Origin of the sequence: Rubrilithobacter danxiaensis (genome assembly GCF_047272945.1) — a bacterium.
Lineage (GTDB): Bacteria > Bacteroidota > Bacteroidia > Sphingobacteriales > Sphingobacteriaceae > Rubrolithibacter > Rubrolithibacter danxiaensis.
Genome location: NZ_JBKOPS010000002.1, coordinates 230,687 through 286,933 on the forward strand (window position 1 = coordinate 230,687; position 56,247 = coordinate 286,933).

General features: G+C 39.8%; 56 protein-coding genes and 1 tRNA gene (1 of these 57 running past the window's edge). 29 read left to right on the forward strand and 28 right to left on the reverse strand.

Features of this window, described 5'->3' with window-relative positions; all coding sequences use genetic code 11:
- Positions 1-108: 108 nt before the first annotated feature.
- Entirely contained in the window at positions 109-408 is a 300-nt protein-coding gene (locus ACLCDL_RS03080; RefSeq protein ID WP_423146643.1) for a winged helix-turn-helix domain-containing protein, read from the reverse strand.
- Complete coding sequence (locus tag ACLCDL_RS03085; RefSeq protein WP_423146644.1) at positions 405-1,016, reverse strand: hypothetical protein; 612 nt, start codon at positions 1,014-1,016, stop codon at positions 405-407. Before ACLCDL_RS03085 ends, ACLCDL_RS03080 begins: the two co-directional genes overlap by 4 nt.
- Positions 1,017-1,157: 141 nt before the next feature.
- Between ACLCDL_RS03085 and ACLCDL_RS03090 the strand changes: the two genes are divergently transcribed.
- On the forward strand, positions 1,158-1,577 hold the full coding sequence (locus tag ACLCDL_RS03090) for a DUF1810 domain-containing protein (RefSeq protein WP_423146646.1): 420 nt from the start codon (positions 1,158-1,160) through the stop codon (positions 1,575-1,577).
- Positions 1,578-1,861: 284 nt separating this feature from the next.
- On the forward strand, positions 1,862-2,416 hold the full coding sequence (locus ACLCDL_RS03095) for a type IX secretion system membrane protein PorP/SprF (protein WP_423146648.1): 555 nt from the start codon (positions 1,862-1,864) through the stop codon (positions 2,414-2,416).
- Between the two features lie 108 nt (positions 2,417-2,524).
- Here ACLCDL_RS03095 and ACLCDL_RS03100 read toward each other — a convergent pair.
- Together ACLCDL_RS03100 and prfA are read right to left on the reverse strand one after the other, a co-directional pair.
- Positions 2,525-2,598: transfer RNA gene (locus ACLCDL_RS03100), tRNA-Asp, on the reverse strand.
- Between the two features lie 85 nt (positions 2,599-2,683).
- A complete protein-coding gene (gene prfA / locus ACLCDL_RS03105) occupies positions 2,684-3,757 on the reverse strand; it encodes a peptide chain release factor 1 (RefSeq protein ID WP_423146650.1) in 1,074 nt (357 codons plus the stop codon).
- A 153-nt stretch (positions 3,758-3,910) separates the two neighbouring features.
- Here prfA and ACLCDL_RS03110 point away from each other — a divergent pair, with 153 nt between their 5' ends.
- The gene (locus tag ACLCDL_RS03110) at positions 3,911-5,191 is read left to right on the forward strand and encodes a replication-associated recombination protein A (RefSeq protein ID WP_423146652.1); all 1,281 of its coding nucleotides are present in this window, start codon (positions 3,911-3,913) and stop codon (positions 5,189-5,191) included.
- 139 nt (positions 5,192-5,330) lie between these two features.
- Complete coding sequence (locus ACLCDL_RS03115; protein ID WP_423146653.1) at positions 5,331-6,116, forward strand: SDR family oxidoreductase; 786 nt, start codon at positions 5,331-5,333, stop codon at positions 6,114-6,116.
- On the opposite strand, the gene ACLCDL_RS03120 is transcribed toward ACLCDL_RS03115, so the two are convergent.
- Positions 6,111-6,929 carry a Rossmann-fold NAD(P)-binding domain-containing protein gene (locus ACLCDL_RS03120; protein ID WP_423146654.1) on the reverse strand — a complete coding sequence of 273 codons (819 nt, stop codon included), beginning with the start codon at positions 6,927-6,929 and terminating at the stop codon, positions 6,111-6,113. The two genes, ACLCDL_RS03115 and ACLCDL_RS03120, sit on opposite strands and share 6 nt — an antisense overlap.
- 94 nt (positions 6,930-7,023) lie before the next feature.
- Between ACLCDL_RS03120 and ACLCDL_RS03125 the strand changes: the two genes are divergently transcribed.
- On the forward strand, positions 7,024-7,704 hold the full coding sequence (locus ACLCDL_RS03125; protein ID WP_423146656.1) for a YiaD family glycine zipper/OmpA-like lipoprotein: 681 nt from the start codon (positions 7,024-7,026) through the stop codon (positions 7,702-7,704).
- A gap of 62 nt (positions 7,705-7,766) precedes the next feature.
- Here ACLCDL_RS03125 and ACLCDL_RS03130 read toward each other — a convergent pair whose 3' ends face one another.
- Positions 7,767-8,306: a YfiT family bacillithiol transferase gene (locus tag ACLCDL_RS03130; RefSeq protein ID WP_423146658.1), complete on the reverse strand. Its 540-nt coding sequence runs from the start codon at positions 8,304-8,306 to the stop codon at positions 7,767-7,769.
- Positions 8,307-8,396: 90 nt separating this feature from the next.
- On the opposite strand from ACLCDL_RS03130, the gene ACLCDL_RS03135 reads away from it, so the two are divergent.
- Positions 8,397-9,593 carry a hypothetical protein gene (locus ACLCDL_RS03135; protein ID WP_423146660.1) on the forward strand — a complete coding sequence of 399 codons (1,197 nt, stop codon included), beginning with the start codon at positions 8,397-8,399 and terminating at the stop codon, positions 9,591-9,593.
- A 1-nt stretch (position 9,594) separates the two neighbouring features.
- On the opposite strand, the gene ACLCDL_RS03140 is transcribed toward ACLCDL_RS03135, so the two are convergent.
- Positions 9,595-10,848, reverse strand: a complete 1,254-nt coding sequence (locus ACLCDL_RS03140; protein WP_423146662.1) for an aspartyl protease family protein — start codon at positions 10,846-10,848, stop codon at positions 9,595-9,597.
- Between the two features lie 155 nt (positions 10,849-11,003).
- Between ACLCDL_RS03140 and ACLCDL_RS03145 the strand changes: the two genes are divergently transcribed.
- Positions 11,004-13,415 carry a TonB-dependent siderophore receptor gene (locus tag ACLCDL_RS03145; protein WP_423146664.1) on the forward strand — a complete coding sequence of 804 codons (2,412 nt, stop codon included), beginning with the start codon at positions 11,004-11,006 and terminating at the stop codon, positions 13,413-13,415.
- A 69-nt stretch (positions 13,416-13,484) separates the two neighbouring features.
- Positions 13,485-14,690, forward strand: coding sequence for a PepSY-associated TM helix domain-containing protein (locus ACLCDL_RS03150; protein ID WP_423146666.1), 1,206 nt, complete (start codon positions 13,485-13,487; stop codon positions 14,688-14,690).
- A gap of 40 nt (positions 14,691-14,730) precedes the next feature.
- On the opposite strand, the gene ACLCDL_RS03155 is transcribed toward ACLCDL_RS03150, so the two are convergent.
- The 8 genes from ACLCDL_RS03155 to ACLCDL_RS03190 all read right to left on the reverse strand — a co-directional run bounded on the left by ACLCDL_RS03155 (position 14,731) and on the right by ACLCDL_RS03190 (position 20,996).
- Positions 14,731-15,102: a type II toxin-antitoxin system VapC family toxin gene (locus tag ACLCDL_RS03155; RefSeq protein WP_423146668.1), complete on the reverse strand. Its 372-nt coding sequence runs from the start codon at positions 15,100-15,102 to the stop codon at positions 14,731-14,733.
- Positions 15,089-15,253, reverse strand: a complete 165-nt coding sequence (locus tag ACLCDL_RS03160; protein ID WP_423146670.1) for a hypothetical protein — start codon at positions 15,251-15,253, stop codon at positions 15,089-15,091. Before ACLCDL_RS03160 ends, ACLCDL_RS03155 begins: the two co-directional genes overlap by 14 nt.
- A 28-nt stretch (positions 15,254-15,281) precedes the next feature.
- Positions 15,282-16,289 (reverse strand): inorganic phosphate transporter, encoded by a 1,008-nt coding sequence (locus tag ACLCDL_RS03165; protein WP_423146671.1) that lies wholly within the window; start codon positions 16,287-16,289, stop codon positions 15,282-15,284.
- 9 nt (positions 16,290-16,298) lie between these two features.
- Complete coding sequence (locus ACLCDL_RS03170) at positions 16,299-16,946, reverse strand: DUF47 domain-containing protein (protein WP_423146673.1); 648 nt, start codon at positions 16,944-16,946, stop codon at positions 16,299-16,301.
- Between the two features lie 78 nt (positions 16,947-17,024).
- Positions 17,025-18,056, reverse strand: a complete 1,032-nt coding sequence (locus ACLCDL_RS03175) for a sensor histidine kinase (RefSeq protein ID WP_423146675.1) — start codon at positions 18,054-18,056, stop codon at positions 17,025-17,027.
- 11 nt (positions 18,057-18,067) lie between these two features.
- The gene (locus ACLCDL_RS03180; RefSeq protein WP_423146677.1) at positions 18,068-19,195 is read right to left on the reverse strand and encodes an NAD(P)/FAD-dependent oxidoreductase; all 1,128 of its coding nucleotides are present in this window, start codon (positions 19,193-19,195) and stop codon (positions 18,068-18,070) included.
- A gap of 3 nt (positions 19,196-19,198) precedes the next feature.
- A complete protein-coding gene (locus ACLCDL_RS03185; protein ID WP_423146679.1) occupies positions 19,199-19,897 on the reverse strand; it encodes a methyltransferase domain-containing protein in 699 nt (232 codons plus the stop codon).
- 1 nt (position 19,898) lies between these two features.
- Entirely contained in the window at positions 19,899-20,996 is a 1,098-nt protein-coding gene (locus ACLCDL_RS03190) for a type III polyketide synthase (RefSeq protein WP_423146681.1), read from the reverse strand.
- Between the two features lie 76 nt (positions 20,997-21,072).
- Between ACLCDL_RS03190 and ACLCDL_RS03195 the strand changes: the two genes are divergently transcribed.
- A complete protein-coding gene (locus ACLCDL_RS03195) occupies positions 21,073-21,957 on the forward strand; it encodes a UbiA family prenyltransferase (RefSeq protein ID WP_423146683.1) in 885 nt (294 codons plus the stop codon).
- Positions 21,958-21,999: 42 nt separating this feature from the next.
- Here ACLCDL_RS03195 and ACLCDL_RS03200 read toward each other — a convergent pair whose 3' ends face one another.
- The 5 genes from ACLCDL_RS03200 to ACLCDL_RS03220 form a co-directional block, all read right to left on the reverse strand.
- The gene (locus tag ACLCDL_RS03200) at positions 22,000-22,983 is read right to left on the reverse strand and encodes an alpha/beta fold hydrolase (RefSeq protein WP_423146684.1); all 984 of its coding nucleotides are present in this window, start codon (positions 22,981-22,983) and stop codon (positions 22,000-22,002) included.
- A 54-nt stretch (positions 22,984-23,037) separates the two neighbouring features.
- On the reverse strand, positions 23,038-23,949 hold the full coding sequence (locus ACLCDL_RS03205; protein WP_423146686.1) for a serine hydrolase: 912 nt from the start codon (positions 23,947-23,949) through the stop codon (positions 23,038-23,040).
- A 155-nt stretch (positions 23,950-24,104) separates the two neighbouring features.
- Positions 24,105-24,761 carry a YczE/YyaS/YitT family protein gene (locus ACLCDL_RS03210; RefSeq protein WP_423146688.1) on the reverse strand — a complete coding sequence of 219 codons (657 nt, stop codon included), beginning with the start codon at positions 24,759-24,761 and terminating at the stop codon, positions 24,105-24,107.
- Between the two features lie 93 nt (positions 24,762-24,854).
- Complete coding sequence (locus ACLCDL_RS03215) at positions 24,855-27,149, reverse strand: TonB-dependent receptor (protein WP_423146689.1); 2,295 nt, start codon at positions 27,147-27,149, stop codon at positions 24,855-24,857.
- Positions 27,150-27,215: 66 nt separating this feature from the next.
- The gene (locus ACLCDL_RS03220; protein ID WP_423146691.1) at positions 27,216-27,560 is read right to left on the reverse strand and encodes a hypothetical protein; all 345 of its coding nucleotides are present in this window, start codon (positions 27,558-27,560) and stop codon (positions 27,216-27,218) included.
- 130 nt (positions 27,561-27,690) lie between these two features.
- Here ACLCDL_RS03220 and ACLCDL_RS03225 point away from each other — a divergent pair, with 130 nt between their 5' ends.
- From ACLCDL_RS03225 to ACLCDL_RS03235, 3 genes are read left to right on the forward strand one after another with little or no spacing between them, the layout of a single operon-like run.
- The gene (locus tag ACLCDL_RS03225; RefSeq protein ID WP_423146692.1) at positions 27,691-28,029 is read left to right on the forward strand and encodes a hypothetical protein; all 339 of its coding nucleotides are present in this window, start codon (positions 27,691-27,693) and stop codon (positions 28,027-28,029) included.
- A gap of 51 nt (positions 28,030-28,080) precedes the next feature.
- Positions 28,081-28,809 (forward strand): peptidylprolyl isomerase, encoded by a 729-nt coding sequence (locus ACLCDL_RS03230; RefSeq protein ID WP_423146694.1) that lies wholly within the window; start codon positions 28,081-28,083, stop codon positions 28,807-28,809.
- Positions 28,806-29,573, forward strand: a complete 768-nt coding sequence (locus tag ACLCDL_RS03235) for an exodeoxyribonuclease III (protein WP_423146696.1) — start codon at positions 28,806-28,808, stop codon at positions 29,571-29,573. The genes ACLCDL_RS03230 and ACLCDL_RS03235 overlap by 4 nt, the downstream gene beginning before the upstream one ends.
- A gap of 41 nt (positions 29,574-29,614) precedes the next feature.
- Here the strand turns inward: ACLCDL_RS03235 and ACLCDL_RS03240 are convergent, their stop codons facing one another.
- The 3 genes from ACLCDL_RS03240 to ACLCDL_RS03250 all read right to left on the reverse strand — a co-directional run bounded on the left by ACLCDL_RS03240 (position 29,615) and on the right by ACLCDL_RS03250 (position 30,770).
- Positions 29,615-30,022: a DoxX family protein gene (locus ACLCDL_RS03240; RefSeq protein WP_423146698.1), complete on the reverse strand. Its 408-nt coding sequence runs from the start codon at positions 30,020-30,022 to the stop codon at positions 29,615-29,617.
- Between the two features lie 84 nt (positions 30,023-30,106).
- A complete protein-coding gene (locus tag ACLCDL_RS03245) occupies positions 30,107-30,529 on the reverse strand; it encodes a VOC family protein (RefSeq protein WP_423146700.1) in 423 nt (140 codons plus the stop codon).
- 31 nt (positions 30,530-30,560) lie between these two features.
- Positions 30,561-30,770, reverse strand: coding sequence for a hypothetical protein (locus ACLCDL_RS03250; RefSeq protein ID WP_423146702.1), 210 nt, complete (start codon positions 30,768-30,770; stop codon positions 30,561-30,563).
- A 116-nt stretch (positions 30,771-30,886) separates the two neighbouring features.
- On the opposite strand from ACLCDL_RS03250, the gene ACLCDL_RS03255 reads away from it, so the two are divergent.
- The 4 genes from ACLCDL_RS03255 (at position 30,887) to ACLCDL_RS03270 (ending at position 34,502) form a co-directional block, all read left to right on the forward strand.
- Positions 30,887-31,867, forward strand: a complete 981-nt coding sequence (locus ACLCDL_RS03255) for a GlxA family transcriptional regulator (RefSeq protein WP_423146704.1) — start codon at positions 30,887-30,889, stop codon at positions 31,865-31,867.
- A gap of 107 nt (positions 31,868-31,974) precedes the next feature.
- Positions 31,975-32,328 carry a hypothetical protein gene (locus ACLCDL_RS03260; RefSeq protein ID WP_423146706.1) on the forward strand — a complete coding sequence of 118 codons (354 nt, stop codon included), beginning with the start codon at positions 31,975-31,977 and terminating at the stop codon, positions 32,326-32,328.
- A 244-nt stretch (positions 32,329-32,572) separates the two neighbouring features.
- Positions 32,573-33,997, forward strand: coding sequence for a Gfo/Idh/MocA family protein (locus ACLCDL_RS03265; protein ID WP_423146708.1), 1,425 nt, complete (start codon positions 32,573-32,575; stop codon positions 33,995-33,997).
- Positions 33,998-34,139: 142 nt separating this feature from the next.
- A complete protein-coding gene (locus ACLCDL_RS03270) occupies positions 34,140-34,502 on the forward strand; it encodes a hypothetical protein (RefSeq protein ID WP_423146710.1) in 363 nt (120 codons plus the stop codon).
- Between the two features lie 91 nt (positions 34,503-34,593).
- Here ACLCDL_RS03270 and ACLCDL_RS03275 read toward each other — a convergent pair whose 3' ends face one another.
- The 3 genes from ACLCDL_RS03275 to ACLCDL_RS03285 form a co-directional block, all read right to left on the reverse strand.
- Positions 34,594-37,671 carry a PVC-type heme-binding CxxCH protein gene (locus ACLCDL_RS03275; protein ID WP_423146712.1) on the reverse strand — a complete coding sequence of 1,026 codons (3,078 nt, stop codon included), beginning with the start codon at positions 37,669-37,671 and terminating at the stop codon, positions 34,594-34,596.
- Between the two features lie 392 nt (positions 37,672-38,063).
- The gene (locus ACLCDL_RS03280; protein WP_423146714.1) at positions 38,064-38,342 is read right to left on the reverse strand and encodes an Rdx family protein; all 279 of its coding nucleotides are present in this window, start codon (positions 38,340-38,342) and stop codon (positions 38,064-38,066) included.
- Between the two features lie 52 nt (positions 38,343-38,394).
- Positions 38,395-38,655, reverse strand: coding sequence for a hypothetical protein (locus ACLCDL_RS03285; RefSeq protein WP_423146716.1), 261 nt, complete (start codon positions 38,653-38,655; stop codon positions 38,395-38,397).
- Between the two features lie 419 nt (positions 38,656-39,074).
- Between ACLCDL_RS03285 and ACLCDL_RS03290 the strand changes: the two genes are divergently transcribed.
- The 13 genes from ACLCDL_RS03290 to ACLCDL_RS03350 all read left to right on the forward strand — a co-directional run bounded on the left by ACLCDL_RS03290 (position 39,075) and on the right by ACLCDL_RS03350 (position 53,276).
- The gene (locus ACLCDL_RS03290; RefSeq protein ID WP_423146717.1) at positions 39,075-39,245 is read left to right on the forward strand and encodes a hypothetical protein; all 171 of its coding nucleotides are present in this window, start codon (positions 39,075-39,077) and stop codon (positions 39,243-39,245) included.
- A gap of 281 nt (positions 39,246-39,526) precedes the next feature.
- The gene (locus ACLCDL_RS03295; protein ID WP_423146719.1) at positions 39,527-41,206 is read left to right on the forward strand and encodes a GMC oxidoreductase; all 1,680 of its coding nucleotides are present in this window, start codon (positions 39,527-39,529) and stop codon (positions 41,204-41,206) included.
- Positions 41,207-41,233: 27 nt separating this feature from the next.
- Positions 41,234-42,700 (forward strand): Gfo/Idh/MocA family protein, encoded by a 1,467-nt coding sequence (locus tag ACLCDL_RS03300; protein WP_423146721.1) that lies wholly within the window; start codon positions 41,234-41,236, stop codon positions 42,698-42,700.
- Between the two features lie 36 nt (positions 42,701-42,736).
- Entirely contained in the window at positions 42,737-43,309 is a 573-nt protein-coding gene (locus ACLCDL_RS03305) for a gluconate 2-dehydrogenase subunit 3 family protein (protein WP_423146723.1), read from the forward strand.
- 32 nt (positions 43,310-43,341) lie between these two features.
- On the forward strand, positions 43,342-44,505 hold the full coding sequence (locus ACLCDL_RS03310) for a Gfo/Idh/MocA family protein (protein ID WP_423146725.1): 1,164 nt from the start codon (positions 43,342-43,344) through the stop codon (positions 44,503-44,505).
- A gap of 12 nt (positions 44,506-44,517) precedes the next feature.
- Positions 44,518-45,576, forward strand: coding sequence for a sugar phosphate isomerase/epimerase family protein (locus ACLCDL_RS03315; protein ID WP_423146727.1), 1,059 nt, complete (start codon positions 44,518-44,520; stop codon positions 45,574-45,576).
- 13 nt (positions 45,577-45,589) lie between these two features.
- The gene (locus ACLCDL_RS03320; RefSeq protein ID WP_423146729.1) at positions 45,590-46,060 is read left to right on the forward strand and encodes a c-type cytochrome; all 471 of its coding nucleotides are present in this window, start codon (positions 45,590-45,592) and stop codon (positions 46,058-46,060) included.
- A gap of 5 nt (positions 46,061-46,065) precedes the next feature.
- Positions 46,066-46,794, forward strand: coding sequence for a 3-keto-disaccharide hydrolase (locus ACLCDL_RS03325; RefSeq protein WP_423146731.1), 729 nt, complete (start codon positions 46,066-46,068; stop codon positions 46,792-46,794).
- 96 nt (positions 46,795-46,890) lie between these two features.
- Positions 46,891-48,123, forward strand: a complete 1,233-nt coding sequence (locus ACLCDL_RS03330; RefSeq protein ID WP_423146733.1) for an MFS transporter — start codon at positions 46,891-46,893, stop codon at positions 48,121-48,123.
- 109 nt (positions 48,124-48,232) lie between these two features.
- Entirely contained in the window at positions 48,233-49,477 is a 1,245-nt protein-coding gene (locus tag ACLCDL_RS03335) for a nucleoside permease (RefSeq protein WP_423146735.1), read from the forward strand.
- A 66-nt stretch (positions 49,478-49,543) separates the two neighbouring features.
- Positions 49,544-50,419, forward strand: coding sequence for a sugar phosphate isomerase/epimerase family protein (locus ACLCDL_RS03340; protein ID WP_423146737.1), 876 nt, complete (start codon positions 49,544-49,546; stop codon positions 50,417-50,419).
- Between the two features lie 123 nt (positions 50,420-50,542).
- Positions 50,543-52,171: an NADP-dependent glyceraldehyde-3-phosphate dehydrogenase gene (locus tag ACLCDL_RS03345; protein WP_423146739.1), complete on the forward strand. Its 1,629-nt coding sequence runs from the start codon at positions 50,543-50,545 to the stop codon at positions 52,169-52,171.
- A 148-nt stretch (positions 52,172-52,319) separates the two neighbouring features.
- A complete protein-coding gene (locus ACLCDL_RS03350; protein WP_423146741.1) occupies positions 52,320-53,276 on the forward strand; it encodes a PorP/SprF family type IX secretion system membrane protein in 957 nt (318 codons plus the stop codon).
- Between the two features lie 154 nt (positions 53,277-53,430).
- Here the strand turns inward: ACLCDL_RS03350 and ACLCDL_RS03355 are convergent, their stop codons facing one another.
- Positions 53,431-56,103: a TonB-dependent receptor gene (locus ACLCDL_RS03355; protein ID WP_423146743.1), complete on the reverse strand. Its 2,673-nt coding sequence runs from the start codon at positions 56,101-56,103 to the stop codon at positions 53,431-53,433.
- A gap of 115 nt (positions 56,104-56,218) precedes the next feature.
- Positions 56,219-56,247: the final stretch of an ATP-dependent Clp protease adaptor ClpS gene (locus ACLCDL_RS03360; protein ID WP_423146745.1), read on the reverse strand. 268 nt of this gene lie beyond the right edge of the window; the window shows 29 of its 297 coding nt (coding positions 269-297); the start codon falls outside the window, past its right edge; its stop codon occupies positions 56,219-56,221.

Consider the following 56,247-nt stretch of genomic DNA (forward strand, 5'->3'; position numbering starts at 1 on the left):
TTATTCAAAGTATAATGATAAAAAAAATTTACTCAGATAATTTCATTATGAGTTAGTTAATATAATTTTTATTACTTCCATCGTTACTTACAGTGCTTTTTCGGTACGTTATTTCTGTGATTTTATCAATTTTTCCAGGGCATTAAGATGATCATCGAACGCTTTTTTACCTTCTTTGGTAATGAAATATTTGGTATTGGGTTTTTTGCCGATAAATGACTTTTCAATACCAATAAATTCTTCTTTTTCCAGCGCTTTCATGTGACTCGCAAGGTTGCCGTCCGTTACATCGAGGTACTCTTTCAGTGTATTGAAATCAAGCCTGTCATTAACCGCCAGCGCTGACATAATACCCAACCTGATCCTGCTTTCAAATGCTTTTTGTAATCCGTCAATTAATATCTTCACCGTTCGTACTTATAATACACATAAATACCATAAATAATATGAGCTATTCCAAAGCCTAATGCCCAGAATAGTAATCCATATTCAATTAGATAGGAGCTGAGCAGGCCTAATGCAATTTCAGCGAGTCCTAAAACCATAACGGCATTGTATGTAAACTTGCTTGCATTAAATAATGCTAAGCCATAAAATAACAATGAAAAAGGGGCAATTAAGCCGGATAGTCCGTTGGCTGCCAAAATTAAAATCAATATCCCTCCTGTAATAAGCGGAACTGCCATATTAAGCGCAAGCAGCTTAGAGGTTGGAGTCCACAGTTTTTCACCTCTTTTACCCGCACTTTTGTACGACAGAGAAACAGCAGTGCTGATAGCCAGTACGAATAGGATCAGGCCTAAAAAAATAATTTTCCTTAAACCTGTAGGTGAAATGCTGTATGCAACTTCATCAGGATTAAAATTAAAAATTGCATGAGCAATATAAGCTCCTGCCAGGGCATAAATTCCCACCAGTATGCCTGCCCAGCCTGAGAGTGACAGGAATTTGGAAGAGCGCTCCATCATAGAGCGTATTTCAGCTATATCCCCAATATAGTCCAGTTCTTCTTTCATTTTAAAGTACTTTGCATTTCAAAGTTAAAAATAAACATTTAAATAAGTGCAAATTTTTTTAAAAATGTTTGTTCTTTACCTGCTTCTTTTAACAAACTAATTTAATTTCCTCCCTGTTCTGATAGAAAAGCTGACTCTGAAATGAGTACTTACAACCTGCAACGTTTTCATAAAGCTCAGGAAAGCACATATCACAATGCACTACTCGAAATCAGGGGCGGGAAGAAAACCAGCCATTGGATGTGGTTTATTTTTCCGCAAATAGCGGGCTTAGGGTATAGCGAAACTGCTCGTTTTTATGCAATTCATAATCTGGAGGAAGCTGAACTCTATTTGCAGGATGAGATTCTTGCGGAAAGACTGATAACCATAAGCAAAGCTTTACTGCAATTGAAAGGGAAGACAGCCCATGATGTTTTTGGCAGTCCTGATGATTTGAAGTTGAAATCCAGCATGACCTTATTCAGTTCTGTTAAAGGTGCCGATCCTGTTTTTCATCAAGTGTTAGATTATTATTTTGGAGGTAAGAAGGATGAAAAGACGTTAAGGCTGATTGATTAACACATTGAAATCAAGATGACCTTATGAAGGGATCCATAGAATATGCATGTCAGTTTAATTGCAAATTCCTTATACAATTACGCTTATTCTTTTCCGCTCAATTTAAGAAAGCAGGCTGTTTATCGTGGGAAGGAGAGATGTGTCAATACTCCTAGTTTCTCTCTGAATGCGACTTCTTAACATATGCTTAGCATTTCCTGAGTTTCTTTACGGGTAAAAAATAGTTTTCAATACTACGCGGGGTTTGATTCTGATTAGAGTTTTAAGTGCTGCCTGCACTTGTTATGAAAGAAGTTCCTGAACCAGTGAAATTCTGTGGTATCTTAAGAACCCGGCTAAATACAGAAGATATCATCGGTTCTCCCAATGATGCTTTGGCAAATCAATTTAACATGCAAGAGGAAACCTTATTTGATGCGGATTTTGGAATTTCGTACACTTCAGAGCGATTAACAGTTCAAGCTGCTGCTTACAACATGAAAACCAATCTTCAGTCTGAACAAAACTCTATGGCCGATTATGGAATGTTTTATGGGGCGATTAGCTATAGATTGGATTACTCAGGGTATAGTGTGGAGCCGAAAGTTGTTTATCAAATGATAAAAAACTTCAAGAGTGTGCTGGACGCCGGCGCTGAACTCGTAACCTTTCAAAATCAGATTAAACTTCTTGGCATGTACCATACCAATGGCAGTACAACTACCGGTCTGGGTTACTTGTATAATTCAAAATACCAAATTTTAGGGTTATACAATACAGCCCCCGAAGGAATTAAAAATTATACTGTTGGAACTTTTGAATTAGGTTTGCAAATGCGTGTTGCCGACAGAAAACATTAAAATTACTAGTTAGTCTGGCCAATGAGCTTTAGTTTTCTAAAAATCAAACGGCCTTAACCCATAAAAAAGGAGGTTTTTCAACCTCCTTTTTTATTCTTCCTAAGAAAGCGGTCCGGACGGGACTCGAACCCGCGACCCCATGCGTGACAGGCATGTATTCTAACCAGCTGAACTACCGGACCTATCTCCCGATAGCTATCGGGTTTGGGACTGCAAATATAGCTTCTTTACTCTATTTGTCAATAAAAAATGAAAAAAGTTTTTACACTATGCTACGGCGCCTTCTTTCATTTTTTCTGCGTTCTCTGCAAATTGCAGAGCGTCAATTATTTCCTGTATATCGCCGTCCATAATTGCGGGCAAATTATATAGAGTTAAACCTATGCGATGTTCTGTTACGCGGCCCTGCGGATAGTTATAGGTGCGTATCTTAGCAGAACGGTCGCCGGTAGATACCATTGTTTTGCGTTTAGCAGCAATATCGCCGTTGTGTTTTTGAAGTTCAAGGTCGTATAATTTATTACGCAGCATTTCCATGGCACGTTCCCGGTTACCTAATTGTGACCGCTCTATCTGGCAAACTACAACAATCCCGGTAGGTTTATGCGTTAGCTGAACTTTTGTTTCCACCTTGTTCACATTCTGACCTCCCGCACCTCCTGAACGTGAAGTCTGCATCTCCACATCAGCAGGATTAAGATAAACATCCACTTCTTCCGCTTCCGGCAATACGGCTACCGAGGCTGCGGACGTGTGAACTCTTCCCTGGGTTTCTGTATCGGGTACCCGCTGTACACGGTGCACGCCCGATTCGTACTTAAGCTGCCCGTAAACATCTTCGCCGCTTACCTTCAAAATCACCTCCTTATATCCGCCCGCGGTTCCTTCCGTTACATCCACAACTTCCATTTTCCAGCCTTTCTTTTCACAAAAGCGGGTGTACATGCGGTAAAGGTCGCCGGCAAATAAAGCTGCTTCGTCGCCGCCGGTTCCGCCCCGAATTTCCAGCATCGCATTTTTTGCGTCTTCCGGATCTTTAGGAATCAGCATTAAACGGATATCCGCTTCCATCTTATCCTTTTTTTCCAGCAAGTCGTCCAGATCCATTTTAGCCATTTCCTTCAGCTCGTCGTCTTTTTCGGTAGCTAAAATCTGTCTGTTGGTTTCAATATTGCTGATTACATTTTTATAAACTTTATATTCTTCAACAATCTTTCCTAAATCTTTGTACTCCTTGTTCAGCTGAGCAAAACGTTTCATATCGCTCATCGTTGCCGGATTACTCAATTCCCTTTCAACCTCTTCCCAGCGTTCTTTTATAGCTTCTAATTTTTCTAACATATTCTATTAAAACACAGGATTTCCTGTTAATTTTTAAGATTGCAAAAATACAGCTTTTTACCGGAATCGTTTCATTACAATCCGTCCAAAATGCTACAGATAAAATATATCTTTTACTCTTGCGATAACAAAAAGATATTTCTTCATTTGAATATGGCAACAATAGCACCGCTGGCAGAACGAATGCGTCCGTCCTCGCTTGACGAGTATGTGGGACAGCAACATTTGGTTGGGAAAAACGCAATCCTGCGGAAAGCTATTGAAAGCGGAAATTTGCCCTCATTAATTTTGTGGGGGCCGCCCGGTGTTGGAAAAACTACTCTTGCTTATATTATTTCTCAACAGTTAAACCGGCCGTTCTTTAGCCTCAGTGCAATAAATTCGGGCGTTAAAGATGTTCGCGAGGTAATTGAAAAAGCTGCAAGGTTAAAGGAAGAACAGGAAAACTTACCCATTTTATTTATTGATGAGATTCATCGTTTTTCTAAATCACAGCAGGATTCTTTACTGGGAGCTGTTGAACGCGGACTGGTAACCCTGATTGGCGCTACCACAGAAAATCCTTCTTTTGAAGTTATTTCGGCTTTGCTTTCGCGATGCCAGGTTTATATTTTAAAGCACTTAACGGAAGATGACCTGATTCAGCTTATAAAAAGAGCACTGGCTGAAGATGAATATCTCAATAAAAAAGAAATAGAAATAAAAGAGTACGAAGCTTTACTACGGCTTTCGGGCGGCGATGCCAGGAAGCTCCTCAATATCTTAGAGCTGGTTATTCATGCTTCCGCGGATAAAACTGTAAGCATTGATAATGAATTTGTATTAAACAATGTTCAGCAAAACCTGGCATTGTACGACAAGGCAGGCGAGCAGCATTATGACATAATTTCGGCCTTTATAAAATCGATAAGGGGAAGCGACCCGAATGCTGCTGTTTACTGGCTGGCCCGAATGATTGCCGGGGGTGAAGATCCGCTTTTTATTGCCCGGCGGCTGTTAATACTCGCTTCTGAAGATATTGGAAATGCGAATCCCAATGCTTTGCTGCTGGCTAATAATTGCTTTCAGGCTGTGAATGTTATCGGATGGCCCGAATCGCGTATAATTTTGTCGCAAACGGTCACTTACCTGGCCTCTTCACCCAAAAGTAATGCAAGTTATCAGGCTATAAACAAAGCACAGGAACTGGTTTCACAAACCGGCGATCTTCCGGTTCCGCTTCATATTCGTAATGCTCCAACCAAGCTGATGAAGAATATCGGATACGGAAAGGATTATAAATATGCGCATTCCTACGAAGGTAACTTTACTGAACAGGAGTTCTTTCCTGATAAATTAAGCGGTACTTTATTATACGATCCTGGCAATAATGCGAGTGAGCAAAAACTCAGGGAAAGGTTAAAATCACTGTGGAAGAATAAATACGGGTATTAGAACAGCGCATTGCTTGTTACTTTTCGAAAGTACCGGTTTTGATCTCCATGGTTTAAGTTTTCTGTAGTGAATGAAAAGCAATACTTTAGAAGAACTTCAGGAATATTTTACTGTTATGATATAAAAATCAGGGATTCATATGAATATTGATTTAACAGGAAAACGGGCACTGATATGCGGCAGTTCACAGGGAATAGGGAAGGCAGCAGCTATCGAGCTGGCTTTACTCGGAGCCAGTGTAACCCTGGTAGCAAGAAATGTAGAAAAATTGCAGGATGTGATCAGCAAATTACCTGCGGATGATACCGAATCTCATCATTATTTAATCGCTGATTTTAATGATCCTGAAGATTTAAAAGCTAAAGTCAGCGAATATATACAAGAACATCCTGTTGATATTTTAATTAATAATACAGGAGGTCCGCCAGCGGGACCGGCAATAGATGCGCAACCCGAAGAATTTAGTAAGGCTTTCTCAAATCACCTGATCTGCAATCAGATTCTTACTCAATTAGTAGTTCCTAATATGAAAACTGCTGCCTGGGGACGAATTGTAAATATAATATCCACATCTGTGAAAACTCCCTTAAAAGGATTGGGAGTTTCTAATACTATACGTGCTGCTGTAGCAAGCTGGGCAAAAACTTTGGCTGCTGAATTGGGCTCTTTCGGAATAACGGTAAATAATGTGCTTCCGGGCTTTACTATGACCAGACGCCTTGAATCCCTGATTCAAAATCGTGCTGAAAAAGAAAGTTCAACCTACGAAGCGGTAGAACTGGCTATGATTAACGAAATTCCGCTGAAGCGAATTGCCGATCCCCATGAGGTTGCCGCAGCAATTGCATTTCTGGCCAGTCCGGCTGCTTCTTATATTAACGGTATTAACTTTCCCGTGGACGGGGGAAGCACGCCATCATTATAGCGAGTTAAGCCAACTCATCCAGTCAGATACTTTATATTGGTAACCCAGCAAAGCCGGTATATTTCTGCTGTTTATTTTTTTCCAGCTTAATAGCTCATCCTTAAATTCGGGAGTCGAAAAATTGCCTTTTTTGGCAGCTAACTGATAAAACGCTTCTCTTGAAGGATGGTCTGGACTGCATGCATTAAATCGAAATCCCCAACATTTTTTTTCTATTACTGATAAAATAAGGCCTATGCAATCTTCCATGTGTATGAGGTTTACCGGTGCTCTTCCATTTGAAATATCTTTTTTTCCCGAAAGGAATCTTCCCGGATCTCTCCCGGGCCCTGTGAGTCCGGCAAAACGGATCACCGTATTTTTTGAGCCGTTTAGTTTCATAAATAACTCTTCCGCATTAAGCAGTGCTTTTCCGACTTCTGAATCGGGTTGAGGAAAATTTTCTTCAGTTACTTCCTTATTTTGTTCAGAATAAACGGACGTAGAACTGACAAATAGCACATGGGATATTTCGTTTTTTTTGATTAGCTTAACAATTTCCTTTATCTGCTCTAAAAATAACTCCGGCTTCCCTTTAGGGGGTATATTTACAATCAGGATGTCTGTTTCAAAAAATTCTTCTCCACGGTTACTTGTCAGTGAAGGGTTAAACTGTACTAAAAAAGGGTCAATTTTTTCTGCCTTTAAAATAGAAAGCTTGTCAGTAGTTGTAGTGGCGCCTCTGACAAAAAAGCCCTTGTTCCTTAATTCTTTTGCCAGCGGAAAGCCCAGCCAACCGCATCCAAGTACACTGATATACTTTATCTTATCCATACGTTTAAACTTTTCAAAGTTAACGATGTCATAGAATTGAAAAACATTTTGGCACTGAGTTTGAAAATCATTTAAAGTTTAACCTTAAAAAATCATGAAAACAGTGAAAATTAAAATAGCTACATTTTTTATTGCTCTTGCAACCACCGCTATGGTAGCGCCCGGCTGCAGTAAGATGACGAAAACACAAAAAGGTGCGGTAATTGGAGCAGGTGCAGGCGGAACAATTGGAGCTTTAATTGGTAAAAAAGCAGGTAACACAGCAGTAGGTGCCATTATTGGCGGCGCAATAGGCGGTACAGCAGGTGCATTTATCGGAAGAAAAATGGATCGCCAGGCAGCAGAAATTAAGAAGACAGTTCCGGGTGCAGAAGTTATTGACGCCGGCGAGGGATTAATTGTAAAGTTCGATACCGGTATTCTGTTTGATTTTAATAAATCAGACTTAAAAGATGCTGCAAAAACCAACCTTCAAAATCTTGCAGCCACTATGAAAAATAATGCTGAAACTAATATTATGATTGTTGGCCATACTGATAATGTGGGTAGCGACTCATACAACTACAGCTTATCTGAACGCCGTGCAGAAGCTGTGAAGGCATATACCGCAGCACAGGGAATTACAAGTTCACGTTTAACCACAGTTGGAAAAGGTGAAGCTGAGCCTATAGCTGACAACGATTCTGAAGCGGGCCGCAGCAAAAACAGACGTGTGGAAATCGTCATTGTGGCAAACGATAAAATGAAAGAGGAAGCTAAAGCACAGGCACAATAATAACATCATCATATATATATTGAGCCCGCCCGTTTTAAATGGACGGGCTTTTTTATGTTTTCCTACCATCCGCTATGTTGCTTCGCCATAAGGATGTGTGCCAGGTGATGCTCGCCATGCCACACGTACATGCCGAGCACTTCTTTTAATATAAAAGTTTTATTGTGTTCCGGATGGACGTAAGTTCTTTCCAAATCTGTCGGATTGAGAGTGGAAAGAAAGGCAGTCCAACGACTATGAAGAGATTCAAGCAGATTTAATGAAATTTCGGGAGGTGCATTTTTAGCTTCGGTACATTCTGCCCATCTGTCCTCATAATAGGGCTTTATAAAAGGGTTCTCTTCCGTGATGGCAAGTTTAAAGCGGATGTAGGCATTCATATGGCTATCGGGCAGGTGATGAACTACTTGCCTTAACGTCCATCCGCCCGGCCGGTAAGGAGTGTCCAACTGCTCATCTGTTAAGCCGGAAACTGCGAGGCGGAGTTTTGCCGGTAAATTCCCAAGTGTCTCAATCCAGTTCTTTATTTGTTCCTCTGAAATATTTTCGGGGGCGACAAACTTACCGATCGGATATTTTAAACTATCTGAATTTTTTTCCATCTATAATAATTTTAGTTTTACTTTTCGATATCAGTTGTAATGGTTTTGCTGTTAATCTGGTAATTAAAATAAATCATTATTCATAAAAAAATGAAAATATATTTCAGTGCCTTAGCGGTACTTTTTTTAGTGAGTTTTACATCAGTTCATGCCCAAACTATTAAAACAGATGTGTTAGTTGCGGGCGGTGGCGCAGTTGGTGCAGGTGCCGGAATACAGGCTGCACATTCAGGTGTAAAAGCACTTCTCCTGGTAGAAAGCCCTCAGCCTGGAAACGAAATAAGCACCATAGATTCGGGAAACAATTTAGGATTAAATGCGGAGATCATTCTGCATTCCAGAAAGAATCCGGAGAAATCGATTTCAGAAATTGTAAAAAGCTGGACAGATACTGTAAAAAACCTTACGGTGATAACAGGTGCAAAAATAAAATCGGTAAAGAAAAGTGGCAATAGATGGGTAGTAAAACTTGATAATGGAAAGAAAATAAAGGCACTGTTTTTAGTTGGCAGTGATGCCTCGTTACTAACTAATGCAGGACTTTCCAATAAAGCGGACACAAGGATTTCTGCGGGAGAATTTACCAGCCGGAACCTCTATTCCAATAAACTATATCGAACTTCCGTGCCTGTGAGTGCAACAGGTAATACCTTAAATACTGCACCTTTAGGCTCTTTAATTCCTAACGGATCAGAGAACTTTATTCTTCTTCCTTCTGGCGATTCAGGAAGTTCTGCTGGGCTAATCGCTGGTCAATCTGCCGGGGCAGCGGCTGCTTACTGTGCTTTCTTTAAAACAAACACTAACAATATAAATGTAAGAGTTGTACAGGGTGAACTGCTAAATTATAAGTCCGAGTTAATACACTTGTCGGATGTAAATAGCGCAGATTCTAATTACGCAGCTATTCAGCATATTGCTGCAACGGGAATTTTAAAAGGTGTTTCAGCTAATGGCAGCCTCTCTTTTATGCCGGGAAAAACAGTTACCGTAGAGGAAGTCCGCGAACCAGTAAAAGAATATTATTCAAGGAGCCAAATTTGGTTTGCAGATCATATCACAGGCGAACTTACATTGGATGATGTGCTTAGCCTGATACGGTTTTCGGGAAACAGGGGGAATGAATTAAATCGTGAAGTTGAAAAAGCCTGGAGATCTTCTTTTATGTTTAACACTTCGTTTGATTTGAAGAGACCTGTCACGCGAAGAGAATTTGCTGTACTGATTGACACTTATTTGAAACCTTTTAGTGTTCGGGTTGATTTGACAGGACGATTGTTATATTGATTTAAATACGCTTCTTAAGTGTTAATATCACTCGTTCTCTATTTTTAGAGCCATGAGGGATTATTTCGAGTATAAAGCTTCTATCGTCTTTTGACCGGAAAAGTGCCGTAATATCTTCCATATTCATTTCGCCAACCGATTTAAAATTAATGGACAGGATTTCATCTCCTTCTTCCAGCCCCGATTCATCTGCTGCAGAGTTTTTTTCAACCCTGCCTATTATCAATCGGTTTAAGTCAGAGCCGGCAGATATAAGTTCCATACCGCTCATGTCATGCTCAAAAGGTTCTTTGTAATACATTGAAGGCCGCAGATACATCGTTTCCCTGTTGTAATCAAACACTACATCAAACCTTTTCAAAATATTATTTCCCAGATTTCCATTTCTGCCCACAGATACAACCTTGGAGCCGGCGGCAGTATAATTAGGAAAGGAAGTTACTACATCTTTTAACTGGTACTTACCGATTTTAATTTCCGGTATCCTGGCAATATACCCGCTGATTGGTCCCGCAAGGCCTACACCAAGATTTGCCGGAACATGTGCTGCAGGAACTTCAAACGGAATTCCGTTTTCGGTTTCCAGCGACAGCGGATGTCCTGCTCCGGTATCAATTATTAATTTGGCATTCACCTTTCTGCCGCCATCCAGTGTTATCTCTGCATTTAAATACGGCTTTCGTTCTTCAACAGAAATAGGCACCCGCGATCCTTTTTTAGGAATGTAAGCGGTTTCATTTTTATACAGGGTGAGCGTACGGTTTGCATAACTGATTTTAACAATGAAACTGTTAAAAAATTCATAGCCAATTAATCCATGAATATGCATACCGGTAAAGCCTGACAGGTCAAAAATATCCTCTTTAAGAAACGCGGCCGGAATATTTCCATAAATAGATGGAGTAATGTTGAACAAAACAGAAGGCGTAACAGATGCCCTTAAATCGGTACCATCACCCAAACCCATTATTTTTATATCACGTTTGTCTTTTATTGTCAGCGAATCAAGAAGCGAGGGGTCGGTTATCAAAGCCATTCCCACACCTGTATCCAGTATAAAGTTGTAGGGCCCTTTGCCGTTTAAGGTCATTTCAACTATCAGCAGATTCTTTACAATTTTAAAAGGAAGTGAAACACGTTTTCTGCGATGTTCAAACACAAAAGACTGGGCCTTTACTAAATGTGCCAAATTTAGCAGGAACAGAAGGGTAAGAAGAAATAAGGTTCCACACTTAAAATGCCTTTCAGGTTTCATACATGCCGAAGCTCAGTCTTTTAATCGAAAAGTAAATTAGGAAATATTTTATTCAGTACCTATATTGCTCTTATTTAAAATAATTCTAAATAACTATTGACATATTAATTCTCATTCTTATTTTTGCGCTAATTAAGAATTAGTCCAAATAAATAATGAAAACAACCTATACCCTTCGAAATCCTAAACTGCTCTTGATTTTTATTTTTCTGCTTTCTGTTAATTTTAAATTGAAAGCGCAGGAGAAAACAGGGCAGATAAAAGGAATTGTTACAACAAGTGACAATAAAGCAGCAGCCGACGTAAATGTTTACCTGAAAGAGCTTCAGAAAACTACTTACACGGATGCGAACGGAGGGTATTCGTTCACCGGGCTAACAGAAGGCACGTATCATATATCGGTAAGTTTTGTCGGAAGAAAAAGCGAACATAAAACTGTAAGTGTTATTCCTGGTAAGGTTAGCACGGCAGATATCATTCTTGAAGAAACTTCGGGACAATTAAAGGAAGTAGTAATTACAGGATATAAAACATCAAACGAAAAACCGGTAAGTGTTGGCAAGGTGAGCATTGCACCAATGGATTTGCCGCAAAGTATATCTGTAGTTAACAGTCAGCTGATAGCGGACCAGCAGGGGTCGAGGCTGAGTGATGTGCTTAAAAATGTAAACGGGGTAGCTTTAGGTACTACGAGAGGCAGCACTTCAGAAACTTTTTATGCGAGAGGCTACAGCCTGGGTAGCAATAACATATTTAAAAATGGCGCACGTGCAAATTCGGGTGCAATACCCGAAGCCAGTACCTTAGAAAAAATCGAGGTATTAAAAGGTAGCGCTGCTTTATTATATGGAAACGTAAGCGGGGGCGCTATAATAAACATGGTTACCAAACAGCCAAAATTTAACTATGGCGGAGAGGTTTCGTTACGTGCAGGAAGCTATAATTTATATAAACCTACCGGTGATATTTATGGGCCTGTTACAAAGGATGTAGCGTTTCGTTTAATTGGTACTTATGAAGATGCTGGCAGCTACCGTAAAAATGTGCAATCAAAAAGAACCTATATTAACCCATCCTTATTATACAATATAGGTAAAAAAACGTCCTTATTGTTGCAGGCGGATTATCTGAAGTACGACAATACTCCTGATTTTGGAATTGGTTCCTTAGGTGGAAAGATACCTACCATGATTTCTCGCTCCAGCTACTTTAATACGCCCTGGGCTTACAATAAAGTAAATCAATCCACTGTATCAGCCAACCTGGATCACCAGTTTAATAAAGCCTGGAAATTGACATTTCTGGGATCTTATCAGGCATTCAACAGGAATTATTTCTCAACAGAACGTATTCAGGCAGATACTATAGGCGACTGGAGCCGCAACTTAACACGTTCTAAAATTTCAGAAGATTATTACACAGGCCAGGTAAATTTAACCGGAGAATTTAGAACTGGAAATATTGAGCATAAAATTTTAGTTGGAACTGATGCAGAGAGATATTTAAACACTACACATGGGTTTGATTTAACCACTGCCTATGATAAAATCAATGTGCTTCATCCGACGAAATACGTTGCCCGTACTGATGAGCCAAATGCTCCTATGATTTCACAAACACAAACACCCACCTATCGCCTTGGATATTATGCGCAGGACCTGATAAGTCTTTCCGAAAAATTTAAAGTACTGGCAGGTTTACGCTGGTCGTACGAAGAAATTTCTGTTGCCAAAACACGTAATTTTGCTACCGGCGAGGTTACTAACAATCCGGCAGGAGACAAATTTGAAAAAGCATTTTCTCCAAGGTTAGGAGTGGTTTACCAGCCTACAAAAAATACATCTTTATTTGCCAGTTATTCCAACAACTTTGCTCCTAACAGAGGCTTAGATATATATGGAGCTAATTTAAAAGCTTCTATTATTGATCAATATGAAGCTGGGGTTAAAAATGATTTTCTCGAGGGTAAATTTTCCGCGAATTTTACCCTGTACAGGATAGTTAACAATGACCTGGCACAACAGGCTCAATTTGATTCGCAGGGAAATGAAAACTTCGACTCAAATGTTAAAGAATTTACCGGACAGACAACAAGCGATGGTGCAGAAATTGACCTGACAGGAACTCTTGCAAAAGGCTTAAACTTTGTAGCAGGCTACAGCTATAACTTTATGCGGTACACGAAAACGCCGGGTAGTAAAGGGAGTTACATAGAAGGAGAACGCCTTGTTAACAATACTGCCCATACTGCTAACACAACCTTGTTTTATACATTTAACACTACCAAACTAAAGGGACTTAAAGTAGGAGCATCTGCATTTTATACCGGTAAACGGAATGCAGGCTGGAACAATACAGTTGGTCAAACACAAGTAGGCTCCCGACTTATTCCTGTAAGCGGCTTTACAACAATTGACTTGTCACTAGGTTATGCATATAAAAACCTGTCTATCCTTGGTAAAGTATCAAACCTTACAGATGAGTTAAATTACTATGTACACGAAAATTACAGTGTAAACCCGATTGCTCCCCGTCAGTTTATAACCACATTGGCATATAAGTTTTAAGAAACAATTGGTTTAGTTTGAGTATATCAACCGGCCCGATTCGGGCCGGTTTTCCTATAAAATGAAATTATGAAAGTCTTTTTCCGTACCATTCACCTCTACCTTAGTCTTATAGCCGGCCTGGTTATAATGATAGCTTGTTTTACGGGCGCTATACTTGTATTTGAAAAAGAATTGCAGGAAGCATTTAATCCCGGGCGCTACCATGTAGAAAGCCTTGGTGAGCGCCTGCCCCTGGATAAATTACAGGAAATAGTAAAACAGGAAATTCCTGACGCAAAAATATCGGGTATCAAAATTTATAAAGACCCATTCCGTACGGTTGAGGTGAGCTATACAGCGAAGAAGGGTAAACAAGAAGCGAAAGAAAAGCGGGCTGTGGTTAAGCCCGAAGATAAAAAGGGCGATAAAAAGAAAGAAGGTGCTGAAAGGAGAGAGCCGCGGAAAACTGCTTATGTTAACCCCTATACAGGGCAGATTGTGGATTTATATGATTACAGGCAGACTTTTTTCTATGATGTATTTGCATTACACCGCTGGCTGTTAGGCGGAAATGATGGCATCGGAAAGTTTATTGTAGGCGTTTCTACCTTCATTTTTCTCTTCATTCTGCTGACGGGAATTATTTTATGGTGGCCAAGAACCAAAGCAATCTTGCTACAGCGACTGAAGATTAAAACGGACGGAAGCTGGAAAAGGTTGAACAATGACTTTCATATTGTTCTCGGATTTTATACTGCTATCTTCCTTTTTATATTTGCCTTTACAGGTCTTTCCTGGTCGTTTAAGTGGTTTAATAAGGGGATCGGGGTTGTTACAAATTCAAATATGGAAGCACGTGAAAACCCTCCTGCATCACAACTTATTAATGGCTCAAAAACGTCAGTTGAAGATGTTTACGAAGTAATAAATCGCTTCATTCCCGAAGCTTCCGCTTTTAATATATCCCTTCCAAAAGATTCGCTCGCCGTTTTTTCTGTAAGTGTAAATACTAAAAAGGAAACAGAATCAGATCAGTATTTTATCGATCAGTACAGCGGTAAAATAGTTGGTAAACAACTTTTCGCTGATCGCAATCTTGGTCAGAAAGTAAGAGCCAAGATTAAACCGGTACATACCGGCAGCATTTTCGGTGCCTACTCAAAAATAATTGCCTTTATTGCCTGTATAGTTGGAACTTCTCTTCCGGTTACCGGAGTAATTTTATGGATAAACAGGATCAGGAAAAGGAAGAAGATTAAAAAAGAAGATTTTGTACAAATGGAAGTTATTTAATCATTTGCAACACAGAAAAAGTCTTGAATGTTAGTTCTCTTTACTTTTCGTATAACAGAATGTCTAATTCGGTTAATTTTGATAACTCTTTATCCGCAGTTATAAATGGAAGGTTAAGATAATAGGAGGATGCAGCAATGATAGCGTCGGGAAGATTAATCTTATAGGATTTTCTAAGTCCTATTACGATTTTTTTTATTTCTGAATTGATATCAATTACAGATGAATCAGCTAAAAGACGTTCTATTTGTATTACTTCTTCAGTGCTAATATCTTTATATCCCAAAAGTTCCAGTTCTGTTATAAAAGAAATAAAGATATTTTTATTGTGTAGTAAATCTGCAACTGTTTGATCGCCTGATAATAAATAAAGAATAATATTTGTATCCAGAAAAATGTTATTGCCATTCATTCCGCATCGCTTTCTGAATCTCTAATGGGCTTTCTTTCAATCGGATAGCGCCGCAATACTTATAGGCATCAAATTTTTTGCGACCTTTTAAATTAGAAAGAGTTTTTTCTATATCTTCCTTTCTGGTTCCTTTTTTTAGTATTGTTACCATACTTCCAATATAGCAAATTCTAGGGATATTAAAACAAGCTTATTACAAAATAAAGCAGTGCAGCTAAAGTAGCAGAAACAGGGATGGTAAGGATCCAGGCCCAAATGAGGTTGAGAGTAACTCCCCAGCGAACAGCTGAAACGCTTTTTGTCAAACCCACGCCAATAATAGAACCGGTTATAGTATGCGTAGTAGAAACCGGAATTCCAAAATGCTCGGTAATTCCTAAAGTTACCGCTCCCGCCGTTTCGGCGCCTACTCCTTCCAATGGCGTTACTTTGGTTATCCTTGATCCCATTGTTTTAACAATTCGCCACCCGCCGGTCATTGTTCCCAGCGCTATAGCAGAGTAGCATACAATAGGAATCCATTCGGGCATGGGTGCATCGGACGGAATCACGTTAGAGGCTATCATAGCTACATAAATAATTCCCATAACCTTTTGCGCATCATTACCTCCGTGAGCAAAGCTGAGTGCCGCAGAGGAAAGCAATTGCAATCGTTTAAACCATTTTTCTGCCGACGAGGGCTTTGACCATCTGGATAAATTAATAATAATAAGGGTGATAATTACCGAAATTATCATACCGATAACAGGTGCCAGTACAATAAAAGAGATTATTGTAAGTATGGGACCTACATTAATTGCTTCGAATACTCCCGCACCAACAGAAAGCGCTTTTGCGATACCCGCACCGGCAAAACCTCCTATTAGTGTATGGGATGAGCTGGACGGAATTCCATAATACCAGGTTAACAGGTTCCAGGTTACAGCAGCGAGCAAACCCGCGAGTATAACTTCTAGTGTTATGTAGTTTTCTACTACGGTTTTAGCAATGGTATTGGCTACTTTATGATCGTCAAAGTAAAAGTAAGCAGCAAAATTAAAGATAGCTGCCCAAAGCACCGCGAGAAAAGGTGTTAAAACTTTTGTTGAAACAACGGTAGCAATTGAATTGGCAGCATCGTGAAAACCATTGATATAATCAAAGATAATTGCCATTGCGACAACAATTACCAGCAGGGTTGTAACCATTTTTTTGAATTAGGCGTTCTTTACAAGAATTGATTCCAACACATTAGCAACATCTTCGCATTTATCTGTTGCCGTTTCTAAAGCAGAAAGTATCTCTTTGTATTTGATAATTTCCCTTGCATCCTGTTCGTATTCAAAAAGATCAGCCACTGCACGATCGAATACATCATCTGCCTGATTTTCTATGCTATTGATGCGGACACATGAATCTGTTATAATTCGGATATTTTTAAGGTTCTTTAATTCGCAAACAGCCTTATGAACATCTATGCACGCTTTTACGATCAAATCAGCCATCTTTTTCATCGGGGCAGTCATAACCGTTATCTTGTACAGTTGCATCCTGCTGGCCGAACCGTGAATGTAATCGGCAATGTCATCCAGTGCAGAAGCCAAAGAATGGATATCTTCCCTGTCAAAGGGGGTTATGAAATTCTTGCTGAGTTCCAGGTAAATCTGGTGCGTTATTTCATCTCCCTTATGTTCTAAATCCTCAATATGACGAATTAATTCTGCTTTCTGAGCTTCATCAGAAGTATATACCGCCTGACTTAAAGCTTCGCTCAGTTTTATAAGATTACTGCTGGCCTGTTCAAATAAGGGGAAAAACTTACGATCCTTCGGTACGAAATATTGAAAGATATTGTTTAAAGACATTTTTTAAATTTTATGAGTCCGTAAAGCTACAACTCCTAATGTTAAGTTAATGTTAATTATTCTTTTCTTAACGTACTGTTAACTATGCGGTATTCTTTCCAGTGTAAATCCAAAAGTCGAACCAATTCCCTCCGTACTGCGAACGGTAATAGTTTGCTCATGTGCTTCTATAATATGCTTAACAATAGCCAGGCCTAAACCTGAACCTGCAATTTCACGCGAGCGGCTTTGCTCAGTTCTGAAAAAGCGTTCAAAAAGCCTTGGCAGGTATTGTTCTTCAATTCCTGTACCGTTATCGGTAACTTCCACTAAAATCTGGTCGTGCAGCTCGAAAGTTTTTATAGCGGTTGTGCCGTTTTCCTTTCCGTACTTAATAGAATTGTCTATTAAATTCACCAAAACTTGCCGTATCTTTTCCCTGTCGGCATTTACCCAGATTTGATTATCGTATTTCTCTTTAAATACTAAATTAATACGATGCTTCTTTGCCTGTATATCGCAGGAGTCAATTACTTCTTTAATCAGGACAGTAAGATTGAATTTCTGATAATTCACAGGCAACTCTCCGCTTTCCAGTTTTGATATTTCGTCCAGGTCTTTGATCAGATAATTTAAGCGCTCAATATTTCGAGATGCTTTATTTAAAAACATTCTTGCCATGTCAGGATCGTCCATGCCGTCATCCTGGAGTGCATCAATGTATCCCTGGATGGCAAAAAGAGGAGTTTTAAATTCGTGTGAAATATTAGCCAGAAATTCGCGGCGAAACTGTTCCTGCTTTTTCAGGTTGTCAATTTCTATCTTTTTATCCTTGGCCCATTCTTTCACCTCCTGTTCCACGTCATTTATCGGGTCGGAGCTTACGTATTCGCCCAACGCTTCTTTCAGGTCTTTCCCCAGCTTCAGGTTATGAATCAGCTTATAGATCAGTTTGATCTTATTATAAACATATCGCTGAATTAAGTAATAAAAGGTAACAAAGCTTATAACCAGCGTAACCAGGAAAGTTATAATAAGATAGAACCAGCTATGCTGGAAATAAAAATTAATTATGGCGAGCGAAATAGCAACTGCAAGCGCATTTATGAATACAAGTACCCGGAATTTCATACTGCAAAATACTATAAAAATCCGTTCCCGTGTGTTAGTCCGATAATATATTTTGAGAGCGACGGAAATTGCTTAAGTGTCTTTATTCCAAAGGATGAAAGTGCGGTACTGTAGAAAACTTTTTGTATTTTTCTTCCAATCATGAGGCGTGTTGAAAACGCCTTTTTCCAGCTGCTCTCATATGTTTTTTCCAACAATTCACGTGTTTCAGGAATAGAAAAATCAGGATGCTTTTGGATAGAATCTGATAATATTTTTGCTCCATGTATTGCCATCGCCATTCCGTTTCCGCATAAAGGGCTTATCATTCCGGCGGCATCTCCGCAATAGAGAATATGGTCTTCAACCAGTGATTTCTGTTCAAATGAAATTTCGTTTATCACTTCTGGTTTTTCAAACAGAAATTCAGCTTCAGAGAAACGTTTTTTTAAACAGGGATTTTTAAAAAGCACTTCCTTTTCAAGTGTTTCTATATTTTTAAGTTGTTTCAATTTCTCTCTGCGGGATAAATAGCACAGGCAATAGCGGTCTGCTTCTATTTTTACAGTACCGCAGTATCCTCCCTGAAAGATATCCAGCTGAATAAGATCAGGCGGAAAGTCTGTTTTAATATGATACTTTACACCGATATACGGACTTCTCTTATAAAAAAAACTGCGACTTAATTTCTGGTCCAGTTTGGATCTTTTTCCGTAAGCTCCAATTACTAAATCGGCGGCAAGAGAGCCTTCCTCTAAATAAACAGAAAAACTGTTCTCTGCAAATTGGATATCAGTCGCTCTTCGGCCGCAGAGAAAGTTTACTCCTGCAGCCGATGCTTTTTGGTAAATAAAATGATCAAGTGTATACCTGCTAACGGCAAATCCTCCAAGCCCAAGGCTTGTGCTGAACAATTCGCCACCCGCAGTACTGATGGCCAACCGGGATATTCTGGCAGGAGAAAATTCTTCCGTATCAATATCAAGTGATTTAAGGAAAGGAATAACTTCATTGGAAACATACTCGCCGCAAACCCGGTGAAAAGGATAAGATTTTTGCTCTACTACAGTAACTTCAAAGCCCTCCCGGTTTAGCAAAATAGAAGAAATCAAACCGGAAAGTCCGCCGCCAACAATAACGATTCTTCCTTTCCTGTTCATGGATTAATCTTTATAAATAATCAGCTGCCAGCGGAAAGCCCACATCCATTTTATAGCATACTTCTTTATCCCGGCTTTTACAAGCAAATCAATTAATTCCCGTTTCTTAAATCCCCGCAGCACAGATACCTTTGAATCATGCTTTACCATTGGCGATCTGGAAAATAACCGCGTAAGCACACCGATTGAATGATAAGCAAACCAATGACGGTGAAGGTCGTTTACGATAACAGCCTTTCTGGCACAATCACTCATTTTTTTAATTAGTTTTATCCAGCTTTCATTTTCAAAATGATGGGTAAATAAGCTGGAAATGATAATGTCAAACTGCCCTGATTTAAGTTGCTTACTTAAAACATCTGCCTTAATAAAGTTAATTTCCGGATAAGCAATTGCTTTTTTTTCTGCATAGCTTATGGCAGAATCAGTTGCATCAATACCAACCAATTCCAGTTCAATATCGTGTTTTCGTGCCCATTTAGCTATTTGCCGCAGTGAGTCTCCACCCCCGCAACCCCAGTCGCTGACTGACATGCCGTCTGTTAAGTTCAATTTTTTGAAAGCGTTAAAAAATACTGCATAACCGCCAAGAAGCTTATTTATAACTTCAAGTTCGTCCATAATGGGATGAATAATTTCAGGACCGAGTCCGAAATCATCCATCATTTCTATTTCCCTGCTTCTTTTTGAAAAATCAGGCATATTAAACGGTTTGAAGAATCATACTTTCAAATGTCAAGCCCGGGCCGAATGCAAAACTCATTACTTTTTCTTTTTCTTCGGTTTTAGCCAACATCTGCTGAAGAACAAATAATATAGTAGCTGAAGACATGTTGCCGAACTGCCGTAATATATCGTACGAATCTTCCAGAAGCTCTTCAGGGAGGTTTAAGGCTTCTTCGCAAACTTCAAGTATGCGCCGGCCGCCCGGATGAATGGCGAAACGAGATATATTTTGTAGAGGAATTTTTGCCATTGAAAGCAGTTTATCAGACACCTCATGAATTTTACCACGGATGTTTTTAGCAATGTGGGAGGTTAATTTCATTTGATAGCCTGTGTTCCCAATCCGCCAGCCCATTTCGTTTCGTGCATCCGTTACCAGTACATTATAGAAGGATTCCAGTAAAAATCCTTTCGGCGAACTTCTGTCAGATTCCGATTCTACCAACACGGCTGCTGCTCCGTCGGCAAATAAAGAGTTAGCAATCCAGTTATCAAGCGTATTTTGATTTTGGAAATGCAGGGTGCATAATTCAACATCGGCAATAAGAACCTTTGCCTCCGGTTGCGACCTGCAAATATAATCCGCTATTTTCAGCGCATTAAAAGCGCCATAACAACCCATAAAATTAATGCAGGTGCGCTGAGTGCTGTAGTTTAATCCTAATTTTTCAACCAGATCGATATCCAATCCGGGCGCATACATTCCGGTACAGCTAACGGTGATAAGATGGGTGATGGCCGGGAGTTTAATAGCAGGTGTCTTTTCAAACAAATTATTTACTGCTTTAATAACTACCTCACAGGCCTTATTTTCATATGCGGTACTTCTTTCCTCGGTACTTGCAAACATGCCCGCTCCGTTCTTAAAGAAAAAAGAGCTTTCTTTTTCTACACCGTCAAAATCAGGAATAACAGAATTACGATACTCAATTCCGGATACGTCATACAGCTTTTTAAGCCGCAAAGCATCACGTTCATTTAGCCGGTGTGACGAAATCATGAATTTCAGGATGTCGCTTTGCGGAAACCGGTAAGAAGGGCTTGCTGTACCTATAGCTGAAATAATGCTTCGCATCCTGAAAATTTTGTAAATTAAAAACGATTTTTAACCATTAAGGTTTTCCGGCTGTTACTCCTTTAATGTTCTACAAATGCAGATTATACCAACACGTTCCGCGTGGTTACATATAAGGCTCTTCTTTTCGGTCTTTCTGCTGCCTGTTTATGTTTTTGCGCTCAGCCAATCGCCGGCCGCAGATCCTGTTAAAGCTTTGCTTATTTTCATTATCTGGCATTTTTTCGTTTATCCTGCAAGCAACGGCTATAACAGTTATTTCGACAAAGATGAAGGAAGTATCGCCCTGCTTGAAAAACCGCCACAGGTAGATAAAAGTCTCTATAATTTTTCAATATTATTAGACATTATTGCTGTAGTTTTAAGTTTTCTGGTAGGAATTCCTTTTTTACTCGCGGTTTTAATTTACGGAACTTTATCTAAGTTATATAGTCATCCGGCTATTCGCCTAAAGAAATATCCTGTAATCAGTTTTCTCATTGTGTTTATTTTTCAGGGCGGTTTTATTTACTGGACAACTTATTACTGCGTATCTGATTTAAATTACTTAATAAACATAACCGGGAATTTTATACTGGGAGGATTAATCTGCTCCTGTCTGATAGGTGCTTCATATCCTTTAACCCAGGTTTACCAGCATGAAGAGGATGCAAAACGAGGAGATAAAACTCTGAGCCTTGTATTAGGGATCAAAGGATCTTTTGTTTTTTCGGGCCTGCTTTTTATGCTGGCAACGGTAGGGGTATATTTTTACTGGAAACAGGCGGGACAACTTTTAAATTTTTACCTTTTTCTCTTGTTCGGAATTCCGGTAGCATACACCTTCATTCGGTGGTGGCTTCAAGTAAGAGTGGATAAGAAAAGCGCTGATTTCAGGAACATGACACGAATGACGGTGATAAGCAGCATTTCTATGTTGCTTTATTTTACGCTGATCTGGATTCTGAAACTTATTTTTTAACTGCTATTTATTCTGAGACTGTTGTTCCTTGCGGTGACAAGTTTATTGTAAATTCTCGAGCAACGAACGTATAAATTTTTCAGGTATTTGAATATGAGGAATATGACCCACACCATCAAATTCCACCAGTTTTGCCCGGGGAATTTTTTTAGCAATTTCTTTTCCCAATAGCTGGTACTGTCCGTGTTTTGCTTTCTCGCTTTCAGATAAATGCCCTTTCCCAACAATGGTTCGGTCTTCTTTGCCAATAAATAATATCGTAGGAACTTTAAGTAAAGGAAATTCATATACCACGGGTTGCTCGTATATCATGGTAAAAGTCATGGCGGCAACTTTTGCATAACGCGGAAAATCGGAACTCTTTGTAACGCCCGAAGCTATTTCCACGAGATAATTATACTCGGGCTTCCATTCCGGAAAGTAAGAGTTCTGATAGTATTTCTTCACGCTTTCATATGTGGTTTTCAGCTCGGTTTTATATTGTTCTTCCGTAGAGATATACGGAACAAAGGCTCGGTAATCTTCAAAACCAATAGGGTTTTCCAGCACCAGTTTTAATGTATTCTGAGGAAACATTAATGCAAAACGGGTAGCCAGCATTCCTCCCATGGAATGTCCCAGAACAACTGTTTTCTGTATTCCAAGACTATCTAAAAGATTTTTTGTGAATGTTGCCAGCGTGTGAAAACTGTAATGAATAAACGGTTTCGAGGATTTTCCAAAGCCAATCTGGTCGGGGACAATAACCCGAAAACCTTTAGCAGATAACGCTTTTATAACGCTTGTCCAATAATAGCCTCCAAAGTTCTTCCCGTGCAGCAGCATGACAGTTTTCCCGTTTTTTGTGCCTTCCGGCTGCACATCCATATAAGCCATCCGGAAATCCTGTCCTTCAGCTTTTATATTAAAAAACTTAACAGGATATGCATAATTCACATTTTCTAATGTAATAGAAAGCGTATCGTTTTGAGAGAAAGCAGCATTGGCCGACAAAACTATTATAAGCAGAAAACAGATCTTTTTCATATCAAGGTTACAGGGTTTTCTCCTAATGGTTTTCGAAAATCAAAAACACCTTGTTTATTTCCTGTACTTTTCAATGCCTTCGGCGGGTTTCCAGCCGTAATTCGGTTCGTAATAGTTCCAAAGCAGCCGGGAGAGGTTCCGTATCAGGGTCCAGCCTTCATTGTCAGGTGTCCAGCTGGTGTCTTTCATATTTTTAATATCGATACAAAAAACATAATCGCCGTGCGGCGCATTTACCAGCACTACTTCCGACCGCGATTGATCTAATGCGCCCTGTTTAGAAGCAACCTGTACATAAGGTGGTATTTGAGATAAGGCCTCTTCATCCCAGTAAATTCGGATAAGATTCCGATACATCCGTTCGCTGGCGGCAGCATTTATTGCTTTTCCCTGTCGGATCATTGTCAGTAAAGTTGCCATTTCTTTCGGAGTCGTTTGCCCCCAGCCATATTTTTCCCTGTCGGGTTCCCGCCCCGGTACCCGTGAATTGATGCGTGTGTGTTCAAAACCGTTCTTCTCAAGCCAGTTGTTAATGTTTTCGCCGCCGGCAATCTTCTGCAGCCAGATACTTGCGGTATTATCGCTGGTAGTTATGCTTAGCATCTGAACCTTACTGAGCTTTATTTTTTCGCCATCTTTAAAAGATCCGAGAATATCTTCGCCGGGATACAGCAAGCTGTCTGAATAGGTAAGAAGCTGGTGGTAATTTAATTCTCCCTTTTCAACTTTTTCGGTTATTGCAACCATAATAGGGATTTTGATCATGCTTGCCGTAGGAAAAATGCTGTCTGCATTCAGCGATGCAGAGAAACCCGTTTTTAGATTTTTTACATAGATTCCAACATCTCCATTGAATCCTTTTGTTAACTGCCTGAGTTTCGCTGTTAGCTTTTGATCTGTCCTTTCCTGAGCTTTGGAAGTAAAAGCAGCTAAAAACAAAAGGCTTAAAAAAAATATCTTTTTCATATCTTAATCAAGATAGTAAAGCTTGTTTAAAAATAAAATAAGGAGCCGGTCTATATTCTATTAAGAGTCTTTGTGAACCAGAAGCCATTCTATTTACTGGAACTGGCTGAATAATTAACCCCATGTTGAAATCTGGCAGCGGCACGCATTTTTCGCTAATTATTTTTGAAATACCTGACGTTAAAAAGCTGTTTCAGGTTAATGGTGTCGTGCTTTACTGCAGTTGCTTCAAACTTCATTAAAGAGAATACAATCTGTATGCAAAAACCAATACCAAAAGCGGCAAGAATGGTTCCGATGCCAACAGGGCCGCCTAATATGAAACCGGTAAAAACAACGGTAACTTCAAGAATGCCACGACAAATCCCGATAGGTAATTTTGTTTTGCGTTTCATGGCAACCATCAGGCTGTCTCGCGGGCCGGCGCCGAAGGCAGAATTGATATAGAAATACGAACCAAACGCAATAGTAAACAAACCTGTTATCATTACTGCAGCACCCGTTATCAATCCTTTTGTTTGAGGGATTATATTAAGTGCCAGCAACAAATCCATAAAAATGCCTATCAGTATCATGTTTAAAAGTGTACCCAATCCCAGCTTTTCACCCAAAAGAGCTGCAAGAATACCTATAAACAAACCGGTCAGTATGGTTGCAGTGCCAACACTTATACCTATAGTATTTCCAAGGCCCCAATGAAAAACTTCCCAGGGAGCAAATCCCAGGTTTGCTTTCATGGTAATTACAATGCCAAGGCCGTATAAAAACAGGCCGAATATCAGCTTTATAAATCGTTTAAAAAAAACAGTCATTTATAACTTATCTTCTTGTTAAAATTGGCGCAAAAAGGTCCGGTTTCGAACCTTTTGCACCAATTTGCACTTCCCGATCAGTCCTGATTCATATTACTGTTTAACAGTAAATGGAATATATAGTCCAAAAGAAATGTTTCTTCCCTGGTTAAAAATATCTTCATATTTCAACCGGCTCAAATGTTCCACATACGCTTTATTAAACAGGTTATTAGCAGAAATATTGGCTCGAACACTTTGTTTGCCAAACATAAACGTTGTCCCTAATCCCAGATTTACCAATGTATAAGCCGAAGTGGGAGTTTCAAAAATATCAATCCTGGTTTGTTTAAAAACATTATCAAGCTCAATTGATAAATATGGGTTTTTTAAAGCTTGAGAAGTAAACTTCGGCTCAAATCGTAATTCATTTCTCAACCGCGCTGCCGGAATAAAAGGCAGGGGAACATTAGTTGCCCTGTTTTCGGCATGTGTAAAGGAAAAACTGTTGTCGAAATGGATCAGGTCAACAGGGTGAAGGGTAAGGCCGGCTTCTGCTCCGTACAAGTTGGCATTGTCCTGTACGTATCTGAAAACAGGGTATTCTTGCCCATCTATGTTTATAAGTTCAGCATTATTTTGACGATAATAGATATAGTTATCAATGTAATTATTGAATGTGCTGATAGCCGCATGAAGTTTATCGGTATCATATTCAAGGGAAAGATCTGCATAATAGCTTTTTTCAGGTCTCAGCGAAGCGTTCCCGATTTCATACCTGAAAGTTCCCTCGTGTACGCCTTCTGCACTGAGCTCTGCAATATTGGGTGAACGGAAAGCACTACCCAGGTTCGCTTTTAAACTCAACTGATCAGTAAATTCCTGAGTAAAGCCAATGGCGCCGCTTAGGTTTGAAAAGTTATTTGAGAATGTTGTAAACTTTGGTTCACCATCTTCTTCCATCTGTTTGCCCTCTATGTGCCGGTAATCAAATCGTAACCCATAATTCAACGTGGTATTTTTCCAGGTTTTCTTAAGAAAGGCGAATGCGCCAAAATCATTTGAATTATAATCGGGAATCAGTTTTTCTTCCGCTTTATTTTTATTATCCTGAAAAGAACCAGCTATTCCGAAAACAGGTTCCCAGCCTTTGAGAGTTGAAAAATAATATTTAAGGTCGTAGCTAAAGGTTTTTAAATTAAAGAAGAGTGATGGATCGGTGCGGCTCTCTTCTAGTTCCCGGCGTTGATTATCCTGGTAAGCAAAGGTAGAGCGAAGATGTCCGTGGCCAAATAAAATATTGCTGTTTAATGCCGCTTTATAATGCCTTACATCCTGAAAAGGGAGAAAAAGGTCGCGGCTTTTTAACTGCGATGGCGTAAAGACAATGCCTTCTTCGTCTGTAAACTGTCCGTCTTCATTTCGTTCTACTTCAGGCAGCCCCAGCTTGTTTTTAAAACTTGACAAGGTGAGATTGGTATAGCCCCAGCTTTTATTAAAGCCTATCTGTCCGCTAAGGTCTGTTTCAGTATAACCCGTATTCGGAATTCTGCCATCGGGAGTATTATAAGAAAATGCATTTTTATAAGACCCGCGTCCCCGCCATACAAAACCGTTCTGGTTTCCTTCTATCATTAACGAGTTGCCGCTCTGTCCGTTATTAGTGGCGTAGTTTGTAATTATTTCACCTTTTACCTGGCCTAACGAAGGCGGAAGCGGATCCAGAATATTAATAACTCCCCCAAGTGCATCCGATCCGTATAGCAAACTGGCAGCTCCGCGTAGCACTTCTACTCGCCCGGTATTGTACTGGTCAACTTCAATACCATGTTCATCGCCCCATTGCTGACCTTCCTGCTTCGCTCCGTCAACCAGAGTTACCACCCGGTTATAACTTAATCCGCGTATTACAGGCTTTGAAACTGCCGCTCCCGTTGTTACCTGCGAAACTCCTGCAGTTCTCGAAATAGCATCAACCAGGTTTGTCGAAGGTCGGTTTAAGAGTTCTGCCTTACTTACAGAAGTAACATTGGTACTGTTCTTCCGGTTCTCGGATGTTAAGGCGGTGCCTGTTACTACAACTTCATGCGCTTCAATTACGCTTGCCTTTAGCTGTATTTCCAGCGGAACAGTTGAAGAGAGGTCAATTACCTGTGTAAAGGTTGCATAGCCAATGTATTTTGCTTCAAGCAGGAACCTGCCTTTAACAGGAAGGTCTGTGAAAGAAAACTGACCATTTGCATCAGTTACTACCGATATGCGCAGATCGGGAAAAGAAATTGTTGCGCCGGGAAGCGGCTCTTTCGTGCTTGCATCAATCACACGTCCTTTTACTACAAAAACCGAGGAATAAGACGGAAGCCAAAAAAATAAAAATATACTGAATAGGAATATTCTGCTGAATTTCATGTTTAAAAAAAATTTATTGAATTAATAAACGGGCAGGAAATGCCCTTAGTAAAAATATAACAGGGATCAGGTTAAGGGAGGCCCTCTTAATGAACTGAAAATTAATTCAATAAAATGATTTGAAACCTCTTTTTGAATATAATGCGATACAACGGTGTGAAGTTGAGCTGAATGCTTGAAAGAGGCATTAACAAAAGTTTTATCAAAATGAACGGCACAAACCCAGCAGGAAGAAGCTTTTTCAGTAAGATGTAATTTGTGCTTGCAGGTTCCCGTTTTTAACGTGTCCTGGCAGCTTACAGGTTGAAAAGTATGGTTGTGGTAGAAATCTAAAGGTATTACACCTGCCGAAAAACAAATCAGCAGCAGCAGCGAAAAAATACTTCTTGAATATTTTTTAATTGCTTTCATAAGAGGTGCAAAGCTAAATAAAAGGATAGTTTATTCTTATTAAGTATGCTTTATCTACGTAACAATGATACTACGGCACGGTTGTTTTGTTTTCCGGTTTCAATGTTTTAAGCATTAGTTATCTTTGTGCATGACTCCTGCTGAAATAAATTCAAAGTGGAAAGCGCTGCAAAGCCGAATAGCAACTGATTTTGATACCGATACTCCTGATATAAAAGTGATGCTTTTTTTAATTGGAGTGCAGGAATTAGGTAAAGGGCCAAGAAAGTTCAGCAAACGCCAAAAAGAAGAGTTGATGCACATTGCAACTTGCCGGCTTTTAGGTGAGCTTGGTTTTTATGAACTCGAAGGGTCTGATCAGGATGGCTGGCCGCACTGGAAACGGGTGAAACCTATTCCGAATTATACATTACTGGAGCAGGAAATGCTGATGAAGTCGCTTATAGTTACTTACTTTGAAGAAAATTAATCCATTTAATATCCCTTCAGTCAAATACCTAAACAAATTTCTATTTATCAGATGAAGAAGCTACTCAGTTTTGTATTAATCCTTGTTTCTGTAAGTGCTTTTGCAAAGAAACCTAAAAACACGTACGTACGCATTAAAACATCCAAAGGGGAATGTATTGTACGTTTATACAATGAAACGCCCAAACACCGGGATAACTTTATAAAATTAGCAAAGGAAGGCTTTTTTAACGGAACCTTGTTCCATCGCGTTATAAATGGCTTTATGATACAGGGCGGAGATCCTGCTTCAAAAAATGCCGGCCCAGATCAGGTTTTGGGCGAAGGCGACCTCGGTTACAAAGTAGATGCTGAATTTCGCGATAGCCTTTTCCATAAAAAGGGAGTGTTGGCAGCAGCCCGGGATAATAATCCTGAAAAAGCGTCAAGCGCAAGCCAGTTTTACCTGGTTCAGGGCAAGAAATTTACCGATGAAGAATTGGATAAGGTAGAGCGGTTGCGGCTGCAGGGTCGTAAGATTCCTGTATGGCAAAGAGAAGTTTACAAGAAAGTGGGCGGAACTCCTCATCTTGATCAGAACTATACCGTTTTTGGTGAAACAGTAAAAGGTATTAATATGATCGATTCCATTGCTGCAGTACCAACAAACACCGCTGATCGCCCTTTGGAAGATATAAAAATGGAAGTAAGTGTTTTGAAAAAGCGGGAAGCACGTAAGCTTGAAAAGGAACTCATTAAAGCAGTTTTCCGGCAAAAATTAATCATGTCGCCTAAGCAATGAAGATTATAACGTACAATGTTAACGGGATTCGTTCAGCTTTTAGCAAAAACTGGCTTTCATGGCTTCAGGCTACCAATGCCGATATTGTTTGTCTTCAGGAAATAAAAGCATCGCCCGATCAGTTAACAGACCTTTATTTGTTAGAGCAACTCGGCTACCAGCATTACTGGAATCCTGCGCAGAAAAAGGGATACAGCGGTACCGCAATTTTTACTAAACATACACCAAAACACGTGGAATATAAATGCGGGTTTAATGAGTATGATTGTGAAGGGCGGATTCTACGGGCAGATTTCGAAGAGTTTTCTGTAATGAGTACTTATTTCCCGTCAGGCTCCAGCGGCGATATCCGTCAGGAGTTTAAAATGCGCTACCTGGATCATTTCCAGGAATACATTGATAAGTTAAGGTGGGAGTGCCCCAAACTGGTAGTTTCCGGAGATTACAATATTTGTCACCGCCCCATCGACATTCATAATCCTAAATCAAACGCAAATTCTTCCGGTTTCCTGCCGGAAGAAAGAGAATGGTTGGAAAATTACATCAATTCGGGATTTATTGATTCTTTCCGCTATTTCAACTCTGAGCCTCATAATTATACATGGTGGAGCTTCAGGGCAGGAGCAAGAGCAAAGAACCTTGGCTGGCGTATTGATTACAATATGGTAACAGCCGAAATGGAAAAGCATCTGAAAAGGGCAGCTATTTTATGCGAAGCAAAACATTCAGACCATTGCCCTGTGCTTCTTGAGCTTGATTTTTAGTTATAAAGGCAGAAATTAGATTACTGACCTTATTGAAATTTCTATTTTTTCAGTATCAGTTTATCAATCGAAAAGTTACCGCTTCCGGCTATAAAAATCACAACAGACAGGAGTAAAAACACGAAAGGAAGTTCCTTCATCATAAAAGCATCTTTTGTATGCGCCATCAAAAACGCTACTGCCATGGTAATAAAAATAGGAATTACAGCAAGCCGTGTTAAAAAGCCGATTGTTACCAGAAACCCACAGACCAATTCAGCAAAAATCACCAGTATAAAAGACGTTTTTGCTCCGATGCCGATAAGATCAGGAAACATACCAAGAATCTGATCAAACGCAATCAATTTGGTGTATCCATGATAAACGAATAAGCCTCCGAAAATTAATCGGAGCAGAAGTGTGGCAATCTCTGTATTTAACGATTGACAGGTAAGTAATTTGGTTTTCATTGTACACGAAAAGTTTAAATTTTCGCGAAAATAGCAGAAAGATTTCTATCTTTTTCTCAATTAAGATCGGTCAATTGTCAAATGTTAGTTTGCTTTCTCATCGTAATTTACCATCCATTGAATCCCAAACTTATCTGTAAACATACCAAAGTATCCCCAGAACATTTTCTCAATGGGTACGTGCACAATGCCACCTTCCGACAGCTCATTGAATAGTCGTATCGCTTCTTCTTTACTTTCCGGACTGATGGAAATATGATAATTATTCCCGGAATTTATAGTATGGCCCATAGATTCCAGTGCATCTGTAGCCATCAGGATGTTATTGCCAATGGGCAAGGCGATGTGCATAATTTTGTTCTTTTCATCTTCAGGTACCCGGGCAGCTTCGGGTGTGTCTTTAAAACGTATTACAGCCAGAAATTCCCCTCCAAATACTGATTTGTAAAAGTTGAATGCTTTTTCGGTATTACCCGGAAAATTTACATACGGATTGATAGTTGTCATTGTTGTTATTTTTAGAATGTATAATTCAAATTTATTCAAGTACTTCACACATAAATCCACTTTCCTTTACCAGTACCTCTACTTTTTCAGTCAGGAAATTTCCTCCTTCAATGCGTAATATTTTGTCGCAATCATCCAGGTCGAAATTGATGCTGCTTTCCGGAAAGTGTTGCAGGAGTAAAGCCTCCAGTGCTTTTGCATGGGAAGCTTTCCGAACATTGGTTATAAAAACTTCTACCATATTAAAAATATCAAAATGATTTATACAAACCTACTGTCTTTACCTGTGCATAATAAGGTGTAAATACGGCAAAGAATGGGGTTGATTGCGACATATCTTCTTAATAGATTTGAAGTATGAAACACATCTCTATCCTCGTTCCTAAAGGCGCTATCTTAGGCAGCATTGAAGGCCCGCGTCAGGTATTTACAGAAGTAAATAAATTTCTTAAAAGCATTGGAAGGCCTGCTTTGTTTAAGATTCAGCTGATAAGCCTTTCAAAAGAAGTAACGGCAGCTGGTGGAATATATACTGTTTATTCAGATGTTTTAATGCAGGATATTGCAAAAACAGATCTTATCATTATTCCGGCCCTGGACGGAGATATGCTTCAGAACCTGGAAAACAACCGCGATTTTATCCCCTGGATAATAAAACAATATAAAGCAGGAGCAGAAGTAGCCAGTCTTTGTGTCGGCGCTTTTTTGCTGGCATCTACCGGTTTACTAACCGGGCGAAAATGTGCTACCCACTGGATGGCCGCCGGCGATTTCAGAAGGATGTTTCCGGATGTGCAGTTAGTGGAAGATAAAATCATTACCGATGAGAACGGAATCTACTCCAGTGGAGGTGCGTTCTCATACTTAAACCTTATTTTATACCTGATTGAAAAATATGTAGGCCGCGATATTGCTGTTTTCATGTCAAAGGCTTTCCAGATAGATATTGAACGCCGCAGTCAATCGCCATTTGTTATTTTCCAGGGGCAAAAAACACACGAGGATGAACAGGTAAAAAAAGCGCAGAACTTTATTGAGAATAATTATAGGGATAAAATTACAGTAGATCAGCTGACCTCCATGCTGGCTCTGAGTCGCAGAAACTTTGAACGCAGGTTTAAAAAAGCTACTTCGAATACTGTAGTTGAATATATACAACGGGTTAAGATAGAAGCGGCTAAAATGAGCCTGGAAACTTCACGTGAAAATGTAAACGAAGTTATGTACAATGTAGGCTATACAGATACAAAGGCATTTCGCACTACCTTTAAACGGATCACCGGATTATCCCCTGTTGAATACCGGAATAAGTATAACCGTGAAATTCCTGCAGCATAGATTTATTAATAGGCTGGGTTTTCTGATAACAGTCTCTTAAAACTGTGATTTGCCTCATTTCCTGGGCGGTATAATCACTGCAATTTTGTAGTGTTAAAATAATCGACATGGCAACTCATAAAATTCATTCTTCAACCGTAGTTCCTTCGGTGGATACTACAATAAATCTTAATCTTGTAAAACGGTTTAACGCTTTTGCAGATAGTCAGGAAAATTGGACAATGGCCTGGTGGATAAGCTCATTAATTATAATCGGAGGCTTTTTTCTACCGGTAACATTTTTACTTGTATATTCCTTCGGTGGTCCTGTAGTTCCATTTCTCGCAATAAGTTTGGTTTCATTTTTTGCGTCCATTATAACCAACATGGGCAGCATGGGTATTCGGGCGAACGTATTTACTTCCTGTTTATGTGTAGCGTTGCACCTGTCCATGATCCTGATAACTTTAATTGTATATTAAATTTTAATAAAAATCAGTGTAGTAGGGTTGGTAAGTTTGCTTAAAAAGGAGCCGAAAGTAGGCTCCTTTTTTGTTTTTGTTGAAATTTCGGATTAAGCAGGAACTAAAAAGTTACATTCATTGCCTGTGCTATATTTTATAACAAGGTAAAAAGTATATAATTTTAGCTTTGCCCGCTGTTCCTTTTTAACCACGACCTGCAACAGCAGACAGATACCAATTAGTAACTATATATTTTAAAACAATGCCTGATAAGAATAATCCCTCACGAAGAAAGTTTTTGCAGTTTCTTGCCGGTTCCACAGTAATTCTGGCCGCAGATCCTGTTACTAAACTTGTAGCTGCTGAAAGAACAGAGCAACGGATATTACGCTACAGCAAGAAGATTTCGGCCAATGACAAAATACGCATAGCCGCTATTGGTTTGGGTATTATGGGCTATAATAATATTCAAACTGCATTACAGGTTCCAGGTGTTGAACTGGTTGCAGGCTGCGACCTTTATACCGGCAGGCTTGAGCATCTGAAAGAACTGTTTGGAAACAATATTTTTACTACCCGTGATTACCGCGAAATCCTGGAACTGCAGGATGTAGATGCCGTTATCATTTCTACCTCAGATAACTGGCATGCAAGAATTGCTACAGAAGCGCTTCGTAAAGGAAAAGCTGTATATGGCGAAAAACCGATGGTTCATCGCATCAGCGAAGGTTTGCCGCTAATAGCGGCGTATAAGTCAAGCAAGAAGGTAATGCAGATAGGAAGTCAGCGGGTGAGCAGCATTCTTACTGCTAAAGCGGCGGAATTGTATAAAGCAGGAGAGATTGGCAAGTTGAATATGATTGAAGCTTCATTTGACAGGCAAAGTGCCCTCGGCGCATGGGAATATACCATGCCTACCGATGCGTCACCCGAAACAGTAGATTGGGACCGGTATATTGCAGGAGCGCCAAAACAGCCTTTTGATAAAAAGAAATTTTTCTGGTGGAGAAACTACCGTGATTTTGGAACCGGAGTAGCCGGTGATTTGTTTGTACACCTGGTTTCTGGTATCCATGTTATAACAGGAGCGAAAGGACCGAATAAAATATTTTCTTCAGGCCAGTTGTCGCATTGGAAAGATGGACGCGATGTTCCGGATGTGATGACAGCCATTATGGAATATCCTGAAACACCAGAGCACGCAGCTTTCCAGGTAATGCTTCGTGTGAATTTTATAAGCGGCCAGGGGGATACGAGTTCCGTTAAAATGGTCGGTGAAGAAGGTGTAATGGATATGCGGGGCGATAGTTTTACCGTTCAACATAGTTTGATGCCGAAAGCTCCCGGAATTGGGGGGTGGGATGCGCTTCAAACCTATCCGAAAGCGATGCAGGAAAGCATCCTCCAGCAGTATAACCAACAGTACAGCAAGGATGACAGAAAAGCACCTCAAAAACTGGATGTCAGTTTTAAAGTACCAGAAGGATATAATGAACACCTTGATCATCACATTAATTTTTTTGATGCAATACGCGACAATAAGCCGGTGGTAGAAGATCCCGTTTTTGGATTCAGAGCAGCTGCGCCTTGCCTCGCCTGCAACGATAGTTATTTTCAAAAGAAGATCGTTTACTGGGATCCCGAAAATATGAAAGTAAGACAGTCCGCCGACTCAAAAAAAGGATAATTATTTAACCGAACAATTATCCGTAAATGAACGCACTGTTCGAATTCGGATAGTTATTTTTAAAATTTGTTTTATAAATCTCTGTTTTACTGATAGTTAACTTTGGCATCTGAATGGTATTGGAGTTTGAAATTTTAAACTCATGAAAAAAATAATCATTCTGATGCTTGGACTTATAGTAAGTACATCATCATTTGCCACACCCGATTTAGGCAAATCAAAAAAATCTGCAATTGAATCTAAATTGTTTGCTGAAGGACAAAGCAAAGTACGTCTGGTGGTTGAGAAACAGAATATGCGGGTATGGATTTCCCTTGAAGATTCAAAAGGTAATGTGATTTATAAGAACAATGTGTATTTGGAAAAGCCAATTATTCAATCGTTTGATGTTTCAGCTTTAGAGCCTGGAAAATATGAATTTACAATAAGCGCTGGAAAGGAAAAAATATCAAAATCGTTTGTCTTACAATCAAAGCATGTTACCAATATAGAGATTGAGGATTGAATAATACAGTTTGGATAGAATTACTTAGATTTAGTTAAATTGATTAATAAAACTATAAAAGCCGGCTTGCCGGCTTTTATAGTTTTTAGTCTTATTTCTTTTTCAGAGATGAAAGATAGGCTAACAAGTCTGCTAATTCCTGTTTGCTCATCGTTTGATCAAGTCCGTCAGGCATCATCGATTCTTTCAGTTCTTTCATGGATTTTACATCGGCAGTTTTTAAATGCTGTTTTGCTCCACCCGGAAATTTCAGGTCAATGTCTGTTTCTGTTTTGCTGGCAATAATTCCGGTTTGAGCCGACCCGTCTTTCATATTTATCTGCCATCCTTCGTACCCGAAACTGATTCCTGAAGACGGGTGGACAATTGCTTCCAGCAAACCTTCCTTCGGTAGTTTGGAGCCTATTTCAGTCAGCTTGGGACCAAAATCGTTTCCTTGCCCCGCTACCTGATGGCATACAGAGCACGCTTTTTTAAATACCGCCTGTCCGTTTGCTGCATTTGCTTTTAATGCTGCCAGTTCTTTCATCGTCGGAGCTTTTCTATTTGCTGAAGCTTGTTTAGAATTCGGAAGATAACTTGCTGCTTCATCGCGTACAGATTTACGCCATGCACCCGAAACTCCTGCAACTACCGGAGGAATAAGCGAGGCAGGAACTTTTTTATTTTTTAAAAGTGTAAGAACTCTTTCTTCACCTGCCCAGCTTTTCCCGATCATCTCTGCAGAAAGATTTCGCAGCGAAACAGGATAAGAATTTGAAAGTGCGACATTTTGAAGAAGGTTAATAGATTCTTCGCTGCCTACTCCAGCCATCGCTTTTAATAGATTGGTGCTTCTTTCAAGGTCTTTGCCTTTTATTATACTTTGTGCAAGATTCTCTCCTCCTAATTTTAATAATAAACCCGCTGCATCACGGCCCACATTATCATCGTGCTTTGAAATTGCCAGCTCTAAAAGAGCGGGTTTCTCTGTTTTTATTTCATATTTTGAAACCAGTTCAATGTATTCCGGTGAACCCTGGATTGATTTAAGGGTAGCTTTCATAGCCTTTTGAGCCGCGGGTGAGCTTGCTACTGTTTTAGGATCAAGGTGTCTTAAGACCAGCTTATTAAATTCAACATTATTGCTGGCATTGTTTTCCAGCATAGCAAGCAGGTATTTTGATTTTGCAGGACCGGTATTGAAATCAAAAGCCCTGAAATACCGCAGCCGCGATTTTAAATCTGCCGTTTGATTACCTGCTAATTGTGCAAGATATGGAACCGCAAGTTCGGTCCGGGCTCTCCATACAATGTCTTTTTGTGCAGAGCTCTGAAAATCATTATTGTTCTTTTTAGCATAGGCAGCAAAGAATTTGTCCCACTGCTTGTCTGCTCCTATTCCCAGTGCTTCCAGGTACCAGCGGTCTTTGCCATCGTGCTTGTTTGCCAGGGTTGCCCACAGCTCTGCTGCTTCCGGTGAGTTGTTATGCCTTAATGCGATGGCACATTCTCTTCGTACCTGCGGATCTTTATCGTTTATCAGTTGCTGAACAATACCAATCACATTCGATTTCAGTTCTCTGGCAGCGCGTAAACCGGTTATCCGGAGATCCGGGTTAGCATCTTTTACGGCTTGCTGAATGTATGCTGCAGCATTATTTCCCGGTATTTTAACCAGTGCCCAGAAAGCTCTTGCCCGCATTCGTGGGTTTGAAGAAGATTGCCACAGTTTTTCAAGCTCCGGAATGGCCTGTTTATTCATTTGCTGTAAAACGTTCCATGCATGATGGCGGACAGCAAGATTGGGATTTTGCAGTGCTTTTACCGCTTCTGCAGGTTTAGAATAATCATACTGAGGCATTTTGTATGCTGCGTCTGCCGGTGCTACCCGGTAGATCCGTCCCCGCTGTTGGTCGCCTGCCTGATGCCCTCCAACTCCCGGGTCGTACCAGTCGGCTACAATCAGCGAGCCGTCAGGAGCTACACATACGTCTGCAGGCCTGAACCATTGATCCTTTTCTCCTTTTAATATGTTTACAATTTTAGCCGAGTAACCTGCACCATTTTTTTCTACCGGATATGACCGCACTACATTGGGGCCTGCATCGGTATGTATCATCTGCCCCTGAAATTCTTTCGGAAGTAAATTTCCTTCATAAATTACCATCCCGGTAGGCGATCCTGCTCCTGTCTGTAAAAGATTCGGAATTACGCCGGGATCGTTCAGATGCCAGTGCTGCAATGGAATAGAATCTTCCATATTCGTACGGTTAGCTTGCCATCCTGCACCCGTCATTTCATCGGTATAGCCGTAATTTCCGTACTCCATTACGTAGTTAATCCTAACCCCCCTGTTCCCATCATCATCGTTATCGCTCTGCCACATTGTTCCGTAGCTGTCTACAGCAACTTCATAATTATTACGGAAATTTTGTCCCAGGCACTCTACATTTGTTCCGTCCGGATCGCAACGAAAAACCATTCCCTGCCTGTACTTTTTCTGATCAATGGGATCTCCATCCTGATCTAGAACAACCTTATTATTTTTATCTCTTAGCGTTTCTCCGGCGTTACCGAAATTAAAATATAATTTTCCGTCAGGACCGAAAGTAAACGTGTGCATGCCATGATCGTGCTGCTCTCCTTTAATACCCTGGAAGATTATTTCTTTACGGTCAGCTTTATCATCGCCGTTATCATCATAAAAAGCCCATACATACGGACTTTGTGATATCAAAACCCGTTTTCCTAAAACAGCCACACCCAAAGGAGCGTTTATTTCCGGACCCTGATAAAATACCTTGCTTGTTTCGGCCTTCCCATCGCCATTGGCATCTTCTAGAATTATTATGCGATCTCCCTTTGGGTTTGTTGGATTACCATTGATTTCCGGCCTGTAGTTGTAGGCTTCGGTTACCCAAACACGTCCTTTTTCGTCCACATCGATATTCGTGGGATTTTTAAGCATGGGTTCAGTCGCAAAAGTACGTACTTCAAGTCCTTCAGCTACTTCCAGCCCTTTCAATGCATTCTCAGGTAATCGTTGTGTTGAATCCAATTTTGTGCTGTCTGCACCTGTAGTTTCCTGTTTACCTGAATTGCAGGAGTAATTAACGGATGATGAGATGAGGAGGGCGGCCAGACCAGGAAGCAGGTGCGCCTTTAAGTAACTATAATTTCTTTGCATACGGTTATTGGTTAGTAAATTAAAGTACTGGTGATTTATAATGGAGGGTAATAATAAAGATATTTAGATTCTTATCAAAAGAATAATTGTATAAAATACGTTATTAAAATTTATAAGATTGGAGGGTAAAAAATAAGGCCTGTTGTTCCGCAACAACAGGCCTTGATGATTAAAACAAATTTCCGCATTTGGTTTATTGCAATAGCAGTGCCAGAATCAGTTTTCTATTTAAATATGCATTCCATTATTTATAGAAAGCGTTTTTTAATGAAATATTTATATTTAATTGGGGAAGATAGGGGAGATGGGGATTTCAATCGTAGAAAAAACTCCACAGCGGGTGTATAAAAAAGAAAGCGTTTGTATTTAAATTAAGGCATTTAGTAATGATTTTACTTCTTATCTGAATGGCCCAGGGTTTTCTCCGGATTCACGCGGTCTCTCACTAATTGTTTAAGCTCTTTGATCTCCGGAAAACGATTTTCCTTTCTCCGGTCAAAAATCAGCTCTCCTTTTAGTGTTATGGTGTAAGTGCCGCTTGTGTCGCTCGGTTTTAGCAGGACTCCTTCAATATCGTCTGTAAAGGTTGTGAGAAGCTCCTGCGCCATATACGCCGCTCGTAACATCCAGCCGCATTTAGGGCAATATTCAATGGTAATAACAGCTTTCATTTTATCAAATATAGAAAATTAAGGCTTTTAAAACGAGCTGCAGCGGTGTGTTTCAGATATTGATTGAGGGTGATTTTTTTCTGTCTAATTTATCATTTATAAACTGACAAATAACTTCCATTGCTTCGGAAGATAGTGCCGTATTATAGGTAAGGTGGAATTTGCCTGTTTTCAGGCTTTTAACTATATAATCCAGATGTTTCCCGTTTTGGTGGATATCAAATACCAGATAGCCCTGCCAGTCAACGCCTTTTGCCAGAAATACTGTAAAGCACCTTCTATCGGTAGTAGCTTTAGAATGAAAATTAAACATAGGTTAAAAGATGTGTGCAATTAACAGCTTTAATTAGCTATTGTTTTAACTTTTATTCCCCAGCTTAATCTGCATCTCTTAGATAAATAGAGTTTATATTTGGTTTTTCTATATTATACATATAGTGTTATATCTGCTTTTATTATGGAAAAGATTTAAGATTTAGGCCTTCAATACATAGTAAAATCTTTTGAGGGAGAACTCATTACGCTTTTTAAAAGATATCACACTGACATGGTACGGTATAACTCACAGTATGAAAAGAGACCTGACGGCGAGAATGCAGGCTGAAGTTCGGAAACAAGGTCTTATACACGAACCCGCTGGATAGTTTCTTTAAAGATGCAACAGGCAAATCGTATTAATAACAACCTTTTGCAGGTAAAAAACAGTTTTGACACTTGCTTGTTGTGCTTGGTATGGAACAAAATATTTATACAACCTATATTTTTAAAGACAGAAATAACAGCCAGCTCATACAACAACTAACAGTTCGTAATACTGTTGACCACAACGACCGGATAAAGAAAATGATCCAGGAACTGAAAGAGAAGTATTGTTTATCAGAGAATGATATCCTTATAGAATAAAGGATAATAAGTATTTCAATTTTCCTATGTTCATTTTGTTCCTCCTCCGCATCTGTAAATCTTTATATCTCTCATAATATCAGTAAGCAGATTTGTTTAATAGTGTTAATTAAATGTAAATTAGCATTGGTATTTTTACTTAAGCCTTGTATATTGCCCCACTGTAAAAATCCGTTTACAAATAGTAAATAACCTCTGTGTAATTAAAAAGAGGCTTTGTTTAAAGCAAGGAATAACTAATTTTAGCGTACCGATTAACCTAAATAGTATAAAGATTTAATATGGCTAATAATGTTTACGATGCAATCGTCATTGGTTCAGGGATATCTGGAGGATGGGCTGCAAAAGAATTGACCGAAAAGGGACTAAAAACCCTTATGCTTGAAAGAGGCAGAAACATTGAACACGTAAAGGATTATGTAAATGCGAATAAAGGCCCCTGGGAGTTCCCTCACCGTGGCGGAAGAACGCAACAGATGATAAAAGATTATCCTGTTTTAAAGCGGGATTATCCCTTGAACGAAACAAACCTCGATTATTGGGCAAGTGATAAAGATAGTCCATATACAGAAATAAAACGATTTGACTGGTTTCGTGGCTACCATGTAGGAGGCCGTTCGTTGATGTGGGGACGTCAGAGTTACCGCTGGAGTGATTTTGATTTTGAAGCCAATGCCAAGGATGGCATAGCGGTAGACTGGCCCATTCGGTATAAAGATATTGCTCCCTGGTACAGTTATGCAGAACGTTTTGCCGGCATTAGCGGATCGAAAGACAATATACCTTATCTACCCGATGGAGAGTTTATGCCTCCTATGGAAATGAATTGCGTGGAGAAGGATGTAGCGGCAAGGCTTAAGCAGCATTATAAAGGAAACCGTCACGTGATAATTGGCCGTACAGCAAATATAACAGAACCTTTACCAGGAAGAACTAATTGTCAGTATCGTAATAAATGCTGGCTGGGATGTCCTTTTGGAGCCTATTTCAGTACACAGTCTTCTACTTTGCCGGCTGCAATGAAAACAGGTAACCTTACACTCCGCCCCTGGTCTATTGTTACTAAAATATTGTACGATAAAGACACTAAGAAAGCAACAGGAGTGGAAGTGCTGGATGCTCAAACAAATCAGACTTATGAGTATAAGGCTAAAATTATTTTTGTAAACGCGTCAACCATTAATACCGCGTGGATATTGATGAATTCTGCTACCGATATCTGGCCTGAAGGTTTGGGAAGCAGCAGCGGAGAGCTTGGCCACAACCTGATGGATCATCACTTAGGTGTTGGTGCTTCCGGTTTGGTAGAAGGGTATGAGGACAAATATTATTACGGACGGAGAGCCAATGGTATTTATATACCGCGTTATCGTAATTACAACGGGGAGAAAAGAGATTACTTGCGTGGATTTGGATACCAGGGTGGAGCAAGCAGGGAAGGCTGGTCGAGAGATATAGCTGAAATGAGTATAGGTGGCGATTTTAAAGATGCGTTGTCAGAACCAGGTCCATGGAGAATGGGTATAGGAGGCTTTGGCGAAATACTTCCGTATCATGAAAATAAAGTAACTATCGATAAAAATAAGAAGGATAAGTGGGGATTAAATGTAGTAGCGATCGATGCAGAGTGGAAAGATAACGAGCGTAAAATGCGGCTTGATATGAAAAATGATGCTATTGAAATGCTGGAAGCTGCAGGAGTAAAAGACGTACAGGGTTACGAAGGTGATGGTACAATGGGAAGAGGTATTCATGAAATGGGATTAGCTCGTATGGGAAGAGATCCTAAAACCTCTGTGCTAAACGGAAACAACCAGGTATGGGACGCTTTAAACGTGTATGTAACAGACGGAGCTTGTATGACCTCTGCGGCTAATCAGAATCCTTCTCTTACTTATATGGCCTTAACTGCCCGGGCGGTAGATCATGCAGTTAAAGAGCTTAAAAAAATGAATATCTAATCTATTGATAAACTTAAATTAAAAAAGATGTCAGATCAGCAAAAATCGAAAACAACGCTCCAAACCTCACGCAGAGATTTTATAAAATCAGCTGCCGTTGCTGCAGCCGGTTTTATGATCGTTCCGCGGCACGTGCTCGGAGGCAAGGGCTTTATTGCCCCAAGCGACCGTTTAATTGTAGCCGGAGTGGGCGTAGGTGGGAAAGGTGAAAGTGATATCGCTAATTTCTATAAAAGCGGAAAAGCGGATATTGCCTTCCTTTGCGATGTTGACGACCGGAGGGCCGCTAGTTCAATAAAAAGATTTCCTAAAGCCAAATATTATAAAGACTGGCGGGAAATGTTTGATAAAGAATCCAAGCACTTCGATGCAGTATCTGTTTCAACACCAGATCATAATCATGCAATCGTTGCATTAGCTGCTATGGAGCGGGGCAAACACGTTTATGTTCAAAAGCCGCTTACTCATGATATCTATGAAGCAAGAGTGCTGACAAACGCTGCAAAAAAACATAAAGTAGTAACGCAGATGGGAAATCAGGGAGCTTCGAATGAAGGTACCCGCCTGATGACCGAATGGTTTGATGCCGGCCTTATCGGCGATGTGCATACTGTGTATTGCTGGACAGACCGTCCCGTTTGGCCTCAGGGAATTCCATGGCCGGCTCAATCATCCGAAATACCTAAAGAGTTAAATTGGGACCTTTGGCTGGGAACAGCTCCTTACAAAGAATATGTAGATAAACTTGTACCATTTAACTGGCGGGGCTGGTGGGATTACGGAACCGGTGCCTTGGGCGATATGGGTTGCCATCTTGTTGAAGTACCTTTTAGGGTATTGGGCCTAACTTCTCCTAAAGATGTTCAGGCAAGCGTGGGCAGTGTTTATGTAGATGAGTTTAAGAGAGGATATTTTCCTGAAAGCTGTCCGCCGTCAAGCCATGCAATTCTTACTTTTCCTAAAACAGCCAAAACAAAGGGCGATATCACGCTGCATTGGATGGATGGAGGTATTCAGCCAGAAAGGCCGGAAGAACTCGGCGCTAATGAAACTTTTGGTGACGGGGGAAATGGCGTTTTAATAATCGGAACAAAAGGTAAAATGATGTGTGGAACTTATAGCGAGAATCCACAGTTGTTACCAACTTCAAAAACCAAAGAAACCAAAGTTAAGCAGGAGTTTGAACGCGTTCCGGGAGGCGCAGACGGACACTACGCACAATGGGTAGAAGCAGCAATAGCCGGTTACGGTAAAAAAGAGGTGAGTTCGCCTTTTGAAGTTGCCGGTCCGCTTACAGAAACCTTGCTTATGGCTAATTTAGCTATTCGCGGATATGACATCCGTGTGCCAAGATCATCAGGAAACGGCTTTAATTATCCTGGCCGTTACGTAAAACTTTTATGGGATAACGAAAATATGAAAGTGACCAACCTCGATGCGGTAAATCAGTTTGTAAAACGTGAATATCGCAAAGGCTGGAAACTGGGAGCGTAATTAAAGAAATAACAATCAATAAAATAAAATAATAAAATGAATCGAAGAGAAGCGGTATCAACAGTAGCGTGGTTACTTGGAGGAACAGTTTTGGGCGCCGAACTATTCGTGGAACTCGCCTGTAACACGAAGAAATCAGCCGACGTGAGCCAGCTGTTTGAAGCAGACCACGTATCTTTCTTAAATGAGGTTGCTGAAACTATTCTTCCCGAAACATCCACTCCGGGTGCTAAAGCAGCCAAGGTAGGAGAGTTTATGGGTGTAATGGTTCGCGATTGCTATACTCCTGAAGATCAGAAAGTCTTTATGGAAGGTGTTTCTAAACTGGATGAAGGAAGCCAGAAGAAGTACAGCAAGAAATTTATGGAATTGGATCCGAAACAACGTACAGCTTATCTTACAGACCTGGATAATGAGCAGAAGCAATATATGAAAGATAAAAAGGAAGAGGATCCTAACCATTATTTCCGGATGATGAAAGAATTAACGCTGCTGGGCTATTTTACTTCTGAAGTAGGAGCAACCAAAGCCTTGCGTTATGTACCTGTTCCGGGAAAATACGACGGCTGTATTCCCTATAAAAAGGGTGACAGAGCCTGGGCACTTTAATATTTTATCAATCTTTAACCTATATTATTTCAATGAACCGAAAATTACGAATGGGAATGATCGGTGGAGGCAAAGATGCCTTCATCGGCGCTATACATCGCATTGCCGCCAATATGGATGGCCTTGTTGAATTAGTTTGCGGCGCTTTAAGTATCAATCCCGAAATTGCAAAGGAAAGTGGTAAAATGCTTTTCTTACCAGAAGAAAGGGTTTACCAGAACTTTGAAGAAATGATTGAGAAGGAAAGCCAGCTTCCTGCAGATCAGCGAATGGATTTCGTTACAATCGTAACTCCGAATTTTGCCCATTTTGCTCCTGCAATGCTTGCCCTGGAAAAAGGCTTTCATGTGGTAATAGAAAAACCAATTACTCTTTCATTAGAAGAAGCAAAACAGTTAAAACAGAAAGTAGAAGAAACCGGATTATTACTTTTACTAACCCATACTTACACCGGTTATCCTATGGTAAAAGAGGCTAAACAGCTTATAGCTGCCGGTAAACTGGGTAAAGTTCGTAAAGTAATTGTTGAATATCCACAGGGATGGTTAAGCCGTCTTTCTGAAAGGGAAGGAAATGCACAGGCAGCCTGGAGAACCGATCCGAAGCGTTCTGGTAAAAGCGGCGCAATGGGCGATATAGGTACCCATGCTGCAAATCTTGCTGAATATGTAACTGGTTCTAATATCACTAAACTTTGCGCTGATCTAAATATTGTAGTAGAAGGCCGGGCATTGGATGATGATGGAAACGTACTGTTACATTTCGATAATGGAGCAAATGGAGTATTGGTTGCTTCACAGGTGGCAGCCGGTGAAGAAAATGCACTGAAAATTCGGGTGTATGGCGAGAACGGCGGATTGGAATGGGCGCAGCACGAGCCGAATACCTTGCTGGTAAAATGGTTTGATCAACCTGCTCAAATCCTTCGTGCTGGTTCAGGATACGCACATTTATCAAGCTATGCAAGACATAATTGCCGTACTCCGGGCGGTCACCCCGAAGGTTATTTAGAAGCTTTCGGTAATTTGTACCGCAATTTTGCTTTGACACTTTCAGCCCGTATAGACGGTACAGAACCTCCGAAAGAGGCAGCCGATTTTCCGTCTGTAGAAGAAGGTGTTCGCGGAATGGCATTCATTGAAAACGTAGTTAAAAGCAGTCAGAGTACTGAGAAGTGGACTACTTTTGAGGTTTAATTAAAAAGAACTATGAAAACAATTAAGGGGCCTGGTATTTTCCTGGCCCAATTTTATGGTGATAACGCTCCGTTTAACAGTCTTCAGTCTATCTGTGAATGGGCTAAAAGTTTAGGATTCGAGGGAGTACAGATCCCTACCTGGGATACGAAATATTTCGATTTGCAAAAAGCGGCAGAAAGTAAAACCTATGCCGACGAGATCAAAGGACTTATAAATAGCTGTGGGTTACAGATAACAGAGCTATCGACACACCTTCAGGGACAATTGGTAGCAGTTAATCCTGCTTACGACCAGTTATTTGACGCTTTTGCGCCTGATTCAGTAAAAAATAATCCCAAAGCACGTACTGAATGGGCGGTTCAGCAATTAAGGTATGCAGCAAAAGCTTCAAACAACCTGGGGCTGAATGCGCATGCAACTTTTAGCGGTGCGCTGATGTGGCACATGGTATATCCCTGGCCTCAACGCCCTGCCGGATTAGTTGAAAGCGGTTTTACAGAACTTGCAAAACGCTGGCTTCCCATCCTGAATGAATTCGATCAGTTTGGAGTAGATCTTTGCTATGAGATTCATCCCGGCGAAGACCTTCATGACGGAATTTCCTATGAAATGTTTTTAGAAAAAGTAAACAATCATGCCCGTGCTTGTTTATTATATGATCCTTCACATTTTGTTTTGCAAAGTTTAGATTATCTGACTTACATCGACTATTACCATGAGCGTATTAAAATGTTTCATGTTAAAGATGCAGAGTTTAATCCAACCGGAAAACAAGGTGTGTACGGGGGGTACCAGAACTGGGTTGACAGGGCAGGACGATTCCGTTCATTAGGCGACGGGCAGGTTGATTTTAAAGCTGTATTCAGTAAACTTACAGCTTACGACTTTCCAGGGTGGGCCGTGATGGAATGGGAGTGTGCGCTTAAACATCCGGAAGATGGTGCACGTGAAGGTGCTCAGTTTATCAAAGAAAATATAATCAGAGTAACAGAAAAGGCTTTTGATGACTTTGCGGCTTCAGGGATAGATGAATCGTTCAATAAAACAATTTTAGGTATAAAACAATAATTACAAAACAACAATGAAAAAAACACTTATAGTTTTAGCTTTATCAGCAGTAATCGCTGCGTGTGGAAATAACAGCAATTCAGATTCAAGTACTGCTGATGCAGATAGCGCAGCAGGGTCAGAGCAAACTGCAGAATCAAGAAATCCTGAAGTTGATACAAGTGTCAATAATATTGGTACTGAAACTCCTGCTACAGCACCTGCGGAATCTTCTTCTTCGACTGGAGATGTATCAAAAGGAAAAGAACTTATTGCAAAGTCTGACTGCCTGAGCTGCCATAAAGAACACGAAAAATTAGTTGGCCCTGCTTATGCGGATGTAGCTAAAAAATACGAAGCTACCGACGCAAATATCAAACACCTGGTAGAGAAGGTGATTAAAGGTGGTGCCGGCGTATGGGGCGATGTTCCGATGTCTCCGCACCCTTCTTTAAGCGAAGGCGATGTAACCGAAATGGTTAAATATGTTCTATCTGTAAAATAAGCGATATGGTTTCTTACTTTTTATCTGCTTTGATCGTAGCGGCTTCTTTAATTGGTAAAAATGATCAACAGGATTCAGCTACTGCAGCAAAACATAACCCGGCTCCTCAAAAGGGCTGGGTTGCTTTATTTGATGGTAAAACTACCAAGGGCTGGCATACTTACGGAAAAAATTCGGTTAGTGACAGCTGGAAGGTAGATGATGGCACATTGCATCTGACAGTTTCCGACAAGGAAGGATCACATGGCGGGGGCGATATTGTTACCAATGAAGAATTCAGCAACTACCATCTTAAGCTGGACTGGAAAATAGCTCCGGGTGGAAATAGTGGAATTATTTTTTTTGTAAAGGAGGATCCTGCCAAATTTCCTAATACTTACAATTCAGGAATGGAAATGCAGGTATTGGATAACGAAGGACACCCTGACGCGAAAATACACAAGCATCGTGCAGGAGATTTATACGACCTGATAGCCTCCAGTAAAGAAACAGTTAAACCTGCGGGAGAATGGAACCATGCTGAAATTGTAAGCAACAATGGCAAATTGGATTTTTTTCTCAACGGAACAAAAGTAGTTTCTACTACTATGTGGGACGATAACTGGAAGAAAATGATTGCCGGAAGTAAGTTTGCTAAAATGCCCGGTTTCGGAACTTTTACTTCCGGTAAGATCGCTTTACAGGATCACGGGAATGAAGTTTGGTACAAAAATATAATGATTAAACGATTATAAATTTTATATTTATTCTAATAAACTAAACCTTATAAACCACAAATTAACATGATGCAACAATCCATCCAAAAAAATAAGCTTTTTTGGGCTAGTTGTATGGCCCTCTTGGTTACTTCTCTCTCGTTTGGTATACGTGCAGGGATTCTTAATAAGCTTGGAATTGATTTTCAGCTTACTGCTTCCGAATTAGGTTCTATTACCGCCACCGCTTTCTGGGGCTTCCCGCTTGCTATCGTTGTGGGTGGATTTATAGTAGATATAATCGGTATGAAACGCTTACTGGTTCTTGCGTTTTTCTTTCATCTTGCAGGAATACTTTTAACAATCTTTGCTCAGGGATACTGGACTTTATTCCTTTCAACATTATTAATCGGTATCGCAAACGGTACTGTTGAAGCAGCTTGTAACCCGTTGGTTGCATCGTTGTATACTGATAATAAGACTACAAAACTGAACCATTTTCACTTATGGTTTCCGGGTGGAATTGTGATTGGTACTTTACTGGTTCTGCTTTTCAATAATATCGGTCTGGGATGGAAAGTTCAGGTTGGAATGATGATTATTCCTACCTTGTTTTACGGGTACCTGTTCTCTAAACTTGATTTCCCTGTAACAGAGCGTGTAGCATCGGGATATTCTACAGCTGATATGTATAAAGCAGTAGTTTCTCCTTTATTTATCTTCATGTTTATATGTATGTTCGGTACTGCTATTACCGAGCTGTTTACCGGACAATGGATTGACGTGCTATTGCGAAATGTTACAAGTAATGCCTTGTTAATTTTAACCCTGACTACAGGAGTAATGGTAATAGGACGAGGATTTGCTGAACCTGTTGTTCATCGTTTAAGTCCTTCGGGGGTACTTCTTATATCTGCTACGCTTGCCTCTATAGGTATTTATCTTTTAAGTACCGTTACCGGAAATACGATATTCCTTGCAGCTATAATTTTTGGTATGGGAGTTTGCTACTTCTGGCCTACAATGATCGGCTTTGTCGCAGAGAATATTCCGAAGTCAGGTGCTTTAGGCTTAAATTTGATGGGCGGAGCAGGTATGTTTGCCGTATCGGTTTATACCTTTTTTATGGGCCGTTTCTACGACGAACTGCTGGTTAAACATTTGCCGGACGGAGCAAGCCTGGAAGAGCATCTTGCTGCTGCCCCCGATTCACCGTTGGGAACAGCTTTAAATCAGGCAAAGAGTTTAGCCGGACCAGAAATTCTTCAAGCTACTTTAACCATACCTATTATTCTTATAGTGGCTTTTGGTGGTTTATTCATTTTTATGAGAAATCGTAAGAAGAAGATGCAGGCTTCTGTAGCTTAAACTGATTTGGCCTGAAATGCAATTGTTGAACAGGTAAGCAATCATTTAAAAAGCAATTGTTAATACTAACAATTGCTTTTTCTTTTTAAATTGATTTAGCATTAGGAATATGAACTCTATAATTCGTATTAAATTATCCGCAATGATGTTCCTGCAGTTTTTTATCTGGGGAGCGTGGTATACCACTATTGCAGTTTATATGTCTTCAAATGGCATGGAAAGTTTAACGCACTGGCCATTTACGGTTAATCCTATTGCGGCAATTATTGCGCCCTTTTTTGTCGGGCTCATAGCTGACAGGTATTTTGCTACTGAAAGAGTGTTGGGTGTATTGCATATTCTGGGTGCGGTTTTTATGTTTTTAACTCCTTTTGCCTCCGGAAATCCGATTCTTTTTGTTTTGCTTCTGCTAGGGTATAATATATGCTATATGCCTACTATGAGCCTGGCTAATACATTAGCTTTTCATAATATGGATAACCAGGAAAAGGAGTTTCCGCTGATACGTGTATTTGGTACAATAGGCTGGATTGTAGCTGGTCTTGTAATTAGTTTTGTGTTAAGTAGTTTCGTATCAGGTAATTTAAGACCTGAACAAACAGCTATGCCTTTATATTTAACTGCTGCAGCAAGTTTATTATTAGGTCTTTATAGTTTTACATTGCCTCATACTCCGCCACCAGCAGCAGGAAAAAAAGTTTCTTTTAAAAGTATTATAGGTGTAGATGCATTTAAACAGTTAAAAGGATATCCGTTTTATATTTTTCTGTTGTGCTCATTTCTAATTTGTATTCCACTGGCAGCCTATTATAATTTTACCCAGATTTATTTGGAAGGGGCAGGTTTTAAAAATATCGCGGCAACGCAAACTATTGGTCAGATGTCGGAGGTTCTGTTTATGGTATTAATGCCCTTTTTCTTTGTTCGACTGGGTATCAAATGGATGCTAGCACTCGGAATGATTGCCTGGGTAATTCGCTACAGTCTGTTTTCTTTAGGAGCACCAGATGTTGTTAGCTGGATGATTTTAACAGGAATTGCCTTACATGGCATTTGCTATGATTTCTTCTTTGTAACCGGGCAGATATATGTTGATACAAAAGCAAGTCCTGAAATACGCGGGCAAGCGCAGGGATTGATAATACTGGTAACTTACGGAGTTGGAATGCTGGTAGGTGCACAAATTGCCGGGGAAGTATATAACAGCTTTTTAGGGTCAGCTCAATCTCTTACGTTAAATCAGTGGTATAACTTCTGGTGGATACCGGCAGGTTTTGCAGGTATTGTTCTGGTTTTATTTATAATCCTGTTCAGGGATAAAAAAGCAGAACTACAACAAAAGGTTATTTCCTGATCTGTTAAACCCTTTGTAAGATTGTTATTCTAACTAAAATAATTAATTAACTAAACTTAAATTAAAATGTCAAGCAGACGTGTTTTTTTGCAGCAGGCAGGGTTATTAGCCGCAGGCTTGCTTATTAAACCAGATTTTTCATTCGGCAAATCACTTCCAAAAAAGGTTGGCCTTCAGCTGTACACCTTAAGAAGCGAACTTGCAAAAGATGTTAAAGGAACAATTGCCAAAGTTGCCCAGATAGGTTTTGGCGAAGTAGAAACTTTTGGATATTCAAAAGAGAACGGATTCTGGGGTTTGGATCCGGCAGCATTTAAGAAATTGATGAAGGATAATAACTTAGTAAGTCCAAGCGGCCATTATTCCTTTAATCAATTAATTAATGAAGGAAAAGAAGATGAGTTAAAAAATAATATTGAGGCTGCTAAGGGGATCGGCCAGAAATATTTAACAGTACCTTATTTAGATGCTTCACAACGCGGCGGACAGGATGTATATAAAAAACTGGCAGAAAAGTTAAATAGGGCTGGAGAGCTTGCAAAAAAATCGGGCCTGCAGCTTACTTATCATAATCATGATTTTGAATTCCAGGAACATGATGGTGTCACAGGATACGATATTTTGCTAAAGGAGACAGATCCTTCTTTGCTAAAGTTTGAACTGGATCTTTTCTGGGCTGTAAAGGCAGGTAAAGATCCGGTGAAGATGTTTGAAAAACATCCGGGCAGATTTGTAATGTGGCATGTAAAAGATATGGAAAAAGATGAACCTAAAATGTTTACTGAGGTAGGCTCGGGAGTAATCAATTTCAAAGAAATTTTTGCAAAAGCAGATGTTGCTGGTGTAAAGCATGTATTTGTAGAGCAGGATCAGATTAAAAATAAAGAACCTTTCGAAAGTATTCGCCAAAGCTGCGAGTACGTAAAGAAAAATTTATTATAACATAAAAGAGCCGAATAGAAATAAGATTAGCCATCTTATTTCTATTCTTTTTGGTCGTTTGCTATATTCTTTTAAACTTAGCGGGTACGGATACCTATAAATTATCCAACTTAAATCGTTAAGATGAATAGTATTGAAGATCAAATAAGCTCTATATTCATAGAGGAAAGCCAGATTCCTGCGGAATATAAGCTGGAAAAGGAGATAAACCAGCGTGAGTATTTAACCAACGGCGAAATGAAGCAATGGAACGGCAATGTCCATTCGGTTTATTCCCCCGTTTGTATCAAAACAGCCGAAGGCTACCAACGTAAATTAATAGGAACTTATCCGGTATGCACCGAAGCAGAAGCTATGGAAGCACTGGATGCCGCGGTATCAGCCTATGACAATGGTCGGGGGCAATGGCCTACTATGAGTGTTCAGGACAGGATTAAATGTGTTGAACAGTTTACCCATAAAATGCTTGAACAAAAAGAAATTGTCGTCAAGCTGATTATGTGGGAAATTGGCAAATCTTATGCTGATTCAGTAAAGGAATTTGATCGTACTGTTGAATATATTTATGCAACAATAGATGCATTAAAAGATATTGACAGGCAGTCTTCCCGTTTTGAGATTGAACAGGGGATCGTAGCGCAAATTCGCCGCTCACCTTTGGGTGTGGTTTTATGTATGGGGCCGTTTAATTATCCGTTAAACGAAACCTTTACTACGCTGATTCCGGCTCTGATAATGGGCAATACCTTGCTTTTTAAGCCACCTAAACATGGTACATTATTGCATTACCCTTTATTAAACGCTTTTAAAGAAAGCTTTCCTAAAGGTGTTGTCAATACTATTTATGGCCGTGGCCAAACTATTGTTCCTGCTTTAATGAAATCAGGTAAGATCAATGTGCTTACGTTAATTGGTTCAAGTAAAGTGGCTGATGAACTTAAAAAGTTGCATCCGAAAGTGAACCGCTTGCGGGCTATATTAGGATTGGACGCAAAAAATGCAGCCATAGTAACAGAACATGCCGATTTGAAGCTGGCTGTCGATGAAACGGTTTTAGGCTCTTTATCATTTAATGGACAAAGATGCACGGCGTTGAAAATTATATTTGTTCATAGCTCAAAAGTAGATCAGTTCCTTGAACAATTATCAGAAGCTGTTGGGAAATTAAAATTCGGAATGCCATGGGAAAAAGGTGTTTCTTTAACTCCTCTTCCCGAACCTAATAAACCCACCTATCTCAAAGAGCTTATTGAGGATGCTGCCAGTCAGGGTGCAAAAGTTATAAATCCGGGTGGAGGTACCAGTTTTGAATCATTTGTTTACCCGGCAATATTATACCCTGTTAATAAGAATATGAAAGTTTACAGGGAAGAGCAGTTTGGGCCATTGATCCCGGTGGTTCCCTTCGATGATCTTGAAACTCCTATCGAATATCTTATCGAATCTACACATGGTCAGCAAGTGAGCATATTCAGTAACGATGCTGACGAAATCGCTTCACTGATAGATCCGCTTGTTAATCAGGTAAGCAGAGTTAATATAAATTGCCAGTGTCAGCGCGGACCGGATGTATTTCCTTTTACCGGCCGAAAAGACAGTGCAGAGGGGACGCTTTCTGTGGTTGATGCCTTGCGCTCATTTTCAATCCGTTCTTTAGTTGCAACTAAACTAAATGATAACAATAAGCAGCTCATCAATGAAATCGTCAGTGATAATTCTTCTAATTTCTTAAGCACTAAGTATATTTTTTAATTAACGTAATAGAGGAAAACAAAAAAGGAGCATTTTGCTCCTTTTTTGTTTATAAATTAATTTCTGGCATTGATTCAAAGTCTTGTGTAAAATATTTCTCACACTGAGAAATAGTGTAACCTTTTTTCCTCATCCCGTATAAATGGGGATGACAAAACGGAATGCACCGCAACTTCTGAAACTGCACTTTGCAGTTAGGCTATTTATTAGCCTGGTTGTTCTGCAATTCATAAGTTTGTCTGTTTTTGCTCAGCAAAAAGCAATGTTTACGCAGTATATGTTTAATGGTTTAGCCATTAACCCTGCTTATTCAGCTGTTGACGAAGCCTTTAGCGTTACCGCATTAACGAGGCATCAATGGGTGGGATTTAAAGGTGCTCCTAACACACAAAATCTGTCTATCCATTCTCCTATTAAAGAATCAAATACTTCTGTCGGGTTTATGGTTATGCGGGATCAGATAGGTGAAGTGATCAAAGAAAATTCAGCGTTTATAACATTGGCCCAACGGGTAGAAATAAGCGAAGATACTTATCTGGCGGTAGGTCTTGATGCCGGCATCAGTAAATACGTTGCTGCTTATAGTGAGGTTTCAGGTTCAAATTCTGCCGAAGATCCTGTTTTTGAAGATGAGAATGATTTAAGAAGCAACTTCGGTTTCGGGGTAATGCTTTTTTCGGATAAATTCTACGCAGGGTTTTCTTCTCCGTATTTTTATTATCGAGACCTGGGAGACTTTTCTAATAACAGCAGTACAGCTTATCGTCCGCACTATATTTTACAAGGTGGTTATCTCATGAATTTAGGAGAGGACTTTAAATTGAAGCCAAATGTACTGGTTAAATATGTGAATGGTTCGCCCATGCAAATAGATTTGAATGCCAATTTGCTCATCAAAGAGACAATTTGGCTGGGTGCTTCCTGGCGATCTTTTGATTCTATGGATTTTTTAGCTCAAATCCAGCTTACACCTAAGTTACAGTTAGGTTATTCTTATGATTTTACTACTTCCGCTTTGTCGCAGGTGCAAAAAGGATCGCATGAAGTAATGCTGAATCTGCGTTTGCCGATTAAGGGAAGAAACTTCCCAAGATGTTATTTCTAACATTTTTCCTACTAAATCTAATTTAGAATTTTAGTAAGATGTACAATTCAGCCTCAATGAGGACAGGTAGAAATTCTAATATATAAAAGCAGTTTATACCTCTATGCTGAAATATAAACTGCTGATTTTTTACAAAGTATTGAGTTTTCGGATATTAAAACATTCCTTCCTCAGGCTGGTCAGGTTGTTGTTGTTCTCCTTCCCGGTTATTATTCCGTTTGGTTCGCTGAAAATCCTGTTTACCAAAACGATAAGAAAAAGTAAGGTTGAAAATTCTTTTTTGCCATTGGCGTTCAAATTCTTGTATAAAGAAATTTGTTTCTGTTGTTCCGCCCCATTTACGGCTGTTTAAAAGATTGCGCACATTTAATGAAATACTGGCTTTTCTGTTTAAAAAGTCTTTACGTAAAGCAGCATCCATTCCGTACATTTCCTTGCTTCTTCCCTGTGCTCTTACTTGTGGAGCCCGGTAATCCATGCGAAGTTGGCCAGAAAAGGTGTTTGAAAATTTAAAGTTCGAGGTAAGGTTTGTATTCCAGTTAAATCCGTCGGTTGAAGCTATATTATTTTCCGGGCTTCCTGAAAATTTATTGTAATACAAATTCACGTTGGCAGTTAAATCAACGGCGTTTGATAATTCATTTCTGTAAATAAATTCAACACCCGTTGCCTGGTTGCGGCTTAAATTGTAAAACCGGGTAAGTGTAGCAACTCCGGCAGTAGTATCAATCAGAGGTTCAATAACATCATTTACATTCCGGTAATAAACAGACGAGGTAAGCGTATTGCGTTTCCAGTTTTTCATGTAGCTTAATTCGAAAGAATTAATATCTTCCGGTTTAAGATTCGGGTTTCCCTGACGGTAATTATTTGGATCAGAAATATCTAAAAACGGATTAACCTGCCAGCCACGGGGACGGTTCACTCTTCTTGAATAACTTAATTGAAGCTGGTTATCACCTAACTTTTGTGTTAAATAAACACTTGGATAAATTCTGAAATAATTTAAACGGCCGGTTTGTGTATAAGAATTAAAAGCAGTGTCAACCCCTGTAAAATCGGTATTAAGATAAGCCTTCTCTGCACGGGCACCTAACTGGAAACCAAAGTTTTTTGTTATCTGCTGCTGATAATTCAGGTAAAGAGCATGTACAATATCTTCTAAATGAAAATCATTTGTAAGCCGCAGATCACGATGAAACTGTGACGTAAGTACATCCAGTGTGTCTGAAATCTGAGATTCGTCATTATTGCGTATGGTCGTCCTGTATCCGGTTTCAAACTTCACATTCTTGTTTACAGGAAGGGTGTAATCCAACTGGATATTTATATTCTTTCCTTTTTCATACGTATCGTTAATACGGCCGTTATTGGGGTCGGGGTTTAAATTATTATACGAGAAAAAGTTCTGGTTTAAGTTCTGTATTCCATCCTCCTTGCTTTGCCCAAAAGAAAGATTTCCCGAAAGTTCTTCACCTTTCCTTTTTAGTTTTTGATTGTAATACAGGTTCAAATCGTACCCGTTATCAGTTTCATCCTGCTGAGAAGTTCTTAAACTTCCTCCCGTAGGGTTTATAAGCTTAAAATATTCATAGTTTAATGTTTCGTTTCTGTCGTTATCCCTAACGCTTATATTGCCGGATAAGCCGATTGTTGTATTTTCATTAGGAAAGAATTCTACACCCGCTTTTGCAGTATTACTGATATCTTTCCGCTGGCTTTCTGAATTGTTGTTTATGCTGCTGTCGCGGGTAAAATAACGGGTGTTATTAAAACCTCCTCCAAGCCGATTACCGTTTCGGAAACTGTAACTTCCAAAGATATTCCATTTGTTATTGCGATAACTTAAATTGGTACTTGCATTGTAATTATCCTGCGACCCAAGGGTAGCTGAAACAGCGCCGTTTAATCCGATTTTCTGATTCTTTTTCAGCACAATATTTATTATCCCCGATTGTCCCTCAGGATCGTATTTTGACGAAGGATTGGTAATAAGCTCGATGTTTTGAATTGAACTGGCTGGGATAGATTGTAATACCTGCGCAATATTGCTGCCAGCCATAGCAGAAGGCTTTCCGTCAATAAGAATACGCACATTATTGGTACCTCTCAAACCCACATTTCCATCAGGGTCAACAGATACAGAAGGGATATTAGATAGTAAATCTGTAGCAGAACCTCCCTCACTTACCAGGCTTTGTTCAACATTGAATATTTTTCTGTCAATTCCAAGCTCAATTGCCGGCCTTTTTCCTTCTACAACCACGGCCTTTAACACATTTGCTCCCGAGGTTGAAAGTTTAATGGTTCCAAGGGCAAAGCTCTTGCCTGTTGTTGTATTAATTGCTTTTGTGTATGGATTATATCCTACAAAGCTTATACGCAAGGTGTAGCTTCCGGCAGAAATATTCTCCAAATTGAAATTTCCATTCAAATCAGTTTGTGCACCCTTTACAGTTTTTTTGGTTGCATTGTTTATTAAAGCTACACTGGCAAACTCAATGCCCTTTGCTGTTGATGCATCAACAACTTTTCCGCTGACAGTGCCCTGGGATGCTTTACCGGTATTTTTTACAACCGGAGCAGTTGGAGCATTTGTCCTTTGCGGATTGTTTAATTCAGGTTTAATTGTAATAGAATCTTTTACAGGAGAAGTGTTTGAACCATTTAATGAATTATGGTTTAAGGTGTCGGAGATTTCATTTGTTATATCAGTTTTTGAAGCGGCAGAATCGGTAACTTGCGCTACTAAAATTCCGGGAATCAATACTCCCGTGATCGAAAATAGCAGAAGTACCGGTTTAAAATACCTGTTTAAAGATTTCATTACAATAGGGTTAAATAAGTTCAACAGGGTAGACGCATTAATATTGCCAGCGTTTAATTTAATGGCGTAACTATTTCATTACAAAAAAATGAGTGTAAAAACGATAGAAGAGTGATTAGTCAATACTTACAGTAAGGCCTTCCT

What these genes read in the sequence shown, in the direction of transcription:
- ACLCDL_RS03145 (WP_423146664.1), top strand. Translation starts at nt 11,004, where the DNA reads ATGAAAACAACCTATACCCTTCGAAATCCTAAACTGCTCTTGATTTTT.
- ACLCDL_RS03245 (WP_423146700.1), bottom strand. Translation starts at nt 30,529, where the DNA reads ATGACAACTATCAATCCGTATGTAAATTTTCCGGGTAATACCGAAAAA.
- ACLCDL_RS03265 (WP_423146708.1), top strand. Translation starts at nt 32,573, where the DNA reads ATGCCTGATAAGAATAATCCCTCACGAAGAAAGTTTTTGCAGTTTCTT.
- ACLCDL_RS03330 (WP_423146733.1), top strand. Translation starts at nt 46,891, where the DNA reads ATGGCCCTCTTGGTTACTTCTCTCTCGTTTGGTATACGTGCAGGGATT.
- prfA (WP_423146650.1), bottom strand. Translation starts at nt 3,757, where the DNA reads ATGTTAGAAAAATTAGAAGCTATAAAAGAACGCTGGGAAGAGGTTGAA.
- ACLCDL_RS03220 (WP_423146691.1), bottom strand. Translation starts at nt 27,560, where the DNA reads ATGAAAGCAATTAAAAAATATTCAAGAAGTATTTTTTCGCTGCTGCTG.
- ACLCDL_RS03230 (WP_423146694.1), top strand. Translation starts at nt 28,081, where the DNA reads ATGAAGAAGCTACTCAGTTTTGTATTAATCCTTGTTTCTGTAAGTGCT.
- ACLCDL_RS03150 (WP_423146666.1), top strand. Translation starts at nt 13,485, where the DNA reads ATGAAAGTCTTTTTCCGTACCATTCACCTCTACCTTAGTCTTATAGCC.
- ACLCDL_RS03350 (WP_423146741.1), top strand. Translation starts at nt 52,320, where the DNA reads ATGACAAAACGGAATGCACCGCAACTTCTGAAACTGCACTTTGCAGTT.
- ACLCDL_RS03095 (WP_423146648.1), top strand. Translation starts at nt 1,862, where the DNA reads ATGAAAGAAGTTCCTGAACCAGTGAAATTCTGTGGTATCTTAAGAACC.
- ACLCDL_RS03250 (WP_423146702.1), bottom strand. Translation starts at nt 30,770, where the DNA reads ATGGTAGAAGTTTTTATAACCAATGTTCGGAAAGCTTCCCATGCAAAA.
- ACLCDL_RS03225 (WP_423146692.1), top strand. Translation starts at nt 27,691, where the DNA reads ATGACTCCTGCTGAAATAAATTCAAAGTGGAAAGCGCTGCAAAGCCGA.
- ACLCDL_RS03285 (WP_423146716.1), bottom strand. Translation starts at nt 38,655, where the DNA reads ATGTTTAATTTTCATTCTAAAGCTACTACCGATAGAAGGTGCTTTACA.
- ACLCDL_RS03305 (WP_423146723.1), top strand. Translation starts at nt 42,737, where the DNA reads ATGAATCGAAGAGAAGCGGTATCAACAGTAGCGTGGTTACTTGGAGGA.
- ACLCDL_RS03090 (WP_423146646.1), top strand. Translation starts at nt 1,158, where the DNA reads ATGAGTACTTACAACCTGCAACGTTTTCATAAAGCTCAGGAAAGCACA.
- ACLCDL_RS03215 (WP_423146689.1), bottom strand. Translation starts at nt 27,149, where the DNA reads ATGAAATTCAGCAGAATATTCCTATTCAGTATATTTTTATTTTTTTGG.
- ACLCDL_RS03160 (WP_423146670.1), bottom strand. Translation starts at nt 15,253, where the DNA reads ATGGTAACAATACTAAAAAAAGGAACCAGAAAGGAAGATATAGAAAAA.
- ACLCDL_RS03185 (WP_423146679.1), bottom strand. Translation starts at nt 19,897, where the DNA reads ATGCCTGATTTTTCAAAAAGAAGCAGGGAAATAGAAATGATGGATGAT.
- ACLCDL_RS03200 (WP_423146684.1), bottom strand. Translation starts at nt 22,983, where the DNA reads ATGAAAAAGATCTGTTTTCTGCTTATAATAGTTTTGTCGGCCAATGCT.
- ACLCDL_RS03140 (WP_423146662.1), bottom strand. Translation starts at nt 10,848, where the DNA reads ATGAAACCTGAAAGGCATTTTAAGTGTGGAACCTTATTTCTTCTTACC.
- ACLCDL_RS03110 (WP_423146652.1), top strand. Translation starts at nt 3,911, where the DNA reads ATGGCAACAATAGCACCGCTGGCAGAACGAATGCGTCCGTCCTCGCTT.
- ACLCDL_RS03290 (WP_423146717.1), top strand. Translation starts at nt 39,075, where the DNA reads ATGGAACAAAATATTTATACAACCTATATTTTTAAAGACAGAAATAAC.
- ACLCDL_RS03155 (WP_423146668.1), bottom strand. Translation starts at nt 15,102, where the DNA reads ATGAATGGCAATAACATTTTTCTGGATACAAATATTATTCTTTATTTA.
- ACLCDL_RS03320 (WP_423146729.1), top strand. Translation starts at nt 45,590, where the DNA reads ATGAAAAAAACACTTATAGTTTTAGCTTTATCAGCAGTAATCGCTGCG.
- ACLCDL_RS03170 (WP_423146673.1), bottom strand. Translation starts at nt 16,946, where the DNA reads ATGTCTTTAAACAATATCTTTCAATATTTCGTACCGAAGGATCGTAAG.
- ACLCDL_RS03175 (WP_423146675.1), bottom strand. Translation starts at nt 18,056, where the DNA reads ATGAAATTCCGGGTACTTGTATTCATAAATGCGCTTGCAGTTGCTATT.
- ACLCDL_RS03315 (WP_423146727.1), top strand. Translation starts at nt 44,518, where the DNA reads ATGAAAACAATTAAGGGGCCTGGTATTTTCCTGGCCCAATTTTATGGT.
- ACLCDL_RS03210 (WP_423146688.1), bottom strand. Translation starts at nt 24,761, where the DNA reads ATGACTGTTTTTTTTAAACGATTTATAAAGCTGATATTCGGCCTGTTT.
- ACLCDL_RS03195 (WP_423146683.1), top strand. Translation starts at nt 21,073, where the DNA reads ATGCAGATTATACCAACACGTTCCGCGTGGTTACATATAAGGCTCTTC.
- ACLCDL_RS03280 (WP_423146714.1), bottom strand. Translation starts at nt 38,342, where the DNA reads ATGAAAGCTGTTATTACCATTGAATATTGCCCTAAATGCGGCTGGATG.
- ACLCDL_RS03135 (WP_423146660.1), top strand. Translation starts at nt 8,397, where the DNA reads ATGAAAATATATTTCAGTGCCTTAGCGGTACTTTTTTTAGTGAGTTTT.
- ACLCDL_RS03340 (WP_423146737.1), top strand. Translation starts at nt 49,544, where the DNA reads ATGTCAAGCAGACGTGTTTTTTTGCAGCAGGCAGGGTTATTAGCCGCA.
- ACLCDL_RS03115 (WP_423146653.1), top strand. Translation starts at nt 5,331, where the DNA reads ATGAATATTGATTTAACAGGAAAACGGGCACTGATATGCGGCAGTTCA.
- ACLCDL_RS03355 (WP_423146743.1), bottom strand. Translation starts at nt 56,103, where the DNA reads ATGAAATCTTTAAACAGGTATTTTAAACCGGTACTTCTGCTATTTTCG.
- ACLCDL_RS03190 (WP_423146681.1), bottom strand. Translation starts at nt 20,996, where the DNA reads ATGCGAAGCATTATTTCAGCTATAGGTACAGCAAGCCCTTCTTACCGG.
- ACLCDL_RS03235 (WP_423146696.1), top strand. Translation starts at nt 28,806, where the DNA reads ATGAAGATTATAACGTACAATGTTAACGGGATTCGTTCAGCTTTTAGC.
- ACLCDL_RS03125 (WP_423146656.1), top strand. Translation starts at nt 7,024, where the DNA reads ATGAAAACAGTGAAAATTAAAATAGCTACATTTTTTATTGCTCTTGCA.
- ACLCDL_RS03120 (WP_423146654.1), bottom strand. Translation starts at nt 6,929, where the DNA reads ATGGATAAGATAAAGTATATCAGTGTACTTGGATGCGGTTGGCTGGGC.
- ACLCDL_RS03240 (WP_423146698.1), bottom strand. Translation starts at nt 30,022, where the DNA reads ATGAAAACCAAATTACTTACCTGTCAATCGTTAAATACAGAGATTGCC.
- ACLCDL_RS03255 (WP_423146704.1), top strand. Translation starts at nt 30,887, where the DNA reads ATGAAACACATCTCTATCCTCGTTCCTAAAGGCGCTATCTTAGGCAGC.
- ACLCDL_RS03270 (WP_423146710.1), top strand. Translation starts at nt 34,140, where the DNA reads ATGAAAAAAATAATCATTCTGATGCTTGGACTTATAGTAAGTACATCA.
- ACLCDL_RS03085 (WP_423146644.1), bottom strand. Translation starts at nt 1,016, where the DNA reads ATGAAAGAAGAACTGGACTATATTGGGGATATAGCTGAAATACGCTCT.
- ACLCDL_RS03165 (WP_423146671.1), bottom strand. Translation starts at nt 16,289, where the DNA reads ATGGTTACAACCCTGCTGGTAATTGTTGTCGCAATGGCAATTATCTTT.
- ACLCDL_RS03300 (WP_423146721.1), top strand. Translation starts at nt 41,234, where the DNA reads ATGTCAGATCAGCAAAAATCGAAAACAACGCTCCAAACCTCACGCAGA.
- ACLCDL_RS03295 (WP_423146719.1), top strand. Translation starts at nt 39,527, where the DNA reads ATGGCTAATAATGTTTACGATGCAATCGTCATTGGTTCAGGGATATCT.
- ACLCDL_RS03345 (WP_423146739.1), top strand. Translation starts at nt 50,543, where the DNA reads ATGAATAGTATTGAAGATCAAATAAGCTCTATATTCATAGAGGAAAGC.
- ACLCDL_RS03260 (WP_423146706.1), top strand. Translation starts at nt 31,975, where the DNA reads ATGGCAACTCATAAAATTCATTCTTCAACCGTAGTTCCTTCGGTGGAT.
- ACLCDL_RS03205 (WP_423146686.1), bottom strand. Translation starts at nt 23,949, where the DNA reads ATGAAAAAGATATTTTTTTTAAGCCTTTTGTTTTTAGCTGCTTTTACT.
- ACLCDL_RS03325 (WP_423146731.1), top strand. Translation starts at nt 46,066, where the DNA reads ATGGTTTCTTACTTTTTATCTGCTTTGATCGTAGCGGCTTCTTTAATT.
- ACLCDL_RS03310 (WP_423146725.1), top strand. Translation starts at nt 43,342, where the DNA reads ATGAACCGAAAATTACGAATGGGAATGATCGGTGGAGGCAAAGATGCC.
- ACLCDL_RS03180 (WP_423146677.1), bottom strand. Translation starts at nt 19,195, where the DNA reads ATGAACAGGAAAGGAAGAATCGTTATTGTTGGCGGCGGACTTTCCGGT.
- ACLCDL_RS03275 (WP_423146712.1), bottom strand. Translation starts at nt 37,671, where the DNA reads ATGCAAAGAAATTATAGTTACTTAAAGGCGCACCTGCTTCCTGGTCTG.
- ACLCDL_RS03335 (WP_423146735.1), top strand. Translation starts at nt 48,233, where the DNA reads ATGAACTCTATAATTCGTATTAAATTATCCGCAATGATGTTCCTGCAG.
- ACLCDL_RS03130 (WP_423146658.1), bottom strand. Translation starts at nt 8,306, where the DNA reads ATGGAAAAAAATTCAGATAGTTTAAAATATCCGATCGGTAAGTTTGTC.